Origin of the sequence: Enterobacter sp. MGH119 (assembly GCF_001037675.1) — a bacterium.
GTDB lineage: Bacteria > Pseudomonadota > Gammaproteobacteria > Enterobacterales > Enterobacteriaceae > Enterobacter > Enterobacter hormaechei_C.
Genome location: NZ_KQ089932.1, coordinates 57,672 through 113,580, shown reverse-complemented (window position 1 = coordinate 113,580; position 55,909 = coordinate 57,672). Strand labels below are relative to the sequence as shown.

The window sequence follows — 55,909 nt, the reverse complement described above, 5'->3', positions numbered from 1 at the left end:
ACGGCGACCAGCTTGTAATTGTGCGCCTTGTTATCTTCTGCAAGGAAAGGGCGATGCTGGAAGACGTTGGCGTCCAGTTCGCCCTGGTTGGTGGCATCGTTGGGTAGCAGCGAGCCGCTAAAGCCCACCAGCTCAACATCCAGACCGTATTTCTCCTTTGCCACCTTTTTGGCGACTTCCGCCACGTCCTGCTCAGCGCCATTGATTACGCCGACTTTAATGTGTCTGGCATCATTGCCGCCCTGGTCACAGCCCGCGAGCAGCAGGCCAGTCAGGAGAAGCACACCCATTCGAAGTTTCACGAGACAGTTCCTTTTGAAAGACGTTTTGAAGACTATATCGACAACGAGACGGCAGGCTAAAAAACGAAAAGGAATCAGTAAGACGGTTAAGTTATATGCGGCCTGTTGCCGGGTGGCGCTGCGCTTACCCGGCCTACGTGACGGGGGAAGTGTAGGCCCGGTAAGCGTAGCGCCACCGGGCGATGGGCATCAGGCTACGGTAGTCCAGGCACAAGCAGAACCGCTTCCCTCACGCCTGCCGACGCAGCGGCGCTTCGCGCAAAAACCACGACAACACAAACGCCAGCACCATAATCCCCGCCGCCAGCATGAACACCGCATGGATCGCCGAGCCGAACGCATCCAGATAGTCCAGACGCAGGGCATCAGGCAGATGGTGTATGGCAACGGGATTAAGTTCGCGCGGCAGTTCCGCCCCTTCCGGCAGCCTGTCGATCAGACCTGATTGCAGAATATGGGTGAACACCGCGCCAAACAGCGCGACGCCAATCGCCCCGCCAATGGAGCGGAACAGCGTCACCCCAGACGTCGCGACGCCGTATTGATCGGCTGACACGCTGTTTTGCACCGCCAGCACCAGCACCTGCATCACCAGTCCCAGCCCCATGCCCAGCACGCCGGTAAACAGGTAAAGCTGCCAGGTTGGAGAGGTGATTGAAATGCGCGTCAGTAACATCATCCCCACCACGCCGAGCAGCGTGCCGAGGATCGGGAACAGACGATATTTCCCGGTACGGCTGATGATGCGCCCGCTGATGATGGAGGTGAGCAACAGCCCCCCCATCAGGGGGATGAGCTGCAAACCGGCCTGCGTCGGCGTGGCGTCTTTTACCACCTGTAAATAGAGCGGCAGGAAAGTGACGGAGCCAAACAGCGACATGCCGATAATAAAACCGATCAGGCTACAGAGCAGGAAGCTGCGGTCGCGGAAGAGCGACAGCGGGATAATCGGCTCCCACGCCAGCCGCTCTTCGTAGATAAACCCGGCGATCCCCGTCAGGCCGAAGGCCAGAATGCACCACAGCTGCGGGTCGCTCCATTGGCGGATCGTCCCCCCCTCGGTGGTAAACAGAATGATGCACAGCAACGCCATGCTGAGGTAAATCGCCCCCAGGTAATCAATCTCATGCTTGCTGCGCCGCGCGCTGCCGTGGAAAACCGCGCCAATCACCAGCAGCGCAAACAGCCCCAGCGGCAGGTTGATGTAGAAAATCCAGCGCCAGGATGCGTGCTGAACGATAAACCCGCCGATCAGCGGCCCTATCACCGTCGCCAGGCCAAACACGCCGCCAAACAGCCCCTGATAGCGACCCCGATCGGCAGGCGGGATCACGTCCGCCACGGCAGCCATGCTGATCACCATCAGACCCCCGCCCCCCAGCCCTTGCAGGGCGCGCATCAGCACCAACTGGGTCATGTTCTGCGCCAGACCGCACAGCGCGGACCCCACAAGGAACAGCACAATCGCGATTTGCAGAACGATTTTTCGGCCAAACAGATCGCCGAATTTGCCGTACAGCGGCACCACGATGGTCGAACTGAGGATATAGGCCGTTACCACCCACGAGAGTTTATCCAGCCCGCCCAGCTCACCCACGATGGTCGGCAGCGCGGTGGAAACAATGGTCTGATCCAGCGCCGAGAGCAGCATCACCAGCAGGAGTGCGCTGAACAGCAGCTTAATCGACGGCGCCTTTTTCGCAGGTTGAGTCATTACGTCGGACTCCATAAGACATCACTTGAAATTAATTAATCGTATAATTAATATTTGTGGAAGTGATGAATAAGATCAAGAGATACGGTGACCATGTCAGCACAAAAGGACAATTCTGAACCCCGCCGCCCCGGTCGGCCACGCGGCGGCAAGCGCGTTACCGCCAGCCGTGAACAGCTGCTGGATATCGCCCTGAATCTCTTTTCCCGCCAGGGGATCGCCAATACGTCGTTGAACGCTATTGCCCGCGAAGCAGGCGTGACGCCCGCCATGCTGCACTACTACTTCAACTCCAGAGAACAGTTACTGGATGCGATGATTGAGGAGCGCTTCCTGCCGTTACGCGAGCGGATCGGGGCGATTTTCGCCGACAACCGGGATTCGCCGGTGGATGCCCTGACGGAAATGGTCAGGGTGCTGGCCGAACTGGCGGAAAAGTATCGCTGGTTTGCCCCGCTGTGGATGCAGGAGGTGATTGGCGAGATGCCGGTACTGCGCACCCATTTGCAGGCACGCTTTGGCGATGAGAAATATCACACCACGCTGGCAACCATCAAAGGCTGGCAGCAGGAAGGAAAGCTGAATCCGGCGCTGGCCCCCGAACTGCTGTTCACTACGCTGCTGAGCCTGGTGCTGGTGCCGTTCTCCCGCATGCGCAATGACGAGAGGCTTAGCGCCCTCTCGCCGGAGATCGTGGTGCGCCACGTGTTAGCCGTGATAGGCACCGGGATCGGCGGTTAAAGATTTTTGGACAGATAGTGTCTCTGCATTCCCTGATAAGGGTAATCCTGCAAGGACATCTGCACCTGATAACCCTGTTTTTTATAGAACGGACGCGCCTGGAAGCTGACCGTATCCACCAGCGCGTGACGACAGCCTTTGCGACGGGCCTCCTCTTCAGCCGTTTTGATAAGCTGGCTTCCCACACCCGTACCCCGCACGCTGTCACTGACCCACAGATAGTCGATGTTCAGCCAGTCGCCTTTCCGTACGCCGATTAACCCGCCCAGCATGACGCCATTATCGTCTCGCATATATACGCCAATATCGCCACTAAACGTCGCCAGATCTAAATACTGCGCGTTATAGGCTCTTAGCCCCGTTAATAATTCTTCTTTTTCTTCAGCCGTGACTTTATCTGTAATGCTCAGGTGCATAAATCTCTCCTTATTTTCAGCGCAATCTGAATATCTCACAGCTTAACCTTCATAAAAACTCCTTATTTCCTCCATTGTTTAAACAAGGAAATATTCATTCAATATGTAAATAAAAAAAACCTTTCCAATAGGCTCCGAAAACGTATAATGAGAACGATCATTCTCATTTTTTACGGTAGCCGACGATGAGCACAAAGCTGGAAGAACGACAAAAACTACGGCAGGACGAAATCATCACCGCCGCGCGCCGCTGCTTTCGCGCCAGTGGATTTCACGCTGCCAGCATGTCGCAGATCGCCAGCGAAGCCAGGCTCAGCGTCGGACAAATCTATCGCTATTTCAGTAACAAAGACGCGATCATTGAAGAGATGATCCGGCGCATTATCGACTCACGTATTGAGGAGATGCAGGGCAAAACCCTGGTTGAAGGGATGCCGCAGGCGCTTGCCTGGCGCCAGACGCTTAACGAAGATGATGACGCGCTAATGCTCGAAATGTCCGCAGAGGCCACGCGCAATCCGCTGGTGGCAAACATGCTGATCGAAGCCGAAGCCCGCATGTTCGCCAACGCTTGTGAGCACCTTAAAAAGCAGTTCCCCCACCTGAGCGATGAGCATATTCGCTGCTGCGTGGAGATTACCGCTGTGATGATCGAAGGCACGATTTACCGTCGACTCACGCCTTTAAAAGTACCGTCAGAACAATTAGAGCCCATATACCAGAATATTTTAAATATGCTTTTCTCTGCGAAGTAATCGCATGTGAATAATTAGCGGAAATAATTAATTTCCCTTTTTTCATTTCTGGCTCTGCCAGAGATGCGGGATCGCTGTGCTTTTAATTAGCCCTCCTCCCTGTTAAGCGATTAACAGGGCAGGCTTCGTTCACCCTGGAAAAAGATTATGAAAACCATAACAACCTCCATCGCAGCATTACTCCTCCTGACAGGGTGCGATAATGCGCAAACATCTGCTCCTCAACGTCCTCTTCCGGAAGTGGGGATTGTCACACTCATGAGCCAGCCGGTGTCCGTCGTTAGCGAGCTGACCGGCCGCACCGCCGCCGCGATGAGCGCCGAAGTGCGCCCTCAGGTGGGCGGCATTATTCAGAAACGGCTCTTCACCGAAGGCGATACGGTCAAGGCCGGGCAGGCGCTGTATCAGATCGATCCTTCCAGCTACCGCGCCGCTTATAATGAAGCTGCCGCCGCACTGAAACAGGCGCAGGCGCTGGTGCAGGCCGACTGCCAGAAAGCCCGACGCTATGCGCAGCTGGTGAAGGACGACGGCGTATCACGTCAGGATGCGGAAGACGCGAAGTCCACCTGCGCGCAGGACAAGGCCAGCGTCGAGTCAAAGAAAGCCGCGCTGGAAAGCGCCCGCATTAACCTCAACTGGACCACCGTCACCGCGCCGATTGCCGGACGTATCGGCATCTCCTCTGTGACCCCCGGCGCGCTGGTGACCGCCCAGCAGGATACCGCGCTGGCCACCATTCGCGGGCTGGACAGTATGTACGTCGATTTAACCCGTTCCAGCGCCGATCTGCTGCGTTTACGCAAGCAAACCCTCGCCAGCAACAGCGATACGCTGAACGTGTCGTTGATTCTCGAAGACGGCAGCAGCTACAGCGAAAAAGGCCATCTGGCGTTAACCGAAGTGGCGGTGGATGAGTCTACCGGCTCAGTCACCCTGCGCGCCGTCTTCCCGAACCCGCAGCATCAGCTTCTGCCGGGCATGTTCGTCCGCGCCAGAGTGGATGAAGGCATCATGAATGACGCGATCCTCGCCCCGCAGCAGGGCATCACTCGCGACGCCAAAGGCACCGCCACCGCGCTGGTGGTGAACGCCAGCAACAAGGTCGAACAGCGTCAGCTGGAGACGGGTGACACTTACGGCGACAAATGGCTGGTGCTGAGCGGTTTGAAGGCTGGCGATAAGCTGATTGTGGAAGGCACCGACAAAGTCACCGCCGGGCAGGAAGTGAAAGCTGAAGAGATGAAGACCAACGGAGGAAACGCCTGATGTTTTCCCGTTTCTTCGTGCGTCGCCCGGTCTTTGCCTGGGTGATCGCCATTCTCATCATGCTCGCCGGAATGCTGGCGATCCGCACGCTGCCCGTTGCGCAGTACCCGGACGTGGCTCCGCCGTCGATCAAAATCTCCGCCACCTACACCGGCGCCTCCGCACAAACGCTGGAGAACAGCGTGACGCAGGTGATCGAGCAGCAGCTCACCGGGCTGGATAACCTGCTCTACTTCACCTCCACCAGCAGCTCGGACGGGTCGGTGAGCATTAACGTCACGTTTGAACAGGGAACCGATCCGGACACCGCTCAGGTACAGGTGCAGAATAAAGTCCAGCAGGCAGAATCGCGCCTGCCGACCGAGGTGCAGCAGTCCGGGATCACCGTCGAAAAATCCCAGAGCAACTTCCTGCTGATCATGGGCGTATATGACAAAACCGACACCGCCAGCAGCTCGGATATCGCCGACTGGCTGGTGAGTAATATGCAGGATCCGCTGGCGCGCGTGGATGGCGTCGGTAGCCTACAGGTGTTCGGTGCAGAATACGCGATGCGCATCTGGCTCGACCCGGCGAAGCTGGCGTCGTACTCGCTGATGCCCTCCGACGTGCAGAGCGCGATTGAAGCGCAGAACGTGCAGGTTTCCGCCGGTAAAATCGGCGCGCTGCCCTCGTCGAACGCCCAACAGCTGACCGCCACCGTCCGCGCTCAGTCGCGTCTGCAAACGGTCGATGAGTTCAAAAAGATCATCGTCAAGAGCCAGTCCAACGGTGCGGTGGTGCGCATCAGCGACGTCGCGCGCGTGGAGATGGGCAGCGAAGATTACACCGCCACCGCGAAGCTGAACGGCCACCCGGCGGCGGGTATGGCGGTGATGCTCTCACCGGGCGCCAACGCGCTTAACACCGCCACGGCGGTAAAAGATAAGATCGCCGAGTTCAAAAAGTCGATGCCGGAAGGCTACGACGTGGCCTACCCGAAAGACAGCACCGAGTTCATCAAGATCTCCGTTGAGGACGTGATTCAGACCCTGTTCGAAGCCATTATCCTCGTGGTGGTGGTGATGTACCTGTTCCTGCAAAACATCCGTGCGACGCTGATCCCGGCGCTGGCGGTGCCGGTGGTGCTGCTGGGCACCTTCGGCGTGCTGGCGCTGTTCGGTTACTCCATCAACACCCTGACGCTATTTGCGATGGTGCTGGCGATAGGGCTTTTGGTGGATGACGCCATCGTGGTGGTGGAAAACGTCGAGCGTATTATGCGCGACGAAGGGCTGCCCGCCCGGGAAGCGACCGAAAAATCGATGGGCGAAATTTCCGGCGCGCTGATCGCCATTGCGCTGGTGCTCTCTGCGGTATTCCTGCCGATGGCCTTCTTCGGCGGCTCTACCGGGGTCATTTACCGCCAGTTCTCGGTCACCATTATTTCGGCGATGTTCCTCTCCGTGGTGGTGGCGCTGACCCTGACGCCCGCGCTGTGCGGCTCGATCCTGAATCACACCGCTCCGCACAAAAAGGGCTTCTTCGGCGCGTTTAACCGCTTCTACAGTAAGACCGAGCACAGCTATCAGAACAAGGTGCTGCGCGCCCTGCGCCGTTCCGGTGGCATGCTGGTGATCTACGCCCTGCTCTGCGGCGCGATGGGGTTCGCCATGCTAAAACTGCCGGGCAGCTTCCTGCCAACCGAAGACCAGGGTGAAATCATGGTGCAGTACACCCTGCCTGCCGGCGCAACCGCGGTGCGTACCGCCGAGGTAAGCCGCCAGGTACGCGAGTGGTTCCTCACCAAAGAGAAAGCCAATACCGACGTGATCTTCACCATTGAAGGCTTCAGCTTCAGCGGCAGCGGCCAGAACGCCGGGATGGCGTTCGTCTCCCTGAAAAACTGGTCAGAGCGCAAAGGCGATGAGAATACCGCCCAGGCCATTGCCCTGCGCGCCACGCAGGAGCTGAGCACCATTCGGGATGCCACAATTTTCGCCATGACGCCCCCGGCGGTGGATGGTTTAGGCCAGAGCAACGGCTTTACCTTTGAGCTGATGGCCAGCGGCGGCACCGACCGCGACGCGCTGCTGAAACTGCGTAACCAGCTGATTGGCGAAGCCAACCAGGACAACTCGCTGCACGCCGTGCGCGCCAACGATCTGCCGCAGATGCCGCAGCTTCAGGTGGATATCGATAACAACAAAGCCGTGTCGCTGGGGCTGTCCCTGAGCGACGTCACCGACACCCTCTCCAGCGCCTGGGGCGGGACCTACGTGAACGACTTTATCGATCGCGGCCGCGTGAAAAAGGTCTACATCCAGGGCGACAGCGACTATCGCGCCGTGCCGTCGGATCTCAACAAGTGGTATGTGCGCGGCAGCGACAGCACCATGACACCGTTCTCCGCCTTCGCCACCACCCGCTGGGAGTACGGCCCGGAAAGCCTGGTGCGCTACAACGGCTCGGCGGCGTATGAGATTCAGGGCGAAAACGCCAGTGGCGCCAGCTCCGGCACGGCGATGAGCAAAATGGAGCAGTTGGCAAACAGCCTGCCGTCCGGCAGCACATGGGCGTGGAGCGGTTTGTCGTTGCAGGAAAAACTGGCGAGCGGCCAGGCGATGAGCCTTTATGCCCTCTCGATCCTGGTGGTGTTCCTGTGCCTGGCAGCGCTGTATGAGAGCTGGTCAGTACCGATTTCGGTCATCATGGTGATCCCGCTAGGGGTGCTGGGCGCGGCGGTTGCCGCCTCCCTGCGCGGCCTGAACAACGACGTCTATTTCCAGGTGGCGCTGCTGACCACCATCGGTCTGTCGTCGAAGAACGCCATTCTGATTGTCGAGTTTGCCGAAGCCAAAGTGGCCGAAGGCTACTCCCTGACGCGCGCCGCCCTGCGGGCCGCCCAGACGCGTCTGCGTCCGATCATCATGACCTCGCTGGCGTTTATCGCAGGCGTGACGCCGCTGGCGATTGCCACCGGCGCCGGGGCCAACAGCCGCGTGGCGATCGGTACCGGTATTATCGGCGGGACGCTGGCCGCGACGCTGCTGGCCATCTTCTTTGTTCCTTTATTCTTTGTACTGGTGAAACGTCTGTTCTCCGGTAAGCACGCAAACCGGAGGTCATAATGTTTCGTGTAACCGTATTAACGTTAGCGCTGCTGAGCGCGGGCTGTGTGTCATTAGATCCCACGTATCAGCGCCCGGACGCCCCCGTCCCGACGACGTTGCCGGGCGCCCATGGCGAAGCCAACGCCGTGGTGAGCCAGTGGCAGCAGGTGATGAATGATGCGCGGTTGAAAAGCGTGGTGACGATGGCGCTCAACAGCAACCGCGACGTGCAAAAAGCGATTGCGGATATCGACGCCGCCCGTGCCCAGTATGGCGAAACGCGCTCGTCCCTGTTCCCGACGGTGGACGCGGAACTGAGCCACACCCGCAGCCGCACGCTGGCGAGCGGTGTCGCGACAAGTGACGAAGCCAACGGCGCGGTCTCCAGCTTCGAACTGGATCTGTTTGGCCGCAACCAGAGCCTGTCGCGTGCCGCGCGTGAAACCTGGCTTGCCAGCGAATACACCGCGCAGAACACGCGCCTGACGATGGTCAGCGAGCTGACCACGGCCTGGGTGACGCTGGCGGCGGATAACAGCAATCTGGCGCTGGCGAAGTCCACCCTGGAGAGCGCCGCAAACTCACTCAAGATTGTGAAGCGCCAGCAGGAAGTAGGCGTGGCAGCGGCAACGGACGTCAGTGAAGCGATGGCGGTTTACCAGCAGGCGCGCGCCAGCGTGGCGAGCTACCAGACGCTGGTGATGCAGGACAAAAACGCTCTCAACCTGCTGGCGGGCGATACGGTGCCCGAGAACCTGCTACCCGGCACGCTGGAGAGCCTGAGCGACAACGCCATCACGCTGATCCCGGCGGGCGTTAGCTCCAGCGCGCTGCTGCGTCGTCCGGACATTCAGGAGGCGGAACACAACCTGCTGAGCGCCAACGCCAACATCGGCGCGGCGCGCGCCAACTTCTTCCCGACCATCTCGCTCACCGCCAGCGCGGGCGTCGGCAGCGATTCGCTGTCGTCCCTGTTCAGCCACGGGATGAAGGTCTGGTCGTTTGCACCTTCCATCACCCTGCCGCTGTTCAGCGGCGGCAACAATATGGCGCAGCTGCGCTATGCGGAAGCCGAGAAAAAAGGGTTAATTGCGACCTATGAGAAAACCATCCAGAGCGCGTTCAAGGACGTGGCCGACGCGCTGGCCCGGCGCGAAACGTTGAGTGAACAGCTTGATGCCCAGCGTGAATACGTGGCGGCGGAGCAAAAAACGCTGGATGTGGCGACGCGCAGTTACAAGGCTGGCGCGGGCGATTATCTGACGGTGCTCACCGCGCAGCGGTCGCTGTGGTCGGCGCAGGAATCACTGATTGCCTTGCAGCAAACCGACCTGGAAAACCGCATCACGCTGTGGCAATCGCTGGGCGGCGGGATTCAGTAACATCACTGCCGGGCGGCGCAACGTTGCCCGGCCATCAGAGTAAATACCTATGGCAAAAGTCTCTTTTTCTTTCGCGGCCATCCTTGGCCTGCTGACGGCGATCGGGCCGCTGTGTTCCGATTTTTATCTTCCGGCGCTGCCGGAGATCGCCACCCAGCTCAACACCTCCACAACGCTGACGCAGCTTTCTCTTACCTCGGCGCTGATTGGCCTGGGGCTGGGACAACTCTTTTTCGGCCCGCTAAGCGATCGCATCGGACGTAAAACGCCGCTGCTGTTCTCACTTTTGCTGTTTGTACTGGCTTCAGTGCTTTGCGCCAGCACGCAGAATATTTACGCCCTGATCGGCTGGCGATTTGTGCAGGGCGTTGCCGGGGCGGGCGGCTCCGTACTTGCCCGCTCCATCGCCCGCGATAACTATCATGGCACGATGCTAACGCAGTTTTTTGCCCTACTGATGACGGTCAACGGCATCGCGCCCGTGGTGTCCCCGGTACTCGGTGGCTATATCGCGTCGCATTTCGACTGGCGGATGCTGTTCTGGGTAATGGCAGGGGCGGGTCTGGCGCTGCTGATCGCCAGCCAGCTTTTTATCCGCGAGTCCCTCACAGAGAAACAGGGCAGGGGATCGCTGACGCAAACCGCCAGGACGGTACTTAAAAATCGTCGCTTTATGCGCTACTGCCTGATCCAGGCCTTCATGCTGGCGGGGCTGTTCGCCTATATCGGGGCATCCTCCTTTGTGATGCAAAACGAGTATGGCCTGAGCGCCATGCAGTTCAGCCTGCTGTTCGGTGTGAACGGTATCGGCCTGATCGTCTCAGCGCTGATTTTCTCCCGTCTGGCACGCCGCCATCTGGCGGAAAGATTGATGCGAACAGGCCTCGTTCTGGCGTTGTCCTGCGCGGGGCTGACATTGCTCTTTGCGTGGATGCAGCTTTCCGTTCCGGCACTGGTTGCACTCTTTTTCACCGTCGCATTTAACAGCGGGATCAGCACCATTGCGGGTTCAGAAGCGATGAGCGCAGTCGACACGAAGGAGTCCGGCACAGCGTCAGCCATTCTGGGCATGCTGATGTTTTTATTCGGCGGGATCGCAGCGCCTCTCGCGGGTATCGGCGGAGAAACGATGCTGAAAATGAGTCTCGCGGTGTTAGTAAGCTATGGCATTGCACTGGCGATCGGATCCCGCACGCAGAATGCGTAAATTCATACTTTTGGCTTGAATCGCGTTGATGAATGTAACGATATATTTCAGGGGAAGCATGTGACTTTCAAAGGAGGTTTCGATGAAATCTGCACACCTGGTTTGCCTGCTCGTTTGCCTGATTTTCGCTGCGTTTGTTCACGCGCAGGAGAAGAGCGCTCCGGAGAAAGAGGCCCAGATAAAACAGCAGGTCCTGAAAGATGTAAAGAAAACCTGTACCCCGCAGAAAAAGCAGAGCGATAAGGCCTGGCAGGCGATGATTTTGTCGTCTGAGGCCAATCAGCTGCTGATCAAAAACGCCATCACCGCCGTGAAGCGTGACAACCTGGACGCCTACTGGGATGCAGTCAGTCAGGTGGATTGTATGGAAGATTACTGAGGGTTGAGCGCCGGGTGGCGCCGCGCTTACCCGGCCTACATCACACGTTTAACGCTTCCGCACATCCGGAATAATCAAATCCCCGCGCAGAACGTAGGACCCGAGCATCTGCGTTTTCTCTGTCAGCCAGCTCACGATGCGCGCCGCCATGGCGTCCATGGAATACTCAATGGCCGGGATCACCGGAATACCCGGCAGATGCAGCGAACCGCCGAGGCTAAAGACCATGATGTCTTCCGGTACCGATTTATTAAACGCCTGTAACTGCGGGATCACCCGCTGGGCTTCCTGCTCATCCGCCACCAGCAGCGCGTTGAAGTTCAGCGTGGACGCGTTGTTGAGTAATTCCTGAAGCGCAACGGACGATGAAGTTGCGTCCATAAACACGAGGTTGCGATTAAAGGGCAGGAAGTTTTTCTCCAGCGCATGTTTGTAACCCAACAGCACCTGATCGGCAAAGCCGCTGCCGTGCGGGTGGATGAGCGCTATCTGGCGACGCCCCTGGCTGGTGAGATAGTTGCAGGCTGTTTCAGCCGCGAACGCGTGATCGAACTGAATGCTGTTGGCGTTATCGGCTTCCATACAGTCGACCAGAATCACGTTGTCCATGTCCACGTCCAGCGGGAAACGCGCGCCAATCACCAGAATGTCATCACATAAGCCGCAGGAGAGTTCTTCAAGGGCGTTCATCACTTCTGTTTTCGTGTGTGCGAAACGCAGCAGCAGATGTTTTTGATGCTGGCTGAGGTGTTTTTCCAGCGCGTACAGGTAACCGGTGGTCTGGTTAATGTTTTCCTGCGCGCAAATCACCCCAATGCAGCCCGTCGACTGGCTGAGCAGCGACTGGGCGATCACGTTGGGACGATAGTTCAGCTCGTCCACCGCTTTCAGAACAGCCTGGCGGCTGGCTTCTTTAACGCCACGCGACCCGCTCAACACCCGTGATACCGTGGCTTTGGACACCCCGGCCAGACGCGATACATCGTTGATTGTAGACATCTCTCTCCCCTGTCAGACGCAACTGGCGTCTGTAATTTCCATCACCGCTACGGCTCACATTATAGCCAGAACGGAGTATATCCGTTTCCGTTTTCCATGGAAACCGATTTTCCGTTTCCACTCAATTTGATGCCAAAACAGCCAAATTATGTGACCCACATCCGGTTAATTAGCCTCATAAGTATTGGATCTTGATGGTTGTCACACTTCTGTCTTTTATAAATGGAAACCGGTTTCCGTATCATGTCCAATCATCCTCGCAATAACTTTTTACATTTTGAGGATGGTTGTCGATGTTCAAGATTATGCTGTGCTGCTCTGCCGGGATGTCCACCAGCCTGCTGGTCAGCAAAATGATCGATGTAGCAAAAGAACGGGGCTTACCCGTGAAGATAGATGCGTATGGCGTATCCGAATTTGATACGCAGTTTCCGCACTATCAGGTGGTGCTTCTCGGACCGCAAGTGAAATACATGTTAAAGACACTCTCAGACAAGGCAGCGACGCAAGGCATTCCGGTGCAGCCCATCGACATGATGGATTACGGCATGCAGCGTGGCGATAAAGTACTGGACTATGCTCTGTCGCTTATCGAAGCGGCACACTAAAAGGTGTTCACATGAGTTCGTTATATCAATCTATGGTCGCGGTCATTGAGCAATCAATTACCCCGCTGGCCGCGAAGCTGGGTCAGCAAAAGTATGTGATTGCCATCCGCGACGGCTTTACCGCCGCGCTGCCGTTTATGATCATCGGCTCGTTTATGCTGGTGTTTATCTTCCCGCCGTTTTCGGCGGATACCACCAACAGCTTCGCCCGCGGCTGGCTGGATTTCTCCCAGACCTACCGAGAACAGCTGATGCTGCCGTTTAACCTCAGCATGGGCGTGATGACCTTCTTCATCTCGGTGGGGATTGGGGCGAGCCTGGGGCGTCAGTTTAACCTCGATCCGGTGATGTCCGGCCTGCTGGCCTTTATGGCCTTCCTGCTGGTCGCAGCACCCTATGCCGATGGCAAAATTTCGACCCAGTATCTCTCCGGCCAGGGCATCTTCACCGCGCTGATCGCCGCCATTTACTCAACCCGTGTGTACGCCTGGCTGAAGCAGAACAACGTCACCATCCGCCTGCCGAAGGAAGTGCCCACCGGCGTGGCGCGTTCGTTTGAGATCCTGATCCCGGTGATGGTGGTGATCGGAACGCTGCACCCGCTGAACCTGTTCATTGAAGCGCAGACCGGGATGATCATCCCGCAGGCGATTATGCACCTGCTGGAGCCGCTGGTGTCGGCGTCTGACTCCCTGCCCGCGATTCTGCTCTCCGTGCTGCTGTGCCAGATCTTCTGGTTCGCGGGTATCCACGGGTCGCTGATTGTCACCGGCATCATGAACCCGTTCTGGATGGCGAACCTCTCGGCAAACCAGGCGGCGCTGGCCGCAGGCGCGGCGCTGCCGCACGTTTATCTGCAGGGCTTCTGGGATCACTACCTGCTGATTGGCGGCGTCGGTTCCACCCTGCCGCTGGCCTTCCTGCTGCTGCGCAGCCGCGTTACCCATCTGCGCACCATCGGCAAAATGGGCGTTGTGCCAAGCTTCTTTAACATCAACGAACCGATTCTGTTCGGCGCGCCGATCATCATGAACCCGATGCTGTTTATCCCGTTCGTGTTCGTTCCGCTGGTCAACGCCTGCCTGGCGTACGGCGCAACTAAACTCGGCTGGCTGGCTCAGGTGGTTTCGTTAACCCCGTGGACCACGCCCGCGCCGATTGGCGCCTCGTGGGCGGCGAACTGGGCGCTGAGCCCGGTGGTGATGTGCCTCGTCTGCATGGTGATGTCGGCGCTGATGTACCTGCCGTTCCTGCGCGCCTATGAGCGTACGCTGATTAAAAACGAAGAGCAGAAAGCCCAGGCTGCAACCGTGGGTGCCGCTGAAGCCACAAGCAATTAAGTCAAAGAGGAAGGGTCATGAAATACGCATTTCCCGATAACTTCTGGTGGGGCAGCGCAAGCTCCGCTCTCCAGACGGAAGGGACACGAGAGGGTGAAACCACGTGGGACTACTGGTTTGCCCGCGAGCCGAACCGTTTTCACAACGGCGTGGGGCCGCAGCACACCTCCACGTTTTATCAGCACTGGAAAACGGACATTCAGCTGTTAAAACAGCTGAACCACAACAGCTTTCGTACCTCGATTAGCTGGGCGCGCCTGATCCCCGACGGTATCGGTGAAGTGAACCCGGACGCGGTCGATTTTTATAATCAGGTCATTGATGAGCTGAATGAACAGGGCATCACGCCGTTTATCACCCTGTTCCATTTCGACATGCCGATGGCGATGCAGGAAATTGGCGGCTGGGAAAACCGTGACGTAGTGGACGCGTACGCCCGCTATGCGCAGATATGCTTCGAGCTGTTCGGCGACCGCGTGCTGCACTGGTTTACCTTCAACGAGCCGATTGTTCCGGTGGAAGGCGGTTATCTGTACGACTTCCACTACCCCAACGTAGTGGATTTCCGCCGGGCGGCCACCGTGGCGTATCACACCGTGCTGGCCCATGCGAAGGCGGTGCAGGCCTACCGCGCCGGGCACTACGCGGGGGAGATCGGCATCGTGCTGAACCTGACGCCGTCTTACCCGCGCTCCCGGAACCCGGCAGACGTGAAGGCAGCGCACATTGCGGATTTAATGTTTAACCGCAGCTTCCTCGACCCGGTGCTGCGCGGGGAGTATCCGGCCGACCTGGTGGCATTGCTGAAATCTTACGATCAGCTGCCCGCCTGCAAGCCGGAAGACGGCTTCCTGATTGCGGAAGGGAAAATCGACCTGCTCGGCATTAACTACTATCAGCCGCGTCGCGTGAAGTGTCGCGACAGCGCGGTGAACCCGCAGGCGCCGTTTATGCCGGAGTGGTTCTTTGATAATTACGAGATGCCGGGCCGCAAGATGAATCCGTACCGCGGCTGGGAAATCTACGAGCCGGGTATTTACGATATTCTGGTTAACCTGCGCGACAATTACGGCAACCCCCGCTGCTTTATTTCTGAAAACGGCATGGGCGTCGAAAACGAGCAACGTTTTATTGAAAATGGCCAGATTAACGATCAATACCGCATTGATTTTATTTCTGAGCATTTATCGTGGCTGCACAAAGGTATTAGCGAAGGCTGCAATTGCCTTGGCTACCATATGTGGACGTTTATTGATAACTGGTCGTGGTGTAATGCGTATAAAAACCGCTACGGTTTTATTCAGCTCGATGTAGAGACGCAGCAGCGCACCATTAAAAAAAGCGGAGAGTGGTTTGCCGCCACCGCCTTAAATAATAGTTTTGATAAAGAGTAAAGATAATGATCGCACTAGAAGAAGCCGTAATGGAAATTATCGTCAACGCCGGGCAGTCCCGCAGCCTGTGCTTTGAAGCCCTGCACGCGGCGCGCCAGGGCAACCTTGACGAGGCCAAAAGCCTGCTGCGCGAAGCCGACGGCTACGCGCGCCAGGCGCACAAGATGCAGACCAAACTGATTGAGCAGGACGCGGGCGAAGCCCGCCAGCCGATGACATTAATTATGGTGCACGCGCAGGATCATTTAATGAATTCGCTATTAGCGCGTGAATTATCTGAAGAGATTATTCATTTATATCAGAGATAGTCTATGGCGAAATAATTTAATGTAATACCTCTGTACCTAAAACTAGAAATCCACTTGTTCTGATGATAGCGACATATTCTGTCAGATCGGAGCGGGATGGTTATTGTCTGAATAAAATTAAACTATATTGAGATAACCATGAATACGATTAAAAAACTTCCATTAACCATGGCGGTTATCGCCGCGCTTTGCCCAATTTCCGTCCTCGCTCAGGAATTCACTCAGGAGCAAATCGACGCCATTGTGGCGAAAGCGGTGGATAAAGCCCTGGCCGAGCGTCAGGCTAAAATGGATGCGGCGGTCGCGAAAAAAGCGGACGTGGTGACCGAGCCGCAGAGCGCGGCGCAATCCCCGGATATGGCGATCCCGTTCGGGGTTAAATTTACCGGCTACGCCCGCTACGGCGCGCACTTCCAGGCTGCCGATCAGAAATACGTGGCGGTGGACGGCTCCTACAACGGCGCGTCCGCCATTGGTCGTCTGGGTAACGAAGGCAACGGTGGCGAGTTCCAGCTCTCTAAAGCCTTCAAGGGCGAAAACGGCGCCATCTGGGACATCAACGTGATGATCGACCACTGGGGCGACGAAGTTAACCTCAAGAAAGCCTACGCCGGCGTGACCAACATTATGGCCTCCAACCCGAACGCCTACTTCTGGGCGGGTCGCGACTTCCACCAGCGTCCGCAGCAGGGCATCAACGATTACTTCTGGATGAACCACGACGGTCAGGGCGCCGGGGTGAAGAACTTCGATATCGGCGGCGTGCAGTTTGACGTCGCTGCCGTGGCGGCAGTGGAATCCTGTAGCCCGGAAGTGATGGAAGACGAAGCGAACCCGTCACGCATCACCTGTACCGGCGGGTCCGGCACGGGCGACAAAGGTAACTACGCGGCCACCTCTAAAATCCACGGCATGAAGCTCGGTCCGCTGGATCTGGAGCTGTACGCCAACTACGGCTTTGATTCAAAAGCGGTAGAGAGCGACGAGCGTCTTAACGCCTGGCAGGGCGGCGTGGTGCTGAGCCACACCAACGACAGCGGCGTGAACAAGGTGATCGCCCGCTACTCCGATAATTCGGACAACAGCGTGTTCAATAAAACCGAAGACCTGACCACGGTCTACGCCAGCTTCGAAGGGCTGTACAAATTCACCCAGGCGACGCAGGTGGAGTACATCCTCGCCTTCCACGATTACGACAATAGCCGCGATAAGACCGACAACCGCAAGAACTACAATGCCATCGTGCGCCCGATGCACTGGTGGAACGACGTTCACTCCACCTGGCTGGAAGCGGGCTGGCAGCACGTGGATTACGACAACGGCGGCGACAACAAGGGCTGGAAGCTGACCCTGTCGCAGAACATGTCTATCGCCATGGGGCCGGAGTTCCGCCCGATGCTGCGCTTCTACGTGACCGGCGGCAAGGTGGATAACGAACGCACCGCGCGCGTGAACAACACCAAAGATGAGACGCTGGACGACTTCAACGTCGGCGCGATGTGGGAGGCGTGGTTCTAAAGTAAAAGCAAAACGGCAACGAAAGTTGCCGTTTTTAGTGTTCGCTCCCTCTCCCCGTGGGAGAGGGTCGGGGTGAGGGCATCAGGCCGCACACAACCATGCTATGCTGTTGACCGAATTAACGACAACATAACAGGGGAGAACATGGGTTCCACACGCAAAGGGATGCTCAACGTCCTGATCGCCGCCGTTTTATGGGGCAGTTCCGGGGTTTGCGCGCAGTACATCATGGAGAAAAGCCACATTTCTTCGCCTTACCTGACCATGGTTCGTCTGCTGTTTACCGGCGTGATCCTGTTGACGCTCTCCTTCGTTCACGGCGACAAGATTTTCTCGGTCATCAAAAACCGCAAAGACGCCCTCAGCCTGCTGTTTTTCTCGCTGGTTGGCGCGCTCACCGTGCAGCTCACCTTCCTGCTGACGATTGAAAAATCCAACGCCGCTACGGCCACCGTGCTCCAGTTTCTGTCGCCGACCATTATCGTGGCATGGTTTGCGCTGGCGCGGAAAACGCGTCCCGGCATATTTGTCTTATCCGCGATTTTCACGTCGCTTGTGGGTACCTTCCTGCTGGTCACCCACGGCGACCCGACGTCGCTCTCCATCTCGCCTGCCGCGCTGTTCTTCGGTATCGCCTCAGCGTTTGCTGCGGCGTTTTACACCACCTATCCATCGACGCTGATTGCCCGCTACGGCACGCTGCCGATTGTCGGCTGGAGTATGTTGATTGCGGGATTAATGCTGACGCCGTTCTACGCCGGACGCGGCACCACCTTTGTGATCGACGGCGGCCTGCTGCTGGCGTTTTTCTACCTGGTGGTGATTGGCACCGCGCTGACGTTCAGCCTGTATCTGAAAGGCGCACAGATGATCGGCGGGCCGAAAGCGAGCATTCTGAGCTGCGCCGAACCGCTGAGCAGCGCGCTGCTGTCGGTGGTGTTGCTGGGGGTGGCATTCACCCTGCCGGACTGGCTGGGGACGCTGTTGATTGTGTCGTCGGTGGTGTTGATTTCGATGGATTCACGCAGAAGGGTTAAGGCATCGGCGTAGCCTGATGCCCTCACCCCAACCCTCTCCCACGGGAGAGGGAGAAAAGCACTACTTCGCCTTAACCTTCCCCGCCACCAGCAGCGCCGTCAGCAGCATCAGCGTGCCGGAAATCACCAGCGGTGACGTCAGCCCCAGATGGTCGAGCGCTACGCCGCCCACCGCCGCGCCGCAGGTGTTCGCCAGCTGGATCACCGCTACCTGAATCGACCCGGCTTTTTCCGCCTGATCGGCAAGCGAGCGGGTGATCCACGTCGACCAGCCCACCGGCACCAGCGCAAAGGCAAAGCCCCAGATAATCGCGATCGCCGAAGCCACCCACTTATCGCTACCCCACAACACCAGCACCGCGGCGCTGATCGCCAGCACCAGCGGGGCACCCGCCAGCGCCACCTTCAGGGAGCGCTTCAGGAACTGAGACGACAGTGAGGTGCCGACAAAACTGGCGATACCGAAGCTCAGGAGCACCAGCGTCAGGCCGTCCACGTCAAAGCCCGCCATGGTCATATACACCGGGCGGATATAGGTGAAGAAAGCAAACTGCCCGGCAAAGGCCATGAAAATGGCGGTCATCCCCGCCAGCACGCCCGGACGTTTCAGCAGCGCGAACATATTCTGTTTGTGGTGCGCCGCTTCCCCCGGCAGAGACGGTAGCGCTTTCCACACCCAAATAATGCACAGCACGCCCATCACTGCCGCCGCGTTAAAGACGTTACGCCAGCCGATAATCCCGCCGAGGAAGCTGCCCAGCGGCGCGGCAATCACCAGCGCAATAGAGACCGCGCCGAAGATAACGGACAGGGCCTTCGGCACGGTGCGCGCGGGCACCAGGCGCATGGTCAGCGAGGCCGACATCGCCCAGAAGCCGCCTAACCCCAGCCCCAGGCAGGCGCGACCCAGCAGCAGCAGGGTGAAGCTTTCAGCGAAAGAGACCAGCAGGCAGGAGAGCGTCAGCAGCACGCTGAACAGAATGACCACTTTACGACGGTCAATGGTGCCGATCGCCTGAGTGATAAACAGGCTGGCGAACATCGCCACAAACGCGGTGACGGTAACGGACTGCCCCGCCACGCCCTCGGAAATGCCCAGATCCTGCGCCATCGGCGTCAGCAGGCTCACCGGTAGAAACTCGACGGTGATCAGGCAGGCGACGCAGAACGCCACGGAGAAAACCGCCGACCAGTTGGGGCGCGACACCTCTTTGGTCTGCGGTCTGGTTGTGGGCTGGATATGTTCTGTCATGGCATCACCTGAAGATAAAAACGTGCGGAAAAGTCGCGCAGTTTATCATCAAAAGTGTGACGAATTTAACGTTTCGACAACTTTTCTTGCATCGCTGCATTCGCCAGCCCAACGATCCACTCCTGGTGCCCGTTGATCATCGGATTCGGCACGGTGCGAGCAAGTTCCTGTGCAGGAACGCCTTTCTGCGACTCCTGAGTCAGAATACGGACGCGGTTTCCCGGCAAGTCTTCAAACAGCCAGGCGTGGATCACATCCAGACGCGAGCTGGCATCGCCCTCCACCCAGCCGTGCCAGGCGATCCGTGCGGCTTCGCCGTCAACGGGCGGAACATACTCCGTGACCTGCGCCTCAACCGGGAAGCCAAAGGTCGTAAAGCGGAAGCGGGCGTTGGCGCTCAGTTCCGGACCGCTGCCGTCGTGAAAACGAATATCTTCGGCGTTGCTGTAGTAGTTCGGCCACAGGGTAGTGTCGTTAAGCTGCGCCCAAATCTCTTTTGCGCTCAGCCCGGCGACGATGATTTCGTTGGATGCAAAGTTATCGGTTGTGCCTGGCAGGTAGTCGTTTGGCCAGATAATGGCGGATTGTTTCATGGTTCACCTCAGCAGCGAGTGGATGAAGTGATGGTGCGCCTGCGGCAGATATAAATCTAATGACGATGCTTTATACTCTTCATCACGTTTCGTGATATCAGTGCAGATAAAACACGCCCTCTTCCGGGAGGAAAAGCTGGTTATAGCGCAGCTGGAAGGCGTCAAGCTCCTGCGGATCGGGCTCTATCTCGCGCATGAAGCCGAGCGCGAGGCGGATTTGCGCATCGGTGATCGGTGCGGCCAGGCGGGCTTTACGCAGCATGCGGTGCCAGGTATGCAGATTCTCTTCGCTCCCGTCGACGATGCAGACCTGCCAGATAAGCAGGACCTGGGCGGCGTTTTGCAGGTGCGCTTCGTCTGGGCGCTCAAGGTAGCGGATAAACTCATTGCCCGGCGTTTTACCGAACTGGTCGATCATCGATTCTACCGGCATCGGGGTGATACCCAGCCGTTCGCTCAAGCGTTTGATGGCGCGGCGGGAATCCGAGGTCAGGACACGAAACCCAACTACAAACACCACGGCAAGCGTTGCCAGCATTATCCAGACCATGCGTTCTCCTTAGACTAGCCGCCCATCATAGCGGGAAACGCAACGCGTCGACAGCGGGCAGCGCCATAATAGTGAACGGAAAAGAGGTAGCAAAACATCATGAAAGCGGATCTGCGCACGCTGGATCTAAACCTGCTGAAAACGCTTGACGCTCTGCTGGATGAACGCAGCGTCACCCGCGCGGCGGCGCGTCTTGCTCTGACCCAGCCCGCCGTGAGCGGCATGCTCAACCGCCTGCGGGACTACTTCGACGATCCGCTCTTTATCCGCGCCCCGCACGGCATGGTGCCAACCACGCGCGCGGAAGCGCTGGCCGCTCCGGTGAAGCGCATTCTCGCGGATATCGACGTGCTGCTTCAGCCCGTTGCCTTTGACCCAAATACCGCTCGCCTCACCTTCACTCTTGCCGCTACGGATTATGCACTTCGGGCGGTTGTTGTGCCGTTTATCGCCGCCCTTAAAACACAGGCGCCTGGCATACGCGTGCGCGTGGTGCCCGTTACCCCCGGTAGCCTTGTCAGCCAGCTCGAGCAGGGCGCTATTGACGTAGCGCTTATCACCCCCCACACCACGCCCGATGAGCTTCACAGCCGTGCGCTTTATGATGAACGGTACGTATGCATGATGCGCGCCGATCATCCAAACGCCGGAGAGCCAATGACGTTAGACCGATTTTGCGCCCTTGAGCATGTGCTGGTCTCTTACGAGGGAGACGGCTTTCGCGGGGTAACCGATAGCGCGCTGGAGAAAATTGGCCGGACGCGGCACGTGGGGCTCTCGGTGAGCCACTTTTTGGTTCTGCCGGACGTGCTGGCCCTCAGCGATATGATTGCCGTCGTGCCGTCACGCATCGCGGAAAATCAGACGGGGATGTTCATCTGCGAGACGCCAGTTCCAGTGCCAGGCTTTACCAAGAGCATGGCCTGGCACGGCAGAACGCACCGCAATCCCGCGCAGGCGTGGCTGCGCGGGCTGTTGCTGCAAACCAGTCAGCGGGCCTGAAGCCCCTTAAGCAGCGCCTCGTGGAAGCGCTCAGGATCCTGCATCTGCGGCGCGTGGCCCATGTCGTTAAATTCCACCAGCGTAGCGTGCGGGATGCGCTTCGCCGTCTCCTTTCCCAGCACCGCATAGTTGCCGAGCGTTTTGCGGATCTCAGGCGGGGCGAGATCTTTCCCGATGGCGGTGTTGTCCTTCGTGCCGATCATCAATAATACCGGCATCTTCAGCTCGTTAAATTCATAGACGACCGGCTGGGTATAAATCATGTCGTAGAGCAGCGCCGAGTTCCACGCCACGCGCGCTTTGCCTGGCCCGTTGTTTAACCCGGCAAGCATGGTGACCCAGCGCTCGTACTCCGGCTTCCACTCCCCGGCGTAGTAGGTGTTTTTCTCGTACTGACGAATGCCGTCGGCGCTGACTTTCAGCTCGCGCTGGTACCACTGGTCAACCGTGATATGCGGCACGCCGCGCGCTTTCCAGTCTTCAAGCCCTATTGGGTTCACCATCACCAGCTGCTGCACCTGCTGCGGCCACATCAGCGCGTAGCGGGTCGCCAGCATGCCGCCGGTCGAATGGCCGATGACCGTGACGCGATCGACGCCCAGCGTTTTCAGCAGCGCGTGGGTGTTATCCGCCAGCTGCTGGAAGGTGTACTGATAATGCTCCGGCTTGGTGGATTTGCAGAAGCCGATCTGGTCGGGTGCGATCACGCGATACCCGCTGGCTGAAAGCGCGCGGATCGTGCCGTCCCAGGTACCGGCGCAGAAGTTTTTGCCGTGCATCAGCACCACGGTGCGGCCGTTGGGTTTTTCCGGCTTCACGTCCAGGTAAGCCATATCCAGAGGCTGGTTCTGCGAGGTAAAGGTAAAGTGTTTTACCGGCCAGCCGTAGTCAAAACCTTCCAGCTTCTCGCCGTAGGTAGGTGCATTCGCGGCCATTGCGGGGGAGGCCAGCGCCATCAGCAGCGCCAGGCAGGACAATCGTCGGGTTAACATGCAAGCTCTCCGTTAGCAAAAGGGGCTAAGGCTGCACGAAAGGCGGCAGCAAAAACACTGTAGAGCATGGAGAAGGGTGAGTGTGTAAAGCGGGGTAAAGGTGTGGCGTACAAATAAAAAAGCCCGGCATCACACACCGGGCAAAGAAGTTACCTGCACACTCAGGCTACTTTTAATTTCTGCGCACGATTCTCACGGCGAATTTTACGTTCTTCCAGCACCGCGACCATCGCCATCAGGACGATACAGCCGATCGCTGCCGCATCCAGCGCCGCGAAGGTGCCCGCCCAGCCGGTGAGGCCGAAAATCGGCGTGCCGTCGGCGATCATCCCCAGGCCCAGCTTGGCGAAGCTGTCGCCGATCAGGTAGGCGAAGGTGCCTTTAATCCCATCGGCGGCGCCGATCGCTTTTTTCGGTACGAAGCCCACTGCCGCCACGCCGATCAGCAGCTGCGGACCGAACACCAGGAAGCCGAGCGCGAACAGGGATGCGAGGTAAACGTACTGGTTGCTGGCGTGCTGGTAGACGCCGAGGGTGGCGATAATCAACGCCAGCGCGATGCAGGCCACCAGCGCGCGACGGCCGTTGGCGAGGTCGGAGAGCCAGCCCCACAGCAGCGTGCCGACCAGCGCGCCCACTTCAAACAGGGTAAAGCCCTGAATCGCCACCTCTTTCGAGAGCTTCAACTCCTGGAAGGCATACACGGTGGACCACTGGTCGATACCGATACGCACCACGTACAGGAAGATGTTCGAGAAGCACAGCAGCCAAATCACTTTGTTTTTCAGCACGTACTCAACAAAGATCTGCCATTTGGTCATCTCGTTCTCTTCGGTCTCTTTGTCCTCTTCGCTGATCTCCTCGCCGAACAGCTCTTCGGCTTTGCCGAGGCCGTACGATTCCGGGGAGTCGCTGCCGTAGCGAAGGCCGATAAAGCCGACGATCAGGGCGATAATCGACGGGAAGATAAACATGCCGATCACATGGCCGTCGAACAGGTAGTTTGCGCCGAACAGCGCTACGCCAGCCGCGCCCGCCCCGCCGAGGTTGTGGGAGATGTTCCACATGCCGAGGTAGGAACCACGCTTGCGGCGCGGGGTCCATTTGGTAATGGTGGAGTAGCTGCACGACCCGCCGGTACTCTGGAAGAAACCGCTCAGGGCGTAGAAGGCGATCATCAGGAACAGGCTAACGGACCCCGCGCCCATGCTGGCGCTGAAGCCGAGCATACAGATGGCGGAGAGGATCAGCATAAACGGCAGGAATTGCTTGGTGTTTTTGCCGTCTGCATAGTACGAGACAACCGTTTTCCCCACGCCGTAGGTGATGGAAAAGCCCAGGCCAATCATCCCCAGTTGGGTCATGCTCAGCCCGTAGGTCGAGATCATGTCGTTCTGCGCGATGTTAAAGTTTTTGCGGATCAGATACATGGTCAGGTAGCCGATGAAGACCACCAGATAAGACTGCATGAACGGTTTGAACCACATCTTGCGCCGCACGTCGAGCGGCAGATCCAGGGTCGGCTTGCGCACCTGGTTTAAGAAGGCCAGCATGGTTGGTTTACTCCTGAGCTGATTTTTGCAGCATTGTAAAAACCAGCCAGGAGAGATGCCTGAGACAGCGTCCAGGTGAAACCGGGAAAATTTCTTAGTTTTGCGCGTCTCGGCAGCAAAAGGTGAGGCGCGTCACGCTTCGCGCGGTGCCTGCGCGTGCAAAAACGGCAGTAAAAGCAGGGCGGAGATGCCCGCCGCGATGGCGATCACCGCGAAGAACCCGCTCCAGTGCCAGATGTCGATCACCCGCGCCAGCGGCCAGCCGGAGAGCGATGCGCCAAGGTAGGCAAACAGCCCGACAAAGCCCGTCGCCGCGCCGGCCGCCTCTTTGTGGGAGCACTCCGCCGCCGCCATGCCGATCAGCATCTGCGGGCCAAAGACGAAAAATCCGATGGTGAAGAAGCACGCCGCCTGCATCACGTAGCTGGCGAACGGCATCAACCATAGTGAGCCGACGGAGAGCAAGATCCCGGCGGCAAAAATCAGGTTCATCGGGCCGCGGTTACCGTTGAACAGCTTGTCCGAGCCCCAGCCCGCCACCAGCGCGCCGATAAACCCGCCCAGCTCGAACATCGTCACCGCCGAGTTGGCGGTCACCAGATCCACGCCGAGCGTCTCGGACATGTACAGGTTGCCCCAGTCGTTGATGGCCGCGCGCACCACGTAGACCAGCACGTAGCAGAGCGACAGCAGCCAGATGTAGGGGTTTTTCAGCACGTATTTGGTGAGGATCTCCTGGCGGGACAGCCCGGCCCCTTCCTGCTGCTGGGCGATCTCCATCTCGTCGTGCCGCCAGTCGCCCACCGGTGGAAGGCCGACGGTTTGCGGCCTGTCGCGCAGGCGCCAGCAGAGGAACAGCCCGGCGACAATCGCCAGGCCACCGGCAATCATCATCCCCGCGCGCCAGCCGTAGTGCAGCGCCGCGGCACCCACCACCATCGGGATCAGCGCCCCGCCGACGTTATGCGCGGTGTTCCATATCGCCCACCAGCCGCCGCGCTCGTTGCGTGAGTACCAGGCGGTCAGCAGGCGGGCGCAGACCGGCGCGCCCCAGCCCTGGAAAAAGGCGTTCAGCGCCCACAGCAGGGCGAAGGCCCAGAGCGAGGTGGAGAAGCCAAACAGAATATTCACCACGCCGGTGGCGATCAGCCCGACGCCCATAAAATAACGCGCGTTGGAGCGATCGCTGACGATGCCGGAGAAGAACTTCGACAGGCCGTAGGTGATGTAAAACAGCGTCGCCAGCAGGCCGATGTCGGTGCGGGTCATCACGCCGCTCGCGAGGATCTCCGGCGCGGCGGCGTTGAAGCTTTTGCGGGTAAAGTAGAACAGCGCGTAGCCGAGCCAGATGGTAATCAGGATATGGCGACGCCAGTAGCGGTAGCGGGAGTCGATTTCCGCTTTGTTGCTTAGCGGGGCGGCGCTGGCGGGGGTTTTAAACATGATGCGTCCTTAACGGCAAACTGACGCTGACGCGCGTCCCGTGGGTGCAGGAGAGGCTCAGCGTGCCGCCAAGCGCCTTTACGCGCTCGCGCATGCCCGCCAGGCCAAAGCCCTGCTGGCCGGAGCCCGGCGGCAGGCCGCAGCCGTCGTCTTCAATTACCAGCATCAGGCGCTCGTCCTGCTGCCAGCCCTGGATCGTGACCGCGCTGGCACTGGCATGTTTGACGATATTGTTCAGCCCCTCCTGACAGACGCGGAACAGGGTTACGCGCTGGCCTTCGCTCAGCGCAGATTCGTTAATTCGCCAGTCGAGATGGCTGACAATGCCGCGGCTTTCCAGCTCCATCTCGCGCATCAGGGAGCGTACCGCCTGCTCCAGGGAGAGATCGTCAAGCTGGCGCGGGCGCAGCCGCCCTAACAGGCGACGAACGGAATCATAGACGCCCAGCGAAAGCTGTTCGATATGCGCCCCGCCCTGCTTCACGCCCGCGTTTTCTGCCGCCAGGCGCTGAACAATGCCCGCCTGGGTACGGATGGCGGTGATGGTCTGGCCGATGTCGTCGTGCAGCTCGCGGGCAACCTCTTGCCGCACGCTCTCTTCCGTCTCCAGCAGACGCTCCGCCAGACGGCGGTTGCGCGCCAGCTCGTTTTGCAGGGACTGGTTCAGCTCGCGCAGGCGCTGTATGCCCGCGCCGAGCAGCAACCCGGTCAGGCTCTGGGCCAGCAGGGAAAGCAGTAAATCTACAGGATGATCGTGCCAGGTCTGGCTGGCAATCAGCGCGATGGCGTTCATCAGCGTGGCGATCAATGCGCCCTGCCAGCCGTAGTGCCAGGCAAGGGCGATGATCGGCAGCGCCAGACAAAACGGCGTGAAGCGTGATAATTCAGCGGGGAGACCAAGCTGGAGCCACAGGCTCACCACAAACAGCAGCAGATACCAGATGAGATGCCGGGCGCGCCAGTTCACCGGCTGGGAGACCAGCGCCGGGCCGAGCGGCTGCCAGACAGTGCTTGTAAGATAATGCCAGATCACAAGGCAGGTCGGGGCCAGCGTCAGGCCGCCGGTAAGGGTCAGCAGCAGGGCGTTAAGCACCTCCTTTTCACCCACCCACGGCAGGGACTGCAACAGCGCGGCGGCAATTAGCGCCGCCCCCTGACGCAGCAGCGTGCGCCAGTCGCGCTGGTGACGGTAGCGGGAAATCAGGGCGACCGGGATAAGCGTGAGCAGGCTTCCGGTCATCAATAACGGCAGATGCGCCAGCGCCACTTCCTGCGCCAGCCAGATCAGCATCAGCCACTCTGCGCCCAGCAGCACCGGCCAGTAGCCGCGCGGGCATTGCAGCATCAGCCCCAGACGCAGGCCAAAGGGGAACAGCAGCACCGCCAGCTCCGGGCGTTCCACCAGATGCAGGCTGATACTCCACAGGCAGAACCACGCGGCGGAGAAGATAAAAAAGCTGGCGACAACGGCGATCAGCCGCGAAAAAAGGGAGTTCATTGCCAGCTGTCAAACATACGGCGCGCCAGCTCGACATCGTTACTGACGTTGAGTTTTTCCATCAGGTTGGCGCGATGAACGTGAACGGTCTTTGGCGACAATCCCAGCTCTACGGCAATCTCTTTCACCGACATGCCCTGGGCAAGTTTCTCTGCCACCTGACGCTCGCGTCTGGTGAGTGGATCCTGCCGTCCCGCCGCCAGCTTGATGGCGATATCCGGCGTCAGGTAGCAGCCGCCGGTGGAGACGGTGCGCACGGCGGCGATCAGCTCATCCGGGCTACAGCGTTTTGAGAGGAACCCGCGCGCCCCCGCGTTGAGCGCCTGCTCGACCAGCGCCGGGCTGTCGTGGACCGAGAGCATAATGGTCGCCATTCCTTTCGGCAGCTGGCTTAACAGCTCAAGCCCGGAGAGATCCGGCATTGAGATATCGCAGATACAGACCTGCACCCCGCGCCCCGGCAGGCCCGCCAGCGCCTCGCGACCGGAGCCAAACTCGGCCACGACCTGGAAATCCGGTTCGAGGTTGAGAAGCTGGGCAAAGCCAGAGCGGACGATAAGGTGGTCGTCAATAAGGGCGATGGTGGTCATGTGTGTTCCTGCGGTCTGAAAAAGCCGGATGGCGCTGCGCTTATCCGGCCTACAAGAGCGAAAGACGCTTACCTTAAGCGATCTATTCGAAGAACACCGCAATTTTGTTAAACATGGTGGGATCGGACTGGTTGCGCGCCACGTTGGTGACGTCTTCCAGCTTGTCGATCTGCGCTATCATCTGCTCCAGACGCTGGTCGTCGTTGACCAGTAGCCAGATGCGGCTGTGCTCGCTGCCCTGAATCGGCAGGCAGAGAATGCCTTCCACGTTAAATGCCCGGCGGGCAAACAGCCCGCAGACGTGGGTCATGACGCCAGGGTGGTTGCGGACGGTGAGTTCCAGAATGACGTTATCATGTTGTTTCTGCATGGCTTATTCTCCCACCATCTCAGTATTTGCCGCACCCGGCGGCACCATCGGATACACTTTTTGTTCAGGGTCGATACGCACGTGGATCAACGCCGGGCCAGGGCGAGAAATCGCATCCTGCAACGCCGCGTGGGCATCTTCTTCGGCGTTCAGATCGCAGGTGTGCAGGCCAAAACCAGCGGCAATCTGCATGAAGTTGATCATCCCCGGATAGGTCGCCGCAAACACGCCCTGCTTATAGAACAGGCTCTGCTGCTGGTGTACCAGACCCAGCGCCTCGTTGTTCATCAGAATGATTTTGACGTCTAACTGGTTTTCGGCCGCCGTCGCCATCTCCTGAATATTCATCATCAGGCTGCCGTCACCGGAGAAGCAGATCACCTTACGGTCCGGGTTGGCGAGCGCCGCGCCAACCGCTGCGGGCAGGCCGAAGCCCATGGTGCCAAGGCCGCCGGAGGTCAGCCACTGGCGCGGGCGGTTCAGCGGATACGCCTGGGCAGTCCACATCTGATGCTGGCCGACGTCGGTGGTGATAATCGCGCTGTCATCCACGCAGGCGGCAACAGCGTTGATAAGACCATAGTGGCTCAGCGGGTCGCCCTCGGTTGGGATAGCGCCCGGGAACTCGCGTTGCAGATCGGCCACCAGCTGGCGCCAGTCGGCGCGGTCGGTTGCCACCGTCTGCGGGATCAGCTGCGCCAGCACCTCGGCCACGTCGCCCTGGATCGCCACGTGCGGCTGCTTGATTTTACCCAGCTCGGCGCGGTCGATATCCACGTGAATGATTTTGGCGTTCGGGCAGAACTGCTCGGTTTTGCCAATCGCCCGGTCATCAAAACGCGCCCCCATAACTATCAGCAAATCCGCCTCTTGCAGGATGTAGTTGGTGCTGCGCGCGCCGTGCATGCCCAGCATCCCTAAAGATAATGGATGCGCTTTGGGCAGCATACCCAGCGCCATCAGGGTCATGGTGGTCGGCAGGTTGGCTTTTTCCGCAAACTGGCGGATTTCATCCGCGGCGTTGATCGCCCCGCCGCCCAGATACAGCACCGGGCGTTTGGCGGCGTTGATCATTGCCGCCGCATCGCGCACGCTCTCAGCGCTGAACTCCGGCGCGGGGGCACGCTCGCCCGGCTCCGGCAGAATGTCGATCTCGATCTCTGCGGTCTGGACATCCTTAGGAATGTCTATCCACACCGGGCCCGGGCGGCCAGACTGCGCAATGCGGAACGCATCGCTGATAACCTGAGGCAGCTCGCTGATATCGCGAACTAAATAGTTATGTTTGGTGATGGGGATAGAGATGCCGTAGGTATCGACCTCCTGGAACGCATCGGTGCCGATCATCGAGGACGGCACCTGGCCGGTAATGCAGATCAGCGGAATGGAGTCGAGACGCGCGTCGGCGATGGCGGTCACCAGGTTAGTGGCGCCCGGCCCGCTACAGGCCATACAGACCGCCGGTTTACCCTGGGTACGCGCCATGCCCTGGGCGATAAAGCCTGCGCCCTGCTCGTGGCGCGCCAGCACGTGGCGGATCTGTGTGCTTTGGCTTAACGCATCATACAGCGGCAGCACGGTCCCACCCGGGATGCCCGCAACGGTGGTGATGCCCTGTCGTTCCAGTAAATGAACAATCAGCTGCGCGCCTGTAAAACGCGTCTTGGTGGATGTTGTGCCCGAACTTGCCATGCTCCAGTCCTTTTCTTCTGAGCCAGCCTTCCGGGGAGGGTCCTAAACGAAAAACCCCGCCCGGTTTGCGCCGGCGGGGTTTTGGATTCGTGTGTTGATCCAGTCCCTACGGCGCATTGCCGACGACCACCACCACACGCACGACGACCACTGCGGCAGGTTGCGCAGTTTTTAGTAGGGTCGAAGTGAAGATGGATGAAGTCATTGGGGACCTGTGTTTGGAATCATTGATTGAATTTATACAAACACAGGTTTTCGGGCGTGACAATGGAAATATTTTCATCTGCGCAAAAATGCGTCAGGGATCACGTTTCGTTTGTTGGGTGGTGACACTCAATAAAGGGTTTTTACTCACTCAATAAATAACGCAGGTGATACCCCAAATCTGGCCGCCAGCTTTTTAATATGGTTCAGGGTAAGCTGTCTCTGACCATTCAGAACCCGTGAAACCATCGATTTACTACCAATTTCATCCTTAAAATCCGATATCGTCAGATTGTATTGATCCATCAAGGTTCTTAAAACTGCAATTCCGACGGGAACGGACTCCATCTCCTTGCGTAATGCGACTATCTCTGGCCGATTAGCTTCGTAACGGCTAATTCTGGCGCACACAATATCCAGCAAGGGGCTATTGGGCTCGTTCATAAGGAGATACTCAACCAGCTCAAGCGCATCCTTATAATCTTTCTCGCTCGGCTGTTCACCCAGTAAAGGAACGGCCGCAACAAGGGCGTGCGTAGCTTTCATTGCATCAGCGACGATCATCATTTCTTCCCCTTAGTGCGATGTTTCTCCGTAAAACGGTCATATTCCTTATGAGTAAAAACATGGCGCACATAAAACTTTTGGCTTTCAAAGAAGATGAGAGCCACTACTCTGAGATTGTTATTTGCAATATCAATAACATAATGCTTATCAAGATACTTGAAGTTATCCAGCGTTGGGAAAAGTTTTCTCAGTGCAGCGGGCGTCGGGCAGTGGCTCTTTTCAATAACTCGTCCTAAAAAGAGAAGCTCTTCTCTGTGTTGTGGGAACTGGCTTACCGCATCCAAAATTGCCTTCATTGAGATTAAATGCATCCTGCTTGCCTGCCGCGTCCATTGCCATTATGGCAACGATAACACCTGTTGCCAATAAGTCAACGAAGGGTACTATTTTCACTTCGTCAGAAAACAAAAAACCCCGCCTAAGCGAGGTTTTTATCAGGGTTTTGCGGTTGGTTGCCGCAGAACACACTGTGTTACGTCAACGCGAAAAGTATACGCGATCGAAGACGAACGCGCAATTCCGGCACGGATTTTGACGTTTTTGAGTATGGATCGCCTTCCAAAATTTGTCCATAAAATACTGTTCATACATACAGTATTTATCTATACTGAGGGTGTTCGCAGTGAGCGAGGGGGCCGCAGTTTACCGGCGCAACGAAGTCCTGGCTGAAACGGGTGGTGCCGTCAGTGCCTTAACCCCTGAAGTGAGCACACTGTGTTACGTCAATCCAGGTGCTGGCCACAGGCGGCGGAAAGGTACGCCAGCATCGTGCTCCTTTTAACCAAAAGGAGACGCGTATGAGCGTCGTGGATATGGTCATACTTGTCCTCAAACTCATTGTTGCTGTATTGCAACTGCTTGATGCTGTCCTGAAATACGTTCGGTGATTCAGGTTCAAGTCGCACCTGAGAGGGGCGGGCAACCGCCCCTCTTTAATAACGAGGGAATGCTATGTCGCGTCTGTTAATTGAGCCTGTTACGCCTGATGAACCGGGCTATATCGCCCTGAAGGCGGAGAGTATCGCGTTGAATTTCAATATGCTGCGCAGGCTGGAAGAGAACTGGCAGCGGGGTGAAAACCGCTTTAACGCGCCGGGTGAAAAGCTGCTGGGGGCGTTTCTTAACGGCAGGCTGGTGGGCGTGTGCGGCCTCAACCGCGATCCGTTCAGCCAGCAGCCGCGCGCCGGACGTATTCGTCATCTCTACGTCAGCGAAAAGTGCCGTGGGCAGGGCATTGGCAAACAACTTTTGACCGTGGTGATGGCGGATGCCAGCATCTGGTTTGATTTTCTTAATACCCATGCGCCGGAAACCGCGTACGGATTTTACCATCGGGCGGGCTTCAGGCTGGTGTCAGACGAACCCCGGGTGACGCACCGCCTTTTTTGCGCAGTGTAAGCGGCTGGCAGCATCGACGGGTGAATGTTACAGTTGGATGACATTTCACCAACCGATACGCCATGACCATCACCGTTTTCTGCATTTTACTGTTCGCCGCACTGCTGCATGCCAGCTGGAACGCCATCGTTAAAGCCGGAACGGATAAACTCTACTCGGCGATCGGAGTCAGCGGTTCAGCCGCGCTTATTGCCCTGATTTTACTGCCCTTCTCTCCTCAGCCAACTGCCGCAAGCTGGCCATATTTGTTCGTCTCCTGTGCGTTACAGGTGGTGTATACGGTACTGGTGGCAAAAACTTATCAGGTCTCCGACATGAGCCAGACCTACCCCCTTATGCGCGGGACGGCCCCTCTGCTGGTGGCGCTGATCAGCGTAATGGTGCTCGGGGATCATCTCTCCTGGCTTGCGTGGTCCGGCATCGGGGTCATTTGTCTGTCGATTCTGGCGATGGCGATGAACGGCCGCATGCAGTCACGCAAGGGGATCTGGCTGGCGCTGCTGAACGCCTGTTTTATCGCCGGGTATACCCTGGTGGACGGCACCGGTGTGCGACTCTCGGACACTGCGCTGGGCTACACGCTCTGGACCTTCTTCATGAATGGTTTCTGTCTGCTGAGCTGGGCAATGGTGGCGCGGCGTCGCGAAGCGTCCAGCTACCTGCGCCTGCACTGGAAAAAAGGGCTGCTCGGCGGCGTCGGGACGATGGGATCTTACGGTCTGGCACTCTGGGCGATGACCCAGGCACCGCTGGCTGTGGTCGCCGCACTGCGTGAAACCTCTATTCTCTTCGGCGCATTAATCGCATTTGTGCTTTTAAAAGAGAAGGTTGCCGGCCTGCGCATCGCGGCGGCACTGGGTATTGCTGCCGGTGCGATCCTGCTGCGCCTGGCGTAATTCGCTGGCAACATTAGTTGCCGATCTTGTTTACAAATCATGCCTTCACGTCTTCTGTCATTCATCACAGTAATGCTTAAATTGTCATCTCTCTGTGGTAGATTCCTCGCGCATTTATGGGAATGCATAGTCACTTATTCTTCATTTATCTCTTTTGGCAAAAGTATTCAGCGACATGAAAAAGCAACGGAACGTGAACTTATTGTTGATGCTGGTGTTACTGGTGGCCGTCGGGCAGATGGCGCAAACCATCTACATTCCGGCGATTGCCGATATGGCAAAAGATCTGAGCGTCCGCGAAGGTGCAGTCCAGAGCGTGATGGCAGCCTATCTGCTAACCTATGGCGTTTCACAGCTGGTTTATGGTCCCCTGTCCGATCGCGTCGGGCGTCGTCCGGTCATTCTGGTGGGCATGAGCATTTTCATGGTAGCGACGATGATCGCCATTACCACTCACAGCCTGACCGTCCTGATTGCCGCCAGCGCCCTTCAGGGTGTGGGCACCGGCGTCGGCGGGGTTATGGCGCGTACCCTGCCGCGTGATATGTACCAGGGCACACAGCTTCGCCACGCCAACAGTCTGTTAAATATGGGTATTCTGGTCAGCCCGCTGCTGGCCCCGCTGATTGGGGGTCTGCTGGACACCGTCTGGTCCTGGCGCGCCTGTTATGCCTTCCTGCTGGTGCTGTGCATTATTGTCACCTTCAGCATGGGGCGCTGGATGCCGGAAACCCGCCCAAAAGACGCGCCGCGCACGAAGCTCATCGCCAGCTACAAAACGCTGTTCGGTAATGGGTCCTTTACCTGTTATCTGTTGATGCTAATCGGCGGACTGGCGGGCATTGCGGTGTTTGAAGCCTGTTCCGGCGTGCTGCTGGGCGCGGGCCTTGGCCTGAGCAGTATGGTGGTGAGTATTCTGTTTATTCTGCCGATCCCGGCGGCGTTCTTCGGCGCATGGTTCGCCGGACGTCCGAACAAGCGTTTCTCCACCCTGATGTGGCAGTCGGTGATCAGCTGTCTGCTGGCCGGGCTGATGATGTGGATCCCGGGGCTGTTTGACGTGATGTCGGTCTGGACGTTGCTCATCCCGGCAGCGCTGTTCTTCTTCGGCGCGGGCATGCTGTTTCCCCTCGCCACCAGCGGCGCGATGGAGCCGTTCCCGTTCCTCGCAGGCACGGCAGGCGCGCTGGTGGGCGGTTTGCAGAACATCGGTTCCGGCGCGCTGGCCTGGCTTTCGGCTATGATGCCGCAGACCGGGCAGGCGAGTTTAGGCTTGCTGATGACCCTGATGGGGCTGCTGATTTTGCTGTGCTGGCTGCCGCTGGCGTCGCGTGTCTCGCATCACGAACAGCCGGTTTAACCGCATGATGGCCCGGCTTCTCGCCGGGCTTTTCACAGACGGGCGCAATCATCGCCTGCAATAGCCGCTCTGGGGCAGGCCGCCACGCCCCCTCTTCCCCGTCATAAAACTGAACATCGGCGTTTATCGCATACGGGATGTTGGCATGTTGCAGCTCGCACGCCATAAACGTGGCAAACGCCATCTGCGAGGCGGTTGGCGTCAGGCTTTTCGATTCGCCCCCCCCCCAGCCGCCAACCCAGCTCACATGCCCGGTTTTTTGTTGCCAGTGCAGCGCGGCGTTGATTCGGTTACGGATAGCCGCTTTCTCAGCCGCAGTTCCGGACGTCCACGGGTATTTACCGTTCGTTTTCAGCGGACCCCAGGGGAAAATATGCCACTCCGCCAGCAGGTAATTCTGGCTGTGCGCGGGTAGCTTCAGGCTGGATAAATCCTCCGGCGCGGCGCGCAGACGAGGGGCGATAAAAATCATGCGGCTGGCATCAATGGCGTGAATGTCTTTGATCGCTTTCTCATACACCCGGTTGAGCGAAGCAACGTTGTGGTTGAGCTTGTCCGCCGGTTCGTAGATCAGGTCAAAGCCCAGCAACGGCGAGCGCTGACCAAAATAGTGCGCCACGGCAATCCACCAGTTAATCACCTCTTTTTCGGTATCCGCTTTCGGGTCGTTTTTATATTCATCGGCCTGATAAGCGATGATGGGGATGACGCCGTATTGCTCGCAGGCCTCCACCAGCTTACGCAGGTGAATCAGCCGCGCTTCCGTCGGTTCGCCCGCCACCCGAATACGGACATGGTGTATGCCTTTCGCCTGAAAATCACGGACCACCAGCGGGTCGAATTCGCGGATACCGCGCTCGGTGCGTGCCCAGTCCACATCCATCCCGACGCCCAGCTGCTGCGCATAACGGGCAGCCGTCAGCGGCGGCTCAGCGGCAGTCGCCCAGCCGGAAGAGAGTAAGATCGCAGTGGCAATAAAAGGCTTTAACACGGTTTACCCTGGAAAAATCAAAAGCATTACCTGTATTTAGCACGCTTTTTCACATTTGGTGTAGAGCGAAAGCGTAATAATTCTTCAACCCGCCAGCTCTCTTAGCCAGCCGATAAAGGCGTCAATTTTCGGCCACTGACGGCCGGGAAGCGTTGAGACGTAATAATGCTGATGGCACTTGAGGGTTTCCCCATCAAAGGGTGCGATCAACTCCCCCCGTTCGAGACGTTTTTGCACCAGCCGCTTTCTCCCCATCGCCACCCCGACATTACTCATGGCCGCGATAATGGCTAAATCAGAACGATCGAAGCCAATACCCGATGATAACGGCATATTCACCGCGTAATGCTGCGCCCAGCTCAGCCACTCATCCGTACCGGAATCATTGCTCCAGGCCTGACGGTCATGCAGTAACGTGCAGTGGCTGAGGTTATGGGGGTTTTTCAGCAGTTCATGCTCCCGGGCATACGCCGGCGAGCAGACGGGCAAAATCTCTTCATCCATCAAAAAGTGATGAGAAAGGTGGTTTGGCGGCGTATCGTCGAAATAGAGCGCCAGATCGATGCCGGTTCGCTGCATGTTGACGTAATCATTACCAGTCAGAATAGTAAGTGAAATCGACGGGTAGCGGCGGGTAAAATCCCCCAGCATCGGCACCAGCCAGCACTGGGCGATCGACGGCCGGGAGTACACCGTTAGCGTACCTGACAGCGCCTGGTTTTTAATGTCCAGGATCTCCTGATTCAGGGTGTCGAGGGACGATTTCAGCGTCCAGTAAACGCGCTTGCCTTCCTGCGTCAGCTCCACTTTACGGTGTGAGCGGACAAACAGCTGAATGCCCAGCTCCTCTTCCAGCAGGTTAATGCGGTGGCTCACCGCGCTGGGGCTGAGCAACAGCTCCGCCGCCGCCAGGGCGAAGGACTCATGCCGGGCAGCCACTTCAAAGGTGTACATTTTCGACAGCTGCCAGCCGTTTAACAGCCGGTTTCTGCCTTCATTCGCATCGGTCATCACAATTCCCACACGTAATTTCTGCGTTCAGCATACCGCTCAAGAATGAATTTATGTGAACCAACGGCAAAATAAGTGCGCTTTTTAGAGTCCAGTCACTCAGTTGATCCAATCTGGCTCATCTGAACGCCAATTTATATCGTTTGTCAGCCCAAGCCGTTTTTTCGTCCAATATCCCCAGATGACATAAGGGTGAGGTGAGATATGGGATCTCAGGTCTGGGTTGTGGCAACGCTGCTTGTCAGCATCGTGTTGATTGTTTTAACCATCGTAAAACTGAAGTTTCACCCGTTCCTCGCGCTGCTGCTGGCAAGCTTTTTCGTTGGCGCGATGATGGGAATGAGTCCGCTGGATATGGTTAACGCCTTTGAGAGCGGGATTGGCGGTACGCTGGGCTTCCTGGCGGCGGTTATCGGTCTTGGCACTATTCTCGGCAAAATGATGGAAGTCTCCGGCGCGGCAGAGCGCATCGGGATTACGTTGCAGCGCTGCCGCTGGCTGTCGGCGGACGTGATTATGGTCCTGGTCGGCCTGATCTGCGGCATTACGCTGTTTGTTGAAGTGGGCGTGGTACTGCTGATCCCGCTGGCGTTTTCCATCGCCAAAAAGACCAACACGTCGCTACTCAAGCTGGCCATTCCGCTCTGTACCGCACTAATGGCAGTGCACTGCGTGGTGCCTCCGCATCCGGCCGCACTATTTGTCACCAACAAATTAGGGGCGGACGTCGGGACGGTGATTGTCTACGGTCTGATGGTGGGCCTGATGGCGTCTCTGGTTGGTGGCCCGCTGTTCCTGAAGCTGCTCGGCAACCATCTGCCCTATAAGCCGGTTCCGGCGGAATTTTCAGACCTGAAGGTGCGGGAAGAGCACACTCTGCCGTCGCTGGGCGCCACGCTGTTCACCGTGCTGCTGCCGATTGCCCTGATGCTGGTGAAAACCATTGCCGAGCTGAACATGGCAAAAGAAGGCTCGCTGTATACCCTGCTGGAGTTTATCGGCAACCCCATCACCGCGATGTTTATCGCCGTGTTTGTCGCCTATTACCTGCTGGGGATCCGCCAGCACATGGGCATGGGCGCAATGCTGACCCATACGGAGCACGGCTTTGGCTCTATCGCCAACATTTTGCTGATTATCGGTGCGGGCGGGGCGTTCAACGCCATCCTTAAAACCAGTGGTCTGGCGGAGACGCTGGCGCATATTCTCTCGAACCTGCATATGCACCCTATCCTTCTCGCCTGGCTGGTGGCACTGGTGCTGCACGCCGCCGTGGGTTCGGCAACGGTAGCGATGATGGGTGCCACGGCGATAGTGGCGCCGATGCTGCCGCTCTACCCGAACGTAAGCCCGGAGATCATCACCATTGCCATCGGGTCCGGCGCTATTGGCTGCACGATCGTGACCGACTCTCTCTTCTGGCTGGTGAAGCAGTATTGCGGCGCGACCCTGAATGAGACCTTCAAATACTATACGACGGCGACGTTTATCGCCTCGGTGCTTGCACTTGGCGGCACATTCCTGCTTTCTTTCATTATCTGAGCGCGAAGAGACGTATTATGGAAAACGCAACTATCACTACTTTAACCGCACAGTTTCCTCTGGTTGAGGATCTGATTGCCCTGAAAGAAACCACCTGGCTTAACCCGCGCACCACGACGCTGGCGGAAGGATTGCCGTATGTCGGGCTGACGAAAGCCGACGTAGACGACGCGCACGCGCGCCTGAAACGCTTCGCGCCGTATCTGGCGAAAGCGTTCCCGGAAACGGCGGCAACGGGCGGGATTATCGAATCCGACCTGGTCGCGATCCCGGCGATGCAGGCGCGGCTGGAGAAAGAATTTGCGAAGCCTGTTACAGGCACGCTGCTGCTGAAAAAAGACAGCCATCTGCCGATTTCCGGCTCGATCAAAGCGCGCGGCGGCATCTATGAGGTGCTGACCCATGCGGAGAAACTGGCGCTGGAAGCCGGGTTGCTGAGCGTTGAAGACGACTACAGCGTTCTGCTGGAGCCGCGCTTTAAGGACTTCTTCAGCCAGTACAGCATCGCGGTGGGCTCAACCGGCAACCTGGGGATGTCCATCGGCATTATGAGCGCACGCATTGGCTTTAAGGTGACCGTGCATATGTCCGCCGACGCCCGCGAGTGGAAGAAAGCCAAACTGCGCAGCCACGGCGTGATCGTCGTTGAATATGAGCAGGATTACGGCGTGGCGGTGGAGCAGGGACGCAAAGCGGCGGAAAGCGATCCGAACTGCTTCTTTATTGACGATGAGAATTCACGCACGCTGTTCCTGGGCTATGCGGTTGCTGGCGAGCGCCTGAAGGCGCAGTTTATCGAACAGGGCCGCGTGGTGGATGCCGATCATCCTCTGTACGTCTATCTGCCGTGCGGCGTCGGCGGCGGCCCCGGCGGCGTGGCTTTTGGCCTGAAGCTGGCCTTTGGCGATAACGTCCACTGCTTCTTTGCGGAGCCAACGCACTCACCGTGCATGCTGCTGGGCGTTTATACCGGGCTGCACGATGAAATCGCCGTGCAGGACCTGGGTATTGATAACGTGACGGCGGCGGACGGTCTGGCGGTAGGACGTGCCTCCGGCTTCGTGGGCCGCGCGATGGAGCGCCTGCTCGACGGGTTCTATACCCTCTCCGATCAAAGCATGTACGACATGCTCGGCTGGCTGGCGCAGGAGGAAAGGATTCGCCTGGAGCCGTCGGCGCTGGCGGGGATGGCCGGGTCGCTGCGCGTCGATGCCGATGAGAACGTTACCCACCTGGTGTGGGCGACCGGCGGCGGCATGGTGCCGGAAGACGAGATGGCGAAATATTTAGCGAAAGGGAAGTAATTATGCCGGGTGGCGGCTGCGCCTTACCCGGCCTACAGGTGCAAAATTTGTTGAATGTGGGTTACCGCAAACAGCAGTGACAACGACAGCACGGCCAGGGCGATGAGGAACTTATCCCGCACCGCTTTCGGCTGCGCAAAGTCGTTCTGCGACACGTCCATCAGGTTACGGCTGCGGGTGTAGCGCCATAAAATGATGGCTACCAGCGCCAGCACAACAATGGAGATCCAGAATGGCGCCCCCGTGCGGTGCCAGTTGTGCTTAATGGCAAGAGCGATCAGCGCGCCATACCCCAGCAGCGTGCGCAGCCAGGCCAGCGAGGTTCGCTCTGGCTGAAGGCCGGGGTCCGCTTCCCGCCGCGCTTTGCGGCTATCCGGCATACAGCACCAGTAACATCACTACGCCCGCAACCATCAGCAAAATCGTACTAATAATGAGCAAGCCGCGCGTGTAGGGGAGATCCTGCTTCAGACGCATCGCCTTTTCATTTCTCAGCCAGCGCAGATAGCCATAAATCGCCAGCACGCCGGCAATCAGGCACAGTAGCAGGGCCAGCACTTCGCGAATCAACGGGGTGGCAAAATCGGGGGCGAGCTGATCAAGGCCGACGCCTGCGGCCAGAAAGCCCAGGGCGGTGCGGATCCATGCTAAGAACGTGCGTTCGTTAGCCAGTGAGAAGCGGTAGTCCGGTGCTTCACCGAGGCGGGAAATGTTCATGAAAGTTCCTTGTCGTGCTGCATGCAGGCTTCAGCATAGCGTAATTCAGCCAGGACAAGGAGACCGGCATCAGGCGATGCCGGTCAGAAAGATTAGTGCAGCTCTGGCCAGTAATCCTTATTCGCTTCAATCAGATCGTCCAGAATCGCCTTCGCCACCGATGCGCTCGGTACGGTTTTCGACAGGGTAATCGCCTGCCAGAGTTTCTGATACGAGCGCTGCTCCCAGGCGTCCACCACCAGTTTTTCCACCGCCACCTGCTGGCTCATGAGTCCTTTCTGGAAGTGCGGAATATCACCCACGGTCAGCGGCTCCGGTCCGTTGTGGCCGACCAGACAAGGGATTTCTACCATCGCGTCAGCGTCAAAGTTATGGATAGCCCCATTGTTAGGCACAATCAGCAGCATGCGTTCCTGGGTGTTAAAGGCAATCGCGGTCGCCAGATCGACGATGTACGACGCATGTTCGTCAATTTCCAGTTCACCGGCAGAAGAATGACCGGCTTCGATAATCGCCCGACATGAACTGAATACATGCTTCTCACGGTGATCCATCACTTCATTGGCGCGGGTACGCTCCGGATTGGAATGGGCGACCACATAGTCCGGGAACAGGTAATACTTCAGGTAGGTGTTCGGCATGGTGTCCGGATCCAGCGCCTGTACGTCTTTGGCCTTGGCGAAGGTATCGTTCCAGCTCGCTTCAGTATGCACATCTTCCGAAGGCGGAACATAACCGTTTTTCGCCACGTATTCGCGCAGCTTCGGCATCAGATCGTTGCCGTTCTGATCTTCAATCGACGTCCACCAGCCGAAGTGGTTCAGACCGTAGTAGCGCACGCGCATCTCTTTGCGGTCTTTCAGGCCGACGATTTGCGCCATACGCCCTTCAATGCCGATCGGCATATCGCAGATGTTGAGGATTTTCGCGTTCGGACGCAGGCGGCGCGTGGCTTCCGCGACAATCGCCGCCGGGTTGGAGTAGTTCAACATCCACGCGTTCGGGGAGTACTGCTCCATGTAATCCACCAGCTCCAGCACGCCGCCGATGGAGCGCATGCCGTAGGAGATGCCGCCCGGCCCGCACGTTTCCTGGCCCAGCACGCCGTGGCGCAGCGGGATTTTTTCATCTTTTTCACGCATGGGATATTTGCCAACGCGAATATGCGCCATCACGAAATCCACATCGGTAAATGCCGCTTCAGGATCGGTGGTGTAACTAAATTCAATCTCCGGCGCCTGCTCCTTAAGGATGATTTTACACGCCTCGGCGATGATCTCCTGACGTGCTCCGTCATTGTCATAGAACTTCAGCGCACGCAGCGGGAAACGGTCACGGTTGGCTAACAGCATCAGGACGATACCAGGCGTGAATGTACTGCCGCCGCCTGCAATAACAACTGAGAATTTTTTCATGATATAGCCTCTGTCAGAGTGGTTTGTTCGTTTGTTAAAGGGGTTTTCATCAGCGATTCCAGCTGGTCGCGCACCTGAGGAACGTGCAGACCGACAATCACCTGTATGCCGTTGCCGCGCCGCACCACACCGTGTGCGCCCAGGGCTTTGAATACGTCATCGCTTTGGGTTTTCGTCATATCCACCAGGGCGATACGCAGGCGGGTGGCGCAGTTATTGATACTTTCGATATTCGCTGCGCCGCCGAGCGCCTGTAAGAACCCAGCGGCCTGTCCGACCTGCTGGCTGGCTGCCGCCGGGGCGGTGGTTTGCCCACGAGCGGCCTTATAGTCGGCCTTGCTGTAGAGCTTGATTTCGCTCTCTTCCCGGCCCGGCGTTTTGAGATTCAGACGTTCGATAAGCGTTCTGAAGACCACGAAGTAGATCCCGGTGAAGCAGAGGCCGATGCCAATCTGGGTGAATACCGTCGAGGCGTGGTTATGGAACATCGGGATCCAGTTTTGCGGCAGGAACTGGTCCAGCAGACCGCCGCCCATGTTCCCCACCACCCCGAAGATATACATCACCGTCGCCATCGTTGCGGCCAGCACGGCGTGGATGGCAAACAGCAACGGCGAGATAAACAGGAAGGTGAACTCCAGCGGTTCGGTAATGCCCACCAGCACGGCGGTAAGCGTGGCCGGAATCAGCAGACCTGCCACTTTGACGCGGTTCTCCGGTGACGCGGTATACCAGATAGCCAACGCAATACCGACTGAGCCAAACACCTTAGAGTTGCCGTGCAGCGCGAATCCGCCCTCCGGGAACAGCGTTTTAAGCGGCACAGTGCTCTGGCTGAATTCCTGAAGGTGCTGTGCCCAGTAGACCTGAATGCCGCCTTCTACCGCAGCCGGGCCGAAGATAAACGGACCGTAGACAAAGTGGTGTAATCCGGTTGGGATCAGAATGCGTTCCAGGAAGGTATAAACCCATACGCCCAGCGCGCCAGCGGTACGTAGAAAGGCCTGCAACGACTCAATGCCCATCTGCACTTTCGGCCAGCCCAGCAGCGTCAGCCAGGCGCAGGGGATCATCACGAAGAACGCGAGGATAACGACAAACGAGGTGCCCTGGAAAATCCCCAGAAAGACCGGCAACGGCTTGTCGAAAAATCGGTTGTGGATGGCGGTGACGAGCCCGGAAATGATAATCGCCCCGATGATGCTGGTATCAAGCGTTTTGATTCCGGCAATCATCGCCAGCCCGCTGCCGGCAGTGGGTTCAGCAGAGAAGTCGACGCCAAAGAAGTGACCCCAGGTCATCCCCATCGCATTGATAAAATAGTTCCAGGTCAGGAAGCTAATCAGCACCGCCAGACAGGCGCGGCCCTGCGCCTGCTTTGCCAGGCCAATCGGTAAGCCGACAGCAAAAATCAGCGGCATATTACGGAACACCGCCCAGCCGCCCTCTTCGATGATGTGAACAATTTGCGCGAACAGATTATCAGGCGCGGTTAAGGCCTCACCGACAAACAGCGGATTGCGAAGCATGATGGCGATCCCAACCACGATCCCGGCAAAGGGAAACAGCAAAACCGGGGTGAACATGGCGCCGCCAAAACGTTGTATTTGACTGAGCATTTTTAAATCCTCATGAAACAACCTGTAGGGGATAGAGGCCTTTATGGTTTTTTACTGGCCTGAGGTGAGCATAAGAAGTTACTGATGCGGGAACATGGCGTGCCGCTGCGATTCGTGATCGCATTCATGGTTTTAATTTGACCAATCAGGTCTACTTTTTAAACCAAACATGGACAAGTTAAGACGTATTCCACGCCATGATGTGCGCAGAGAGGTCTACTGGTGATCTACAAATCAATTGCCGATCGGCTACGGCTGCGGCTGAATTCTTCGGACTACAACATTGGCAGTCCGTTACCCGGAGAAAAAGCGCTGGCAAAGGAGTTTGGCGTAGCCCGGATGACCGTCCGCAAAGCGCTGGATCTGCTGGTAAGCTGGGGGCTGGTTGAACGTCGACACGGTAGCGGGACGTTCGTGGCGCGCAAAGACGTTCATCATGAAACGACTAACCTGACTGGGCTGGTGGAGGTATTGCGCCAGCAGGGGAAAGAAGTGCAAAGCAAGGTGTTGCAGTTTGAAGTGATGCCCGCGCCGCCCGCCATCGCCAGCCAGCTGCGGATTCAGGTTGATGAGCGGATCTATTTTTCAAGGCGGGTGCGTTACGTGGACGGAAAACCGCTGATGCTGGAGGACAGCTTTATGCCGGTGAAGCTGTTCCGCAATCTTTCCCTGGCGCATCTCGAAGGGTCTAAGTTTGATTACATCGAGAAGGAGTGTGGGATCACCATCAGCGGCAACTACGAGAGCCTGACGCCGGTGCTGGCTGATAAACAGCTGGCCGGTTATATGAATGTGCCGGAACAGACGCCGCTGCTGCGCATCACTTCCCTTTCCTACAGCGACAGCGGCGAGTTCCTCAATTATTCCGTGATGTTCCGGAACACAAGCGATTACCAGGTGGACTACCATCTGCGGCGTATCCACCCGGAAGACTTATTAGCCCATCCCCCAGAATAGCACCGCCAGTAGCTGCGGGGTGATGATGCGCAGAAACATCACCAGCGGATAAACCGTGGCGTAGGATAACGCCGCCGCGCCGCTGGTGGCGTGCAGGTTATTGGCGAACGCCAGCGCGGGCGGATCGGTCATGGAACCGGCCAGCATGCCGCACAGCGTGAGATAGTTCATTTTAGCGAACATACGCGCCAATAATCCGACAGTTATCAGTGGGATAGCGGTAATAAATATGCCGTATCCTACCCAGCTCATCCCTTCGCCGTTCACCAGAGTATCGACAAAATCGCCGCCGGATTTCAGCCCCACCACCGCCAGAAACAGCACGATGCCCAACTCCCGCAGCGCCAGGTTAGCGCTCGGCGGCATAAACCAGTAGAGCTTACCGATGGAGCCGATACGCCCGAGGATCAGCGCCATAATGAGCGGCCCGCCTGCCAGACCCAACTTCAGTGCTACCGGGAAGCCGGGCACGTACAGGGGGATGGAGCCAAGCATGACGCCAAGCCCGACGCCGATAAAGACCGGCAGCATCTGCACCTGCTGGAGTTTTTGCTGGGCGTTGCCCACCATGTCTGCTACGGCATCAATAGATGAAGGACGCCCGACGAGGTTGAGAATATCACCGAATTGCAGGCTGGCATCCTGGCTGGCCACCAGCTCGACACCGGCGCGGTTAAGCCGGGAGATCACCACGTCATAACGCTCTTTAACCTGCAAATCGCGTATTTTCTTGCCCAGAACCTTCTCATTGGTCACTACCACGCGCTCCACGCGCATGTCCGTTCCACGGGTTGAGAGTGAGGTATCCACCTCCTGACCGATCACCAGCCGGGCATTGTTTAAATCCGCCGGTTGCCCTACCAGATGCAGGAGATCGCCGTGCTGAATAAGGGTATCCGGTGAAGGCACCATCAGCGTGTCATCACGTTTCAGGCGGGAACAGATAATGGTCGCGCTGTTCAGAATGGGAACATCCTGAATCGCCATATTGTTCAGATTAGGGTTTTCGACGCGAATGTTGATGGTTTTAATGAGCGCATGGCCGTTGGTAAGCGTGCTTTCATGCTCCTTCGCCTCCTGTCCAACGTTAACGCGGAACAGCACGCGCACCAGCCACATCGAGAGCAAAATACCGCAAATGCCAAACGGATAGGCCATGGCGTAGCTCATCCCCATCTGATCGACGACATCAGCAGGGATACCCAGATCGCGCAGAATTTGCTGGCCCGCCCCGAGCGCGGGCGTATTCGTGACGGCGCCGGAGAAGATGCCCAGCACAACGGGCAGCGGAATCGCGAAGAGTTTATGCAGAATGGCGGTAACCAGCCCACCCATCACGACGATGCCGAAGGCAAAGAGATTAAGGCGTAAACCGGAGACGCGCAGGGAAGCGAAGAAGCCCGGCCCCACCTGAATACCGATGGTATACACAAAGAGGATCAGGCCGAACTCCTGGATGAAATGCAGCATATCGGCGCTGAGCACCCACCCAAGCTGGTCGGCAAAATGGCCGACAAAAATCCCGCCGAACAGCACCCCGCCAATCCCAAACCCGACGCCGCGGATTTTGATATTCCCCAGCCATAGCCCCACTACCGCGACAAGGGCCAACACGCTGACGGTTAACGCGATATCACTCATGTTCCACATCCTGTGTATAACCTTAGTTATGATAAGGATTCTCTCAGAACTGGCGGCGGTTGTATGGGCGATGGCGCACATAAAAGCCGAAGGTAAACGCAAAACGGTCACCCGAAGGTGACCGTTTTTAGTGTTTGCACCCTCTCCCACAGGGAGAGGGTCGGGGTGAGGGCACCAGCCCGCACACGATTAGCTATTCAACGCCGGGCGTTCGCTAATGGCGATGCGCTGAGGCGCAATGGCTTCCGGCACGTTACGGGTGAGGTCAATGTTCAGCAGCCCGTTAGTGAACGTCGCGCCAGAAACTTCCATATGGTCTGCCAGGGTAAAGCTCAGGCTAAACGGCTGAGTGACAAGCCCCTGATGCAGCCATTTGGTCTCGGTGTCTGGTTTTTCCGGTGACCCTTTCACGGTCAGGCGCGCACCCTCAAGCTGGATGTCGAGATCTTCCTGGCGGAACCCGGCCAGCGCAAGCGTGATGCGGTAGTGGTTATCATCGCTTTTTTCGATGTTGTACGGCGGAAAGGTCTGCTGTTCGGTTGCGCTTTGCAGCGCGTTAGCCAGTTTGTCAAAACCGATCCACTGACGCAGCAGGGGGGAAAAATCATAGTTACGCATACTAAATCTCCTTCTGAGAAGCGAGTTCGGCACAGTTTAATTTTGTGCACAGTTGTACCTGCAAACCCTTGCGGATTCGCATATGCTCCCTTTACGGCAAGCAATTTCAGGTGGGCCGCAGCCGCGACCCGCTTAATTAATTGATTTCGATACGACGCGGTTTTTTCTCTTCCGGAATCACACGTTCCAGTTCGATAAACAGCAGGCCGTTCACCAGGTTCGCGCCCTTGACGTGGATGTTCTCAGCCAGCTGGAACTTGCGTTCAAAGTTACGCTCTGCGATACCCTGGTAGAGGTAGGTTCGTTCTTTCTGCTCGCCCGCATGGGAGCCTTTCACCACCAGCAGATTGTCCTGCGCGGTGATCTCCAGTTCGCTCTCTGCGAAACCGGCAACAGCAATCGCAATGCGATAGTGGTTTTCGTCAACCAGTTCAACGTTGTAAGGAGGATAGCCGTTGCTCTGGCTCTGGTTGTTTTCTAAGTGGTTGAACAGACGATCAAAACCAATGGCAGAACGGTATAGCGGAGAGAGATCGAAATTACGCATAGATAAATGCTCCTGAAATCAGCGAGAAAATGTAGCCTTCCACCATGGACAGGCTTCTGCTTCCCCGAACACCCATCAGGCGTGTCCGTTATCGGGTTACATTCTTAAAATGGGTATGGATACGGCCTTTTCAAGCCTGTTGATGTGAGATTTTTTTGCACTTTGCTGGTTGTCGCATAGACTCAGGGGCACAGCACAAAGGGTTAAATTGCGATGGCGACCACAGTGCGGGAGTTTGGAGCTATCCATTTTGGACGCGCCTCGCTATAACCCTGAGTTGCAGGTCAATGCCGTGCTACTAATGATGACTGAGTGATGATGAGAAATGTTCTGATTAAGCTGGCGACGTTCAGCGGGGTTGTTTTACTTTGCGGGTGTTCGAGCGTGATGTCGCACACCGGCGGTAAAGAAGGAACATATCCGGGGACGCGCGCCAGTGCCGCAATGATCTCTGATGATGAGACAAACTGGGGTACCAAATCTCTGGCGATTCTTGATATGCCGTTTACGGCGGTTGCCGATACGCTTTTGCTGCCGTGGGATATGTTCCGCACCGACAGCTCAGTGCGTTCGCGCGTTGAGAAAAGCGAGCAGGAGACGCTGGCAACCAACTCCGTCATCCCGCCCGCAGCGATGCCTCCACGCTAATTCTGTGCGGTTTCCGTTAGCCACAGCTGGCGGAAACCGTCCTTCGCTTCCATCCATGCAATAAATCGTCCGTCCGGGGAAAACACCACAGCGTCAGCAGACGGCGGATTGCCATGATCGGAGGTCAAAAACGTCACCTCACCGGTCTGCGCATCGCAGCAGGCAATGCGGCTTTCGAGCACAAACCCAAGTGTGCGGCCAGAAGGATGCCAGTTAAAAGCCGACTGGATATCACTTTCACTGTGGGTCAGCTGGCGCGGCTCGCCGACCTCAGGGGAGATAAGCCACAGCTGCACAACGCCGTTATCGTCCCGCATTAAAAACGCAACCTGCGTCCCCTGTGGATTGCTGCGCACCCAGTGGCGCGGCACGTTCACCAGCCCCGGATACGCCTTCTGATGGGTGAAGGTAAGGCGGCGTTGCATGACGCCCGCAGGCGGCGCGGGCATTGTATCCGGCGTTCCCTGCAACGGCGCATCGCCCGCTCGTTTCCAGCCCTGCTCGTCTTTGGGAAGATCGACAATAAACAGTTCGGGCACTTTCTCGCCTTTCGCAGACACCGTATCGCCGATAAACGCCAGCCTGTCGTTGCCCACCCAGCCCTCTTCATAGGCGCGGTTGATCTCATCGCTGCCCGGTTTCGGGTTCGGCGTTGTACGGCTTACCAGTACGCTCCAGAAGGTGCCGGCATATTCCCGCGGATGGTTCCCCTGTGGGTTTACTGGGCCAAAAGGCGCCGCCACCCCGACGTTACGCAAATCCAGCTGCGGATCGCGCGCGTGCAGCACATGGTCGTTATAGGTAAAGCTGACGAACTGCCCGTTCGGGCTAAAAACGTGAACGTGGGTGCCGCCACGCAGCGCACCTGCCGTGTAAGGCGCGGTGATATCCATCGCATCAAGATTGCTCACCTGACCATTGTGCGCAATCACCCCCTGACGATGGTGAAAATCATACTGCCAGTCTGCATCCGGGTTTTTCGGGCCGTGGATAAAAACATATTTGTCCTGCGCCGGATGAACGGTTACCACGCCAACATGCGCGCCGTCAGTCGCACGGTAGATCGCCTCAACCTCGCCCGTACTAACATTGACCCGCTCAATGGTTTCACCGGTAAACGACGCGCCGGACGGGCGGACATCATAGACAAGCCACTGGCTGTCTGGCGTCCAGGTGTTGATGTTGGTGAGCTGGTGGTTGCGGGAAGCGAAGGTGATTTGTTTCATGAAAATACCCTGATGCGCGGTTATCGCATCAGGGTAAAACATCCGAAGGGATTAGCCTACTCGTTTCACGTCGCCGACCAGCAGGATATAGGAGAGCGCCCCGATCAGCGCCACGGCAGAGATATACACCAGCGCCGGACCAAAGCCGTAGTCCTGCGCCAGGTAACCGATGACCAGCGGCACGGTGATCCCGCCCAGGCCGCCAACGAAGTTAAACACGCCGCCGGTCAGGCCAATCAGACGCATCGGCGCCAGCGACGACACCAGCGACCAGGTGATGGAGGCAAAACCGTTCCCGAAGAACGCTACCGCCATCAAGGTCATGATCCACACCGGATCGTTGGTGTAGTTCGCTCCCATGATGCAGGTAGAGATCAGCAGGCCGCAGATAATCGGCGTTTTACGCGCAACGCCCAGTGAGAAGCCTTTTTTCACCAGTTTGTCCGCCAGCCAGCCCGAGAGCAGGACGCCGAAAAACGCCGCAAGGAAGGGTACGGTGGTCATAAAGCCCGCCTTCAGCGCGGTAATCCCTTTTTCCTGGGTCAGATAGTTCGGGAACCAGGTGAGGAAGAACCACAGCGTGGAAGTCACCGCGAACTGACCCAGATAAACGCCCACCAGCTTACGGTGGAAGACCAGCTTCCAGTCCGCTCTGGTCAGCGGCTGGCGCGCCTCTTTTTTCACGGGCGCATCGCCGTCCACCAGGCCACCGCCGTCGCGGATGTAGTCCAGTTCGGCTTTGGTGATGCTTTTGGTCAGGCGCGGCGGCTGATAAACCTTAAACCAGATTAACGACCAGATAATGCCGATCCCGCCGGTGACGATGAACACCCAGTGCCAGCTCAGTAGCTCCTGGATCCAGATTAACAGCGGCGTCAGAAATGCCAGGCCAACAAACTGCCCGGAGGTGTAAAAACCAACAGCGGAAGCGCGTTCGTGTTCCGGGAACCAGCTGGTCACCATGCGGTTGTTGGTCGGAAACGCGGGCGCTTCAAACACCCCGGTGATGGCGCGCAGGCCAATCAGTGACATCAGCCCGGTGGCGAAGCCCTGGAACAGGGTCGCCATGGACCAGCCAAAAATAGCGATAAAGTAGGTCAGACGCGACCCCACGCGGTCAAGGAACCAGCCGCCCGGGATCTGGCAGAGCGTATACAGCCAGGCAAACGCCGAGAAGACGTAGCCCATTTCCGCTTTGGTGATGCCAAACTCTTCCTGAATATGAGCCGATGCCACGGCAAGGTTGGCGCGGTCGACATAACAGATGACCACGGTAATAAAGATCATGATCAGCGTCAGGTAACGACGACGCCCGGTTTTTGCAGCAGTAACTGGAATATCCATCGCAATCTGTCTCCAGATTTTGGGCATAGCGAAGCCGCTCACCATGCCCTGTAATTTACAGAGGGTGTATTTGGTTTTTTTAATTAAAAACGTAAACGGAATACGCTAAATAATTCGTGCTGGGGGAAGGCGGCAAGTTTTCGCATCCCCGGGAGCATACAAAAGTATGTGACCGGGGTAAGAAAACGCAGCCAACGCATCACCAGCGCGAAGTATGACGCGCATTTACCACTCGGCTACGGAACCGTCTTCATGACGCCACAGTGGGTTACGCCAGTCCGGCGCACTTTTACTCAGCTCAATGACTTTGGCTTCGTCGATCTCCACGCCAAGGCCCGGCTTCGTTAACGGTTTAAAGAAACCGCCTTCCATGCTGAAGTCTTCCTTGTTTTTCACAAAGTCGAGCAGCTCCGCGCCCTTGTTATAGTGAATGCCCATGCTTTGTTCCTGGAACACCGCATTGCGCGAGACGAAGTCGACGTGCAGACAGGCCGCAAGCGCAATTGGCCCAAGCGGACAGTGCGGGGCCAGCGCCACATCGTAGGCTTCTGCCATTCCGGCAATTTTGTAGCATTCGGTGATGCCACCCGCGTGGGAGAGGTCCGGTTGCAGGATCGCAATGCCGCCCGCTTCCAGCACGCGTTTGAACTCGAAGCGCGAGAACATACGCTCACCCGCGGCGATAGGAATATGGGTCTGTTCAGCCAGTTTTGGATAGTATTCCGCCTGCTCGGCCAGCACCGGCTCTTCGATAAACAGCGGGCGATACGGCTCCAGCTCTTTAATCAGCACTTTGGCCATTGGCGCGCTAACGCGGCCGTGGAAATCCAGGCCAAACTCAATCTCGTTGCCGAAAGCCTCGCGGATTTGCGCCACGGTATTCACCGCCCGGTCTACCGCGCGCGAGTTGTCGATAACGCCCATCTCTTCGCAGCCGTTGAGTTTGAAGGTGTCAAAACCGATGTTGCGCAGTTGCCGGATACCGTCGATCACTTCCGCAGGGCGGTCACCGCCCACCCAGCTGTAGGCTTTGATTTTGTCGCGCGCCAGGCCGCCCATTAATTGCCAGACCGGGGCATTCAGCACTTTGCCTTTGATATCCCACAGCGCCTGATCAATACCGGCGATGGCGCTCATCAGGATCGGACCGCCACGGTAAAATCCCGCCCGGTACATGACCTGCCACAGGTCGTTGATGCGCGCCGGATCCTGGCCAATCAGGTATTCGCCCAGCTCGTGAACCGCGGCTTCAACGGTGCGCGCACGGCCTTCAATCACCGGCTCGCCCCAGCCAACCACGCCTTCGTCGGTTTCGATTTTCAGGAACATCCAACGCGGAGGTAAACGGTACGTGGTGAGTTTGGTTATTTTCATTGCACTGCCTCTCGATACGCTTTCACAAATGCTGCCGCCTGCTGTGCGGTACGCTCAACGGGCTGTCCGGCACGATAGAGATCGCTGCCCAGCCCGGCGCCCACACAGCCCGCTTTTATCCACTGCACCAGGTTTTCCGGCGTGACGCCGCCCACGGCAAAGACCGGCACGCTGGCGGGTAAGACCGCTTTCAGCGCTTTGATGTAATCCGGACCAAAGGCCGACGACGGGAAAATTTTGAGAGACTGTGCGCCTGCATCGAGGGCGGCAAAGGCTTCTGTAGCCGTGGCGCAACCCGGGCAAACGGTCATGCCGTACTCCACCGCCCGGCGGATCACCTCGGGGTTGATATTCGGTGTGACGATAAGCCTGCAGCCCATCTTCGCCAGTTCATCCACCTGCTCCGGCTGTAATACGGTACCAGCGCCAATCAGCGCCTTATCACCAAACGCCTTCACAATTGCCGGAATGCTTTTTTCCCACTCCGGGGAGTTGAGCGGGATTTCCACCGCGTCGAACCCGGCGTCGATCACCGCGCCAACGTGCGCTAAGGCCTCACCGGGCGTGATACCGCGCAAAATCGCGATCAGGGGAAGTTCAGTTTGCCACTGCATGAGCGATGCTCCTTATGCCTGCCTGAAATGCCGTGTCGCCTTCCACCGCAGCAACATCCCGTCCGATAGCGTGGAACGCCTGGCGGTAACGAGACGTCAGCGATGAACCCGCGACGAGCGTGATGGCCTGCTGCCCGGCGAACGCGTCGCTCAGGGTGGCGACCTCTGCGCCAATCAGCAGGCCGGACAGAAATTCGCTGACCTGTTCGCGCGGAAGATTTCCCAGCACGTGCGAGGCGCGAACCTCAAAAAGTTGCGGCAAAACGGCAGGGGATGCGATCCCGCGCTCCAGCCCGGCGGCAAACGCTTCCGGCGAAGGGGTCTGCTCCGGCAAACCGGCCCCCACCAGCGAGTGCTTAAGCAGCAAGTGGTGCAATTCGCCGGTCATTACGGTGCGAAAGTCATGAATTTGCTCAGCATCCGCCTGGACCCATTTGCAGTGCGTCCCGGGCATGACGTAGACAGAAGAAGGAGAAAGCGTGCGCGCCCCGAGCAGTTGCGTCTCTTCACCGCGCATCACGTTATGGTTATCGTCGCGAGAGACGCATAAACCGGGGATAATCCAGACATTGTCGCCAACGGACGTTAACTGCTCGCCAACGGCAGTGAAATGCACCGGAACCGACAGATAAGGCGCAACCTTCCAGCCTACGTTACTGCCGACCATTCCGGCCATCACCACTGGCGTAGTACCGTCGCGCCAGTTTTGTGTCACCTCTGCTAACACCGCTGCTGGGGATTTACCGTTCAGGCGCGTCACACCTGCTTCTGATTGCCTGCTTTCCAGGCACTGCTCACCCTGGTAGAGCCAGGCGCGCAGATTGGTCGATCCCCAGTCAATTGCGATGTAGCGTGATGTCATGTGATTTCCTTCAACCTTCGTGTCGAGCTGGCGATCATGGTCAGCGCCGCCTGCTCTGCCGCATCGCCGTCCTGATGCCGTATCGCATCGAACAGCGCTTTATGTTCCTGAAGCGTTTTCGGCATGTTGGCCTCATCACCCATCCAGGTACGTTCAAATACTGCTCGCTGTAGCGAGCTGATCGCCACGCTAAGCTGCTGTAACACCGGGTTATGCACCGACTGCAATACCGCCTCGTGGTAGCGAATGTCCGCCTCGTTGAACGCCTCCCGATTCTGGTTATTGGCGATCATGTCGTTTAAAGCCGACTCAATCTGTGCCAGGTCACCTGACGTTGCGCGCTCAGCCGCCCAGCGGGCAATGGCCGGTTCCACCAGATTTCGGACTTCGCTCATCGCGCCGATAAGCCGTGGGTCGTAGTCGTTTTCCAGTACCCATTGCAGAACATCGGTATCGAGGTAGTTCCACTGGTTACGCGGCGCCACAAACGCGCCGCGATAGCGCTTCATTTCAATCAGCCGCTTCGCCATCAGCGAGCGGAACACCTCCCGGATGATGTTGCGCGAGGTTTCAAACTCCTCGCACAGTTCCGCCTCTGCTGGCAGCGGCGAACCGGGAACGTATTTGCCACCCACAATCTGAGTGCCCAGCGTGATGACAATGCGATCGGTTTTATTGAGTGTCATGGAGAGTCCTTGTGCTCTGTAAGTCCATCACTACTTTACCGCGACCGCTGAATTTCGCCTCACTTTTGCAGTACAAACGTGAGGCCTTTCGTCTTTGCCGTGGTGACAATGTAGTACAATCAATTAATGTTGTACTACAATCCAGATCACAAAAAGAACAATCCGATAAATTCAGGGCCAAAAAAAGCCCCGGTAGATAACCGAGGCTGATGATTACAGACAGCTGCTAGGAGAGGACAAATTTCTCGATCGCCCAGGCAACGCCGTCTTCCAGGTTAGATTTGGTCACGAAGTTCGCCACTTCTTTTACCGACGGGATGGCGTTATCCATCGCCACGCCCATGCCTGCATATTCGATCATCGCAATATCGTTTTCCTGGTCGCCCAGCGCCATGATCTCCTCAGGCTTGATGCCCAGCGCATCGGCAAGCGATTTGACGCCCGTGCCTTTATTGACGCGTTTATCGAGGATTTCGAGGAAGTACGGCGCACTTTTCAGTACGGTGTATTTCTCTTTTACCTCAGCCGGAATGCGTGAAATGGCTTTGTCGAGAACCGCAGGTTCATCAATCATCATCACTTTCAGGAACTGTGTCGCCGGATCCATTTTCTCCGCTTCACAGAACACCAGTGGAATGGTTGCAACGTAGGACTCGTGCACCGTGTAGTAGCTGATATCGCGGTTGGCGGTGTAAAGCGTATTGCGATCTAGCGCGTGGAAGTGAGAGCCCACGTCGCGGGAGAGTTTTTCCAGGAACCGGTAGTCATCATAGCTCAGTGCCGTTTGCGCCACCGTGCTGCCATCGGCTGCCTTTTGCACCAGCGCGCCGTTATAGGTGATGCAGTAATCACCAGGCTGGTTCATGTGCAGCTCTTTCAGGTAACTGTGCACCCCGGCATACGGGCGTCCGGTGGTGAGCACCACGTTCACGCCTTTTTCGCGTGCGGCGGCGATCGCATTTTTAACGGCAGGAGAGATAGTGTGGTCTGGCAGCAGCAGCGTGCCGTCCATATCGATTGCAATGAGTTTGATGGCCATGGGGTCCCCGGGATAAATGAGTGCTACCTCATGCTAACGCGATTAAGCACACAAAAATAGAGCTACCTTGCGCAACAAAAAGCCCCTTTTACGTTTATCCCGGGAACGGGAACTCACTCGCGGGTGAGAACGATTTTGCCAAACGCACCGCGATCCAGATGCTCAAGCGCCTGTTCCAGCTCGTCAAAGCGGTAGCGATGCTCAATCACCGGTTTTAACTCCGTGACATCAACAGCACGGACAAAATCTTCCAGCGCCCGGCGGTGTCCAACCCCAATCCCCTGAATGACGGGGGATTTCAGCAACAGCTCGCTTGCAGGCAGAGAAATTTCTGTCCCGGCCAGCACGCCAATGACCGATATCCGCCCATGAACGGCAACGGCGCGCAGGGAATGTCTCAGGTTCTCCCCACCCACGGTTTCGATAATATGGTCGATGCCGCGATCCTGCGTCAGTGCCAGCGTATTTTCAGCCCAGTCGCCTTTCAGTCGGTTGATGCCCTGGCTGGCCCCCAGCTTTTTGGCCCGCGCCAGTTTTTCATCACTTCCCGAGGAGACAAACACCTCTGCGCCGTGCGCTTTTGCTATCTGCAAAGCGAATAGCGCCACACCGCCCGTCCCTTGTACCAGCACCGATTGCCCGGCGCGTAAATGACCGCGCTCCACCAGCGCGAACCATGCGGTAAGCCCCGCGCAAGGAAGCGTACTGGCCTCAGCGTCATCCAGGCTTTCCGGGGACGCCACCAGCGCGTTTTCACTCACAATCACATATTCGGCCAGCATGCCCTGGAAGTATCCACCGGACGTTTTATAGGGCAAATCGCGCGCGTCTGCCTGCGGCTTGCCGTCGATCCATTCCGGGAAGAAGGTTGAGATGACGCGTGCGCCGGGTTTGAAACGCGTAACGCCTTCACCGATGCTGTCCACCACGCCTGCCATGTCAGATGCTGGGGTAAACGGGAAGGAAAGCGGAATCGGCATCGTGCCTTCAATCACCATTTTATCCCGGTAGTTGAGCGCAACGGCATTAACCCGTACGCGGACCTCTCCCGGGCCTGGCTGTGGAACAGGCTCCTGAATGAGCCTGAGGCTTTCACGACCAAGGGCATCCATTGACCAGCGTTGCATTGTTGCTGTCATTTTTTTCTCCTGTCATCAGATGATTTTCAGTTCTGACAGTCTACCGTTGACTCAGCGTCACCAGTGGCGATAAGTTTTCCCTTCATTGATGACCAAATTGATACAATTCATCCATGACCGATACGCTGAAAGATATTCCCGTTTTCGTTGCCTCCGTTGAGGCAGGAAGTTTTGCCCAGGCCGCCGTCCGTCTG

Annotated in this window: 56 protein-coding genes, 1 pseudogene and 1 other annotated feature (2 of these 58 only partly in view); of the genes and pseudogenes, 23 read left to right on the top strand and 34 right to left on the bottom strand. The window is 57.6% G+C overall.

All coding sequences use genetic code 11. The features are described 5' to 3' along the window. Together nlpA and SK53_RS17460 are read right to left on the bottom strand one after the other, a co-directional pair. On the bottom strand, positions 1-290 hold the beginning of the coding sequence (gene nlpA, locus SK53_RS17465) for a lipoprotein NlpA (protein ID WP_045336004.1). It extends 499 nt beyond the left edge of the window; the window shows 290 of its 789 coding nt (coding positions 1-290); its start codon is at positions 288-290; its stop codon lies off the left edge, out of view. Positions 291-531: 241 nt separating this feature from the next. After that, on the bottom strand, positions 532-2,031 hold the full coding sequence (locus tag SK53_RS17460; protein WP_032608159.1) for an MDR family MFS transporter: 1,500 nt from the start codon (positions 2,029-2,031) through the stop codon (positions 532-534). Positions 2,032-2,109: 78 nt separating this feature from the next. On the opposite strand from SK53_RS17460, the gene SK53_RS17455 reads away from it, so the two are divergent. Continuing rightward, positions 2,110-2,757, top strand: a complete 648-nt coding sequence (locus SK53_RS17455; RefSeq protein WP_003861018.1) for a TetR/AcrR family transcriptional regulator — start codon at positions 2,110-2,112, stop codon at positions 2,755-2,757. Here the strand turns inward: SK53_RS17455 and SK53_RS17450 are convergent. Further along, positions 2,754-3,173, bottom strand: a complete 420-nt coding sequence (locus tag SK53_RS17450; protein ID WP_048209836.1) for a GNAT family N-acetyltransferase — start codon at positions 3,171-3,173, stop codon at positions 2,754-2,756. The genes SK53_RS17455 and SK53_RS17450 overlap by 4 nt on opposite strands. Positions 3,174-3,358: 185 nt before the next feature. Here SK53_RS17450 and SK53_RS17445 point away from each other — a divergent pair, with 185 nt between their 5' ends. The 6 genes from SK53_RS17445 to SK53_RS17420 all read left to right on the top strand — a co-directional run bounded on the left by SK53_RS17445 (position 3,359) and on the right by SK53_RS17420 (position 11,257). After that, positions 3,359-3,928: a TetR/AcrR family transcriptional regulator gene (locus SK53_RS17445; protein WP_022646570.1), complete on the top strand. Its 570-nt coding sequence runs from the start codon at positions 3,359-3,361 to the stop codon at positions 3,926-3,928. Positions 3,929-4,075: 147 nt separating this feature from the next. Further along, a complete protein-coding gene (locus SK53_RS17440) occupies positions 4,076-5,197 on the top strand; it encodes an efflux RND transporter periplasmic adaptor subunit (RefSeq protein ID WP_023315101.1) in 1,122 nt (373 codons plus the stop codon). Next, a complete protein-coding gene (locus tag SK53_RS17435) occupies positions 5,197-8,307 on the top strand; it encodes an efflux RND transporter permease subunit (protein ID WP_045332988.1) in 3,111 nt (1,036 codons plus the stop codon). The genes SK53_RS17440 and SK53_RS17435 overlap by 1 nt, the downstream gene beginning before the upstream one ends. Continuing rightward, positions 8,307-9,671 (top strand): efflux transporter outer membrane subunit, encoded by a 1,365-nt coding sequence (locus SK53_RS17430; RefSeq protein WP_048209835.1) that lies wholly within the window; start codon positions 8,307-8,309, stop codon positions 9,669-9,671. Before SK53_RS17435 ends, SK53_RS17430 begins: the two co-directional genes overlap by 1 nt. Before the next feature lie 49 nt (positions 9,672-9,720). Then, positions 9,721-10,878, top strand: coding sequence for a multidrug effflux MFS transporter (locus tag SK53_RS17425; protein ID WP_022650105.1), 1,158 nt, complete (start codon positions 9,721-9,723; stop codon positions 10,876-10,878). 82 nt (positions 10,879-10,960) lie between these two features. Beyond that, the gene (locus tag SK53_RS17420; RefSeq protein WP_003861030.1) at positions 10,961-11,257 is read left to right on the top strand and encodes a YicS family protein; all 297 of its coding nucleotides are present in this window, start codon (positions 10,961-10,963) and stop codon (positions 11,255-11,257) included. A gap of 48 nt (positions 11,258-11,305) precedes the next feature. On the opposite strand, the gene SK53_RS17415 is transcribed toward SK53_RS17420, so the two are convergent. Next, positions 11,306-12,256 (bottom strand): LacI family DNA-binding transcriptional regulator, encoded by a 951-nt coding sequence (locus SK53_RS17415; protein ID WP_003861033.1) that lies wholly within the window; start codon positions 12,254-12,256, stop codon positions 11,306-11,308. Between the two features lie 293 nt (positions 12,257-12,549). On the opposite strand from SK53_RS17415, the gene SK53_RS17410 reads away from it, so the two are divergent. The 6 genes from SK53_RS17410 to SK53_RS17385 all read left to right on the top strand — a co-directional run bounded on the left by SK53_RS17410 (position 12,550) and on the right by SK53_RS17385 (position 18,474). Next, on the top strand, positions 12,550-12,864 hold the full coding sequence (locus tag SK53_RS17410; protein ID WP_003861034.1) for a PTS sugar transporter subunit IIB: 315 nt from the start codon (positions 12,550-12,552) through the stop codon (positions 12,862-12,864). Positions 12,865-12,875: 11 nt separating this feature from the next. Then, a complete protein-coding gene (locus SK53_RS17405; RefSeq protein ID WP_025910681.1) occupies positions 12,876-14,204 on the top strand; it encodes a PTS sugar transporter subunit IIC in 1,329 nt (442 codons plus the stop codon). 17 nt (positions 14,205-14,221) lie between these two features. After that, entirely contained in the window at positions 14,222-15,598 is a 1,377-nt protein-coding gene (locus SK53_RS17400) for a glycoside hydrolase family 1 protein (protein WP_023323931.1), read from the top strand. A 5-nt stretch (positions 15,599-15,603) separates the two neighbouring features. Beyond that, on the top strand, positions 15,604-15,906 hold the full coding sequence (locus SK53_RS17395) for a PTS lactose/cellobiose transporter subunit IIA (protein ID WP_014168006.1): 303 nt from the start codon (positions 15,604-15,606) through the stop codon (positions 15,904-15,906). 138 nt (positions 15,907-16,044) lie between these two features. After that, positions 16,045-17,424: a carbohydrate porin gene (locus SK53_RS17390; protein ID WP_022650103.1), complete on the top strand. Its 1,380-nt coding sequence runs from the start codon at positions 16,045-16,047 to the stop codon at positions 17,422-17,424. Positions 17,425-17,568: 144 nt separating this feature from the next. After that, entirely contained in the window at positions 17,569-18,474 is a 906-nt protein-coding gene (locus tag SK53_RS17385) for an EamA family transporter (RefSeq protein ID WP_023315096.1), read from the top strand. Between the two features lie 48 nt (positions 18,475-18,522). Here the strand turns inward: SK53_RS17385 and nepI are convergent, their stop codons facing one another. From nepI to SK53_RS17370, 3 genes are all read right to left on the bottom strand, one after another. Further along, positions 18,523-19,713, bottom strand: a complete 1,191-nt coding sequence (gene nepI / locus SK53_RS17380) for a purine ribonucleoside efflux pump NepI (protein ID WP_022650101.1) — start codon at positions 19,711-19,713, stop codon at positions 18,523-18,525. Positions 19,714-19,778: 65 nt separating this feature from the next. After that, positions 19,779-20,306 carry an SRPBCC domain-containing protein gene (locus SK53_RS17375; RefSeq protein ID WP_003861040.1) on the bottom strand — a complete coding sequence of 176 codons (528 nt, stop codon included), beginning with the start codon at positions 20,304-20,306 and terminating at the stop codon, positions 19,779-19,781. A 97-nt stretch (positions 20,307-20,403) separates the two neighbouring features. Next, positions 20,404-20,856, bottom strand: coding sequence for a DUF1198 domain-containing protein (locus SK53_RS17370; RefSeq protein ID WP_003861042.1), 453 nt, complete (start codon positions 20,854-20,856; stop codon positions 20,404-20,406). Positions 20,857-20,955: 99 nt separating this feature from the next. On the opposite strand from SK53_RS17370, the gene SK53_RS17365 reads away from it, so the two are divergent. Continuing rightward, positions 20,956-21,858 carry a LysR family transcriptional regulator gene (locus SK53_RS17365; RefSeq protein WP_023323928.1) on the top strand — a complete coding sequence of 301 codons (903 nt, stop codon included), beginning with the start codon at positions 20,956-20,958 and terminating at the stop codon, positions 21,856-21,858. Here SK53_RS17365 and SK53_RS17360 read toward each other — a convergent pair. The 10 genes from SK53_RS17360 to SK53_RS17320 form a co-directional block, all read right to left on the bottom strand. Further along, positions 21,846-22,850, bottom strand: a complete 1,005-nt coding sequence (locus tag SK53_RS17360; protein ID WP_048209834.1) for an alpha/beta fold hydrolase — start codon at positions 22,848-22,850, stop codon at positions 21,846-21,848. The genes SK53_RS17365 and SK53_RS17360 overlap by 13 nt on opposite strands. A gap of 161 nt (positions 22,851-23,011) precedes the next feature. Continuing rightward, entirely contained in the window at positions 23,012-24,403 is a 1,392-nt protein-coding gene (gene uhpT / locus SK53_RS17355; RefSeq protein WP_023315092.1) for a hexose-6-phosphate:phosphate antiporter, read from the bottom strand. Positions 24,404-24,535: 132 nt separating this feature from the next. Further along, positions 24,536-25,846 (bottom strand): MFS transporter, encoded by a 1,311-nt coding sequence (locus tag SK53_RS17350; protein WP_003861050.1) that lies wholly within the window; start codon positions 25,844-25,846, stop codon positions 24,536-24,538. After that, positions 25,839-27,344 carry a signal transduction histidine-protein kinase/phosphatase UhpB gene (uhpB, locus tag SK53_RS17345; protein WP_003861052.1) on the bottom strand — a complete coding sequence of 502 codons (1,506 nt, stop codon included), beginning with the start codon at positions 27,342-27,344 and terminating at the stop codon, positions 25,839-25,841. Before uhpB ends, SK53_RS17350 begins: the two co-directional genes overlap by 8 nt. Beyond that, positions 27,341-27,934: a transcriptional regulator UhpA gene (gene uhpA / locus SK53_RS17340; RefSeq protein WP_003861054.1), complete on the bottom strand. Its 594-nt coding sequence runs from the start codon at positions 27,932-27,934 to the stop codon at positions 27,341-27,343. The genes uhpB and uhpA overlap by 4 nt, the downstream gene beginning before the upstream one ends. Positions 27,935-28,016: 82 nt before the next feature. Then, positions 28,017-28,304: an acetolactate synthase small subunit gene (ilvN, locus tag SK53_RS17335; RefSeq protein WP_003861055.1), complete on the bottom strand. Its 288-nt coding sequence runs from the start codon at positions 28,302-28,304 to the stop codon at positions 28,017-28,019. A gap of 3 nt (positions 28,305-28,307) precedes the next feature. Then, complete coding sequence (gene ilvB, locus SK53_RS17330; RefSeq protein ID WP_003861056.1) at positions 28,308-29,996, bottom strand: acetolactate synthase large subunit; 1,689 nt, start codon at positions 29,994-29,996, stop codon at positions 28,308-28,310. A 106-nt stretch (positions 29,997-30,102) separates the two neighbouring features. Continuing rightward, positions 30,103-30,201, bottom strand: coding sequence for an ilvB operon leader peptide IvbL (gene ivbL, locus SK53_RS23665; protein WP_057979964.1), 99 nt, complete (start codon positions 30,199-30,201; stop codon positions 30,103-30,105). 146 nt (positions 30,202-30,347) lie between these two features. Continuing rightward, the gene (locus SK53_RS17325; RefSeq protein ID WP_023323924.1) at positions 30,348-30,767 is read right to left on the bottom strand and encodes a helix-turn-helix domain-containing protein; all 420 of its coding nucleotides are present in this window, start codon (positions 30,765-30,767) and stop codon (positions 30,348-30,350) included. After that, a complete protein-coding gene (locus tag SK53_RS17320; protein WP_023302825.1) occupies positions 30,764-31,078 on the bottom strand; it encodes a type II toxin-antitoxin system HigB family toxin in 315 nt (104 codons plus the stop codon). Before SK53_RS17320 ends, SK53_RS17325 begins: the two co-directional genes overlap by 4 nt. Before the next feature lie 486 nt (positions 31,079-31,564). Here SK53_RS17320 and tisB point away from each other — a divergent pair, with 486 nt between their 5' ends. The 4 genes from tisB to emrD all read left to right on the top strand — a co-directional run bounded on the left by tisB (position 31,565) and on the right by emrD (position 34,421). Next, positions 31,565-31,654, top strand: a complete 90-nt coding sequence (tisB, locus tag SK53_RS24080) for a type I toxin-antitoxin system toxin TisB (protein ID WP_017383683.1) — start codon at positions 31,565-31,567, stop codon at positions 31,652-31,654. A 64-nt stretch (positions 31,655-31,718) separates the two neighbouring features. After that, a complete protein-coding gene (locus tag SK53_RS17310; protein WP_003861064.1) occupies positions 31,719-32,165 on the top strand; it encodes a GNAT family N-acetyltransferase in 447 nt (148 codons plus the stop codon). Positions 32,166-32,227: 62 nt separating this feature from the next. After that, positions 32,228-33,061: a DMT family transporter gene (locus SK53_RS17305; RefSeq protein WP_023323922.1), complete on the top strand. Its 834-nt coding sequence runs from the start codon at positions 32,228-32,230 to the stop codon at positions 33,059-33,061. A 175-nt stretch (positions 33,062-33,236) separates the two neighbouring features. Beyond that, the gene (emrD, locus tag SK53_RS17300; protein ID WP_003861070.1) at positions 33,237-34,421 is read left to right on the top strand and encodes a multidrug efflux MFS transporter EmrD; all 1,185 of its coding nucleotides are present in this window, start codon (positions 33,237-33,239) and stop codon (positions 34,419-34,421) included. Here the strand turns inward: emrD and SK53_RS22950 are convergent. Both SK53_RS22950 and dsdC read right to left on the bottom strand, forming a co-directional pair. Continuing rightward, positions 34,327-35,412 (bottom strand): annotated as a pseudogene (locus SK53_RS22950) (cellulase family glycosylhydrolase); the annotation flags it as partial. The gene emrD and the pseudogene SK53_RS22950 sit on opposite strands and share 95 nt — an antisense overlap. An 84-nt stretch (positions 35,413-35,496) precedes the next feature. Then, positions 35,497-36,423, bottom strand: coding sequence for a DNA-binding transcriptional regulator DsdC (gene dsdC, locus SK53_RS17295; protein WP_048209875.1), 927 nt, complete (start codon positions 36,421-36,423; stop codon positions 35,497-35,499). 204 nt (positions 36,424-36,627) lie between these two features. Between dsdC and dsdX the strand changes: the two genes are divergently transcribed. Together dsdX and dsdA are read left to right on the top strand one after the other, a co-directional pair. Continuing rightward, positions 36,628-37,965 carry a D-serine transporter DsdX gene (gene dsdX, locus SK53_RS17290; protein ID WP_048209833.1) on the top strand — a complete coding sequence of 446 codons (1,338 nt, stop codon included), beginning with the start codon at positions 36,628-36,630 and terminating at the stop codon, positions 37,963-37,965. Positions 37,966-37,982: 17 nt separating this feature from the next. Then, positions 37,983-39,269, top strand: a complete 1,287-nt coding sequence (gene dsdA, locus SK53_RS17285) for a D-serine ammonia-lyase (RefSeq protein ID WP_048209832.1) — start codon at positions 37,983-37,985, stop codon at positions 39,267-39,269. Between the two features lie 32 nt (positions 39,270-39,301). Here dsdA and SK53_RS17280 read toward each other — a convergent pair whose 3' ends face one another. The 4 genes from SK53_RS17280 to SK53_RS17265 all read right to left on the bottom strand — a co-directional run bounded on the left by SK53_RS17280 (position 39,302) and on the right by SK53_RS17265 (position 43,020). Continuing rightward, positions 39,302-39,649, bottom strand: coding sequence for a DUF202 domain-containing protein (locus SK53_RS17280; RefSeq protein ID WP_022650092.1), 348 nt, complete (start codon positions 39,647-39,649; stop codon positions 39,302-39,304). After that, the gene (locus SK53_RS17275) at positions 39,639-39,986 is read right to left on the bottom strand and encodes a YidH family protein (RefSeq protein ID WP_003861080.1); all 348 of its coding nucleotides are present in this window, start codon (positions 39,984-39,986) and stop codon (positions 39,639-39,641) included. The genes SK53_RS17280 and SK53_RS17275 overlap by 11 nt, the downstream gene beginning before the upstream one ends. 92 nt (positions 39,987-40,078) lie before the next feature. Next, positions 40,079-41,401 carry a 6-phospho-alpha-glucosidase gene (locus SK53_RS17270; protein ID WP_003861082.1) on the bottom strand — a complete coding sequence of 441 codons (1,323 nt, stop codon included), beginning with the start codon at positions 41,399-41,401 and terminating at the stop codon, positions 40,079-40,081. Then, entirely contained in the window at positions 41,398-43,020 is a 1,623-nt protein-coding gene (locus SK53_RS17265) for an alpha-glucoside-specific PTS transporter subunit IIBC (RefSeq protein ID WP_022650091.1), read from the bottom strand. The genes SK53_RS17270 and SK53_RS17265 overlap by 4 nt, the downstream gene beginning before the upstream one ends. Positions 43,021-43,242: 222 nt before the next feature. On the opposite strand from SK53_RS17265, the gene SK53_RS17260 reads away from it, so the two are divergent. Continuing rightward, positions 43,243-43,977 carry a GntR family transcriptional regulator gene (locus SK53_RS17260; RefSeq protein ID WP_003861087.1) on the top strand — a complete coding sequence of 245 codons (735 nt, stop codon included), beginning with the start codon at positions 43,243-43,245 and terminating at the stop codon, positions 43,975-43,977. Here the strand turns inward: SK53_RS17260 and SK53_RS17255 are convergent. The 3 genes from SK53_RS17255 to ibpA all read right to left on the bottom strand — a co-directional run bounded on the left by SK53_RS17255 (position 43,957) and on the right by ibpA (position 46,783). Next, positions 43,957-45,618 (bottom strand): putative transporter, encoded by a 1,662-nt coding sequence (locus SK53_RS17255; RefSeq protein ID WP_022650090.1) that lies wholly within the window; start codon positions 45,616-45,618, stop codon positions 43,957-43,959. The genes SK53_RS17260 and SK53_RS17255 overlap by 21 nt on opposite strands. 189 nt (positions 45,619-45,807) lie before the next feature. Then, positions 45,808-46,236 carry a small heat shock chaperone IbpB gene (ibpB, locus tag SK53_RS17250; protein ID WP_003861091.1) on the bottom strand — a complete coding sequence of 143 codons (429 nt, stop codon included), beginning with the start codon at positions 46,234-46,236 and terminating at the stop codon, positions 45,808-45,810. 136 nt (positions 46,237-46,372) lie between these two features. After that, positions 46,373-46,783, bottom strand: coding sequence for a small heat shock chaperone IbpA (ibpA, locus tag SK53_RS17245; RefSeq protein WP_003861094.1), 411 nt, complete (start codon positions 46,781-46,783; stop codon positions 46,373-46,375). Further along, positions 46,777-46,851 (bottom strand) — a sequence feature (ROSE (Repression Of Heat Shock gene Expression) occurs in the 5'-region of heat shock genes and acts as an RNA thermometer to modulate expression.). (Overlaps the previous gene by 7 nt.) Positions 46,852-47,098: 247 nt before the next feature. Between ibpA and SK53_RS17240 the strand changes: the two genes are divergently transcribed. Further along, positions 47,099-47,431 (top strand): YceK/YidQ family lipoprotein, encoded by a 333-nt coding sequence (locus SK53_RS17240; RefSeq protein ID WP_003861096.1) that lies wholly within the window; start codon positions 47,099-47,101, stop codon positions 47,429-47,431. Here the strand turns inward: SK53_RS17240 and SK53_RS17235 are convergent. From SK53_RS17235 to SK53_RS17200, 8 genes are all read right to left on the bottom strand, one after another. Further along, on the bottom strand, positions 47,428-48,657 hold the full coding sequence (locus SK53_RS17235; RefSeq protein WP_075262542.1) for a DUF3748 domain-containing protein: 1,230 nt from the start codon (positions 48,655-48,657) through the stop codon (positions 47,428-47,430). The two genes, SK53_RS17240 and SK53_RS17235, sit on opposite strands and share 4 nt — an antisense overlap. 51 nt (positions 48,658-48,708) lie before the next feature. After that, positions 48,709-50,046, bottom strand: a complete 1,338-nt coding sequence (locus SK53_RS17230) for an MFS transporter (protein ID WP_162184034.1) — start codon at positions 50,044-50,046, stop codon at positions 48,709-48,711. A 180-nt stretch (positions 50,047-50,226) separates the two neighbouring features. Further along, on the bottom strand, positions 50,227-51,375 hold the full coding sequence (gene dgoD, locus SK53_RS17225; protein ID WP_048209830.1) for a galactonate dehydratase: 1,149 nt from the start codon (positions 51,373-51,375) through the stop codon (positions 50,227-50,229). Next, complete coding sequence (locus SK53_RS17220) at positions 51,372-51,989, bottom strand: 2-dehydro-3-deoxy-6-phosphogalactonate aldolase (protein WP_048209829.1); 618 nt, start codon at positions 51,987-51,989, stop codon at positions 51,372-51,374. Before SK53_RS17220 ends, dgoD begins: the two co-directional genes overlap by 4 nt. Further along, entirely contained in the window at positions 51,973-52,851 is an 879-nt protein-coding gene (locus SK53_RS17215; protein ID WP_003861107.1) for a 2-dehydro-3-deoxygalactonokinase, read from the bottom strand. Before SK53_RS17215 ends, SK53_RS17220 begins: the two co-directional genes overlap by 17 nt. Then, on the bottom strand, positions 52,848-53,537 hold the full coding sequence (dgoR, locus tag SK53_RS17210; protein WP_003861109.1) for a D-galactonate utilization transcriptional regulator DgoR: 690 nt from the start codon (positions 53,535-53,537) through the stop codon (positions 52,848-52,850). Before dgoR ends, SK53_RS17215 begins: the two co-directional genes overlap by 4 nt. A 226-nt stretch (positions 53,538-53,763) precedes the next feature. After that, entirely contained in the window at positions 53,764-54,576 is an 813-nt protein-coding gene (gene yidA, locus SK53_RS17205) for a sugar-phosphatase (protein ID WP_023295661.1), read from the bottom strand. 113 nt (positions 54,577-54,689) lie between these two features. Further along, on the bottom strand, positions 54,690-55,715 hold the full coding sequence (locus tag SK53_RS17200; RefSeq protein WP_003861113.1) for a zinc-dependent alcohol dehydrogenase family protein: 1,026 nt from the start codon (positions 55,713-55,715) through the stop codon (positions 54,690-54,692). Between the two features lie 113 nt (positions 55,716-55,828). On the opposite strand from SK53_RS17200, the gene SK53_RS17195 reads away from it, so the two are divergent. Continuing rightward, positions 55,829-55,909 carry the beginning of a LysR family transcriptional regulator gene (locus SK53_RS17195; RefSeq protein WP_047055137.1) on the top strand. It continues 855 nt past the right edge of the window, so only the first 81 of its 936 coding nucleotides appear in the window; it begins with the start codon at positions 55,829-55,831; its stop codon lies beyond the right edge, outside the window.

Coding starts and splice junctions, on each gene's coding strand:
- SK53_RS17460 (WP_032608159.1), bottom strand. CDS start 2,031: ATGGAGTCCGACGTAATGACTCAACCTGCGAAAAAGGCGCCGTCGATT.
- SK53_RS17455 (WP_003861018.1), top strand. CDS start 2,110: ATGTCAGCACAAAAGGACAATTCTGAACCCCGCCGCCCCGGTCGGCCA.
- SK53_RS17450 (WP_048209836.1), bottom strand. CDS start 3,173: ATGCACCTGAGCATTACAGATAAAGTCACGGCTGAAGAAAAAGAAGAA.
- SK53_RS17445 (WP_022646570.1), top strand. CDS start 3,359: ATGAGCACAAAGCTGGAAGAACGACAAAAACTACGGCAGGACGAAATC.
- SK53_RS17440 (WP_023315101.1), top strand. CDS start 4,076: ATGAAAACCATAACAACCTCCATCGCAGCATTACTCCTCCTGACAGGG.
- SK53_RS17435 (WP_045332988.1), top strand. CDS start 5,197: ATGTTTTCCCGTTTCTTCGTGCGTCGCCCGGTCTTTGCCTGGGTGATC.
- SK53_RS17430 (WP_048209835.1), top strand. CDS start 8,307: ATGTTTCGTGTAACCGTATTAACGTTAGCGCTGCTGAGCGCGGGCTGT.
- SK53_RS17425 (WP_022650105.1), top strand. CDS start 9,721: ATGGCAAAAGTCTCTTTTTCTTTCGCGGCCATCCTTGGCCTGCTGACG.
- SK53_RS17420 (WP_003861030.1), top strand. CDS start 10,961: ATGAAATCTGCACACCTGGTTTGCCTGCTCGTTTGCCTGATTTTCGCT.
- SK53_RS17415 (WP_003861033.1), bottom strand. CDS start 12,256: ATGTCTACAATCAACGATGTATCGCGTCTGGCCGGGGTGTCCAAAGCC.
- SK53_RS17410 (WP_003861034.1), top strand. CDS start 12,550: ATGTTCAAGATTATGCTGTGCTGCTCTGCCGGGATGTCCACCAGCCTG.
- SK53_RS17405 (WP_025910681.1), top strand. CDS start 12,876: ATGAGTTCGTTATATCAATCTATGGTCGCGGTCATTGAGCAATCAATT.
- SK53_RS17400 (WP_023323931.1), top strand. CDS start 14,222: ATGAAATACGCATTTCCCGATAACTTCTGGTGGGGCAGCGCAAGCTCC.
- SK53_RS17395 (WP_014168006.1), top strand. CDS start 15,604: ATGATCGCACTAGAAGAAGCCGTAATGGAAATTATCGTCAACGCCGGG.
- SK53_RS17390 (WP_022650103.1), top strand. CDS start 16,045: ATGAATACGATTAAAAAACTTCCATTAACCATGGCGGTTATCGCCGCG.
- SK53_RS17385 (WP_023315096.1), top strand. CDS start 17,569: ATGGGTTCCACACGCAAAGGGATGCTCAACGTCCTGATCGCCGCCGTT.
- nepI (WP_022650101.1), bottom strand. CDS start 19,713: ATGACAGAACATATCCAGCCCACAACCAGACCGCAGACCAAAGAGGTG.
- SK53_RS17375 (WP_003861040.1), bottom strand. CDS start 20,306: ATGAAACAATCCGCCATTATCTGGCCAAACGACTACCTGCCAGGCACA.
- SK53_RS17370 (WP_003861042.1), bottom strand. CDS start 20,856: ATGGTCTGGATAATGCTGGCAACGCTTGCCGTGGTGTTTGTAGTTGGG.
- SK53_RS17365 (WP_023323928.1), top strand. CDS start 20,956: ATGAAAGCGGATCTGCGCACGCTGGATCTAAACCTGCTGAAAACGCTT.
- SK53_RS17360 (WP_048209834.1), bottom strand. CDS start 22,850: ATGTTAACCCGACGATTGTCCTGCCTGGCGCTGCTGATGGCGCTGGCC.
- uhpT (WP_023315092.1), bottom strand. CDS start 24,403: ATGCTGGCCTTCTTAAACCAGGTGCGCAAGCCGACCCTGGATCTGCCG.
- SK53_RS17350 (WP_003861050.1), bottom strand. CDS start 25,846: ATGTTTAAAACCCCCGCCAGCGCCGCCCCGCTAAGCAACAAAGCGGAA.
- uhpB (WP_003861052.1), bottom strand. CDS start 27,344: ATGAACTCCCTTTTTTCGCGGCTGATCGCCGTTGTCGCCAGCTTTTTT.
- uhpA (WP_003861054.1), bottom strand. CDS start 27,934: ATGACCACCATCGCCCTTATTGACGACCACCTTATCGTCCGCTCTGGC.
- ilvN (WP_003861055.1), bottom strand. CDS start 28,304: ATGCAGAAACAACATGATAACGTCATTCTGGAACTCACCGTCCGCAAC.
- ilvB (WP_003861056.1), bottom strand. CDS start 29,996: ATGGCAAGTTCGGGCACAACATCCACCAAGACGCGTTTTACAGGCGCG.
- ivbL (WP_057979964.1), bottom strand. CDS start 30,201: ATGACTTCATCCATCTTCACTTCGACCCTACTAAAAACTGCGCAACCT.
- SK53_RS17325 (WP_023323924.1), bottom strand. CDS start 30,767: ATGATGATCGTCGCTGATGCAATGAAAGCTACGCACGCCCTTGTTGCG.
- SK53_RS17320 (WP_023302825.1), bottom strand. CDS start 31,078: ATGCATTTAATCTCAATGAAGGCAATTTTGGATGCGGTAAGCCAGTTC.
- tisB (WP_017383683.1), top strand. CDS start 31,565: ATGAGCGTCGTGGATATGGTCATACTTGTCCTCAAACTCATTGTTGCT.
- SK53_RS17310 (WP_003861064.1), top strand. CDS start 31,719: ATGTCGCGTCTGTTAATTGAGCCTGTTACGCCTGATGAACCGGGCTAT.
- SK53_RS17305 (WP_023323922.1), top strand. CDS start 32,228: ATGACCATCACCGTTTTCTGCATTTTACTGTTCGCCGCACTGCTGCAT.
- emrD (WP_003861070.1), top strand. CDS start 33,237: ATGAAAAAGCAACGGAACGTGAACTTATTGTTGATGCTGGTGTTACTG.
- dsdC (WP_048209875.1), bottom strand. CDS start 36,423: ATGACCGATGCGAATGAAGGCAGAAACCGGCTGTTAAACGGCTGGCAG.
- dsdX (WP_048209833.1), top strand. CDS start 36,628: ATGGGATCTCAGGTCTGGGTTGTGGCAACGCTGCTTGTCAGCATCGTG.
- dsdA (WP_048209832.1), top strand. CDS start 37,983: ATGGAAAACGCAACTATCACTACTTTAACCGCACAGTTTCCTCTGGTT.
- SK53_RS17280 (WP_022650092.1), bottom strand. CDS start 39,649: ATGCCGGATAGCCGCAAAGCGCGGCGGGAAGCGGACCCCGGCCTTCAG.
- SK53_RS17275 (WP_003861080.1), bottom strand. CDS start 39,986: ATGAACATTTCCCGCCTCGGTGAAGCACCGGACTACCGCTTCTCACTG.
- SK53_RS17270 (WP_003861082.1), bottom strand. CDS start 41,401: ATGAAAAAATTCTCAGTTGTTATTGCAGGCGGCGGCAGTACATTCACG.
- SK53_RS17265 (WP_022650091.1), bottom strand. CDS start 43,020: ATGCTCAGTCAAATACAACGTTTTGGCGGCGCCATGTTCACCCCGGTT.
- SK53_RS17255 (WP_022650090.1), bottom strand. CDS start 45,618: ATGAGTGATATCGCGTTAACCGTCAGCGTGTTGGCCCTTGTCGCGGTA.
- ibpB (WP_003861091.1), bottom strand. CDS start 46,236: ATGCGTAACTATGATTTTTCCCCCCTGCTGCGTCAGTGGATCGGTTTT.
- ibpA (WP_003861094.1), bottom strand. CDS start 46,783: ATGCGTAATTTCGATCTCTCTCCGCTATACCGTTCTGCCATTGGTTTT.
- SK53_RS17240 (WP_003861096.1), top strand. CDS start 47,099: ATGATGAGAAATGTTCTGATTAAGCTGGCGACGTTCAGCGGGGTTGTT.
- SK53_RS17235 (WP_075262542.1), bottom strand. CDS start 48,657: ATGAAACAAATCACCTTCGCTTCCCGCAACCACCAGCTCACCAACATC.
- SK53_RS17230 (WP_162184034.1), bottom strand. CDS start 50,046: ATGGTGAGCGGCTTCGCTATGCCCAAAATCTGGAGACAGATTGCGATG.
- dgoD (WP_048209830.1), bottom strand. CDS start 51,375: ATGAAAATAACCAAACTCACCACGTACCGTTTACCTCCGCGTTGGATG.
- SK53_RS17220 (WP_048209829.1), bottom strand. CDS start 51,989: ATGCAGTGGCAAACTGAACTTCCCCTGATCGCGATTTTGCGCGGTATC.
- SK53_RS17215 (WP_003861107.1), bottom strand. CDS start 52,851: ATGACATCACGCTACATCGCAATTGACTGGGGATCGACCAATCTGCGC.
- dgoR (WP_003861109.1), bottom strand. CDS start 53,537: ATGACACTCAATAAAACCGATCGCATTGTCATCACGCTGGGCACTCAG.
- yidA (WP_023295661.1), bottom strand. CDS start 54,576: ATGGCCATCAAACTCATTGCAATCGATATGGACGGCACGCTGCTGCTG.
- SK53_RS17200 (WP_003861113.1), bottom strand. CDS start 55,715: ATGACAGCAACAATGCAACGCTGGTCAATGGATGCCCTTGGTCGTGAA.